The sequence below is a fragment of the Shimia sp. MMG029 genome, from assembly GCF_027947445.1.
GTDB lineage: Bacteria > Pseudomonadota > Alphaproteobacteria > Rhodobacterales > Rhodobacteraceae > Shimia.
On record NZ_JAQJIM010000003.1, the window covers coordinates 228,781 to 284,668 of the forward strand.

60 protein-coding genes and 1 other RNA gene (2 of these 61 running past the window's edge) are annotated in these 55,888 nt (G+C 57.2%); 23 read left to right on the forward strand and 38 right to left on the reverse strand.

Annotation, left to right across the window (positions count from 1 at the left end):
• The 4 genes from PJL69_RS10475 to rpsD form a co-directional block, all read right to left on the reverse strand.
• Positions 1-213: the start of a prephenate/arogenate dehydrogenase family protein gene (locus PJL69_RS10475; protein ID WP_271309602.1), read on the reverse strand. Its footprint begins 723 nt before the window's first position; the window shows 213 of its 936 coding nt (coding positions 1-213); it begins with the start codon at positions 211-213; the stop codon falls past the left edge of the window.
• A complete protein-coding gene (hisC, locus tag PJL69_RS10480) occupies positions 210-1,295 on the reverse strand; it encodes a histidinol-phosphate transaminase (protein WP_271309603.1) in 1,086 nt (361 codons plus the stop codon). The genes PJL69_RS10475 and hisC overlap by 4 nt, the downstream gene beginning before the upstream one ends.
• Positions 1,296-1,479: 184 nt before the next feature.
• Positions 1,480-1,836 (reverse strand): hypothetical protein, encoded by a 357-nt coding sequence (locus PJL69_RS10485; RefSeq protein ID WP_271309604.1) that lies wholly within the window; start codon positions 1,834-1,836, stop codon positions 1,480-1,482.
• A 266-nt stretch (positions 1,837-2,102) separates the two neighbouring features.
• Positions 2,103-2,723: a 30S ribosomal protein S4 gene (gene rpsD, locus PJL69_RS10490; protein WP_209098897.1), complete on the reverse strand. Its 621-nt coding sequence runs from the start codon at positions 2,721-2,723 to the stop codon at positions 2,103-2,105.
• A gap of 256 nt (positions 2,724-2,979) precedes the next feature.
• On the opposite strand from rpsD, the gene PJL69_RS10495 reads away from it, so the two are divergent.
• Both PJL69_RS10495 and PJL69_RS10500 read left to right on the forward strand, forming a co-directional pair.
• Positions 2,980-3,600, forward strand: coding sequence for a hypothetical protein (locus PJL69_RS10495; RefSeq protein WP_271309605.1), 621 nt, complete (start codon positions 2,980-2,982; stop codon positions 3,598-3,600).
• Positions 3,601-3,610: 10 nt separating this feature from the next.
• The gene (locus tag PJL69_RS10500) at positions 3,611-3,925 is read left to right on the forward strand and encodes a hypothetical protein (protein ID WP_271309606.1); all 315 of its coding nucleotides are present in this window, start codon (positions 3,611-3,613) and stop codon (positions 3,923-3,925) included.
• 6 nt (positions 3,926-3,931) lie between these two features.
• Here PJL69_RS10500 and PJL69_RS10505 read toward each other — a convergent pair whose 3' ends face one another.
• Positions 3,932-4,291, reverse strand: coding sequence for a hypothetical protein (locus tag PJL69_RS10505; protein WP_271309607.1), 360 nt, complete (start codon positions 4,289-4,291; stop codon positions 3,932-3,934).
• A gap of 193 nt (positions 4,292-4,484) precedes the next feature.
• Complete coding sequence (locus PJL69_RS10510; protein WP_271309608.1) at positions 4,485-5,018, reverse strand: winged helix-turn-helix transcriptional regulator; 534 nt, start codon at positions 5,016-5,018, stop codon at positions 4,485-4,487.
• 55 nt (positions 5,019-5,073) lie between these two features.
• On the opposite strand from PJL69_RS10510, the gene PJL69_RS10515 reads away from it, so the two are divergent.
• Positions 5,074-5,448: a VOC family protein gene (locus tag PJL69_RS10515; protein WP_271309609.1), complete on the forward strand. Its 375-nt coding sequence runs from the start codon at positions 5,074-5,076 to the stop codon at positions 5,446-5,448.
• Between the two features lie 69 nt (positions 5,449-5,517).
• Here PJL69_RS10515 and PJL69_RS10520 read toward each other — a convergent pair whose 3' ends face one another.
• The 3 genes from PJL69_RS10520 to PJL69_RS10530 form a co-directional block, all read right to left on the reverse strand.
• Complete coding sequence (locus PJL69_RS10520; RefSeq protein ID WP_271309610.1) at positions 5,518-6,585, reverse strand: Hint domain-containing protein; 1,068 nt, start codon at positions 6,583-6,585, stop codon at positions 5,518-5,520.
• Between the two features lie 126 nt (positions 6,586-6,711).
• On the reverse strand, positions 6,712-7,626 hold the full coding sequence (locus tag PJL69_RS10525; RefSeq protein WP_271309611.1) for a lipid A-modifier LpxR family protein: 915 nt from the start codon (positions 7,624-7,626) through the stop codon (positions 6,712-6,714).
• 173 nt (positions 7,627-7,799) lie between these two features.
• A complete protein-coding gene (locus PJL69_RS10530; RefSeq protein WP_271309729.1) occupies positions 7,800-8,417 on the reverse strand; it encodes a LuxR C-terminal-related transcriptional regulator in 618 nt (205 codons plus the stop codon).
• Positions 8,418-8,782: 365 nt separating this feature from the next.
• Between PJL69_RS10530 and PJL69_RS10535 the strand changes: the two genes are divergently transcribed.
• Together PJL69_RS10535 and PJL69_RS10540 are read left to right on the forward strand one after the other, a co-directional pair.
• Positions 8,783-9,220, forward strand: coding sequence for a molybdopterin-dependent oxidoreductase (locus PJL69_RS10535; protein ID WP_271309612.1), 438 nt, complete (start codon positions 8,783-8,785; stop codon positions 9,218-9,220).
• A gap of 135 nt (positions 9,221-9,355) precedes the next feature.
• Entirely contained in the window at positions 9,356-11,986 is a 2,631-nt protein-coding gene (locus PJL69_RS10540; protein ID WP_271309613.1) for a hybrid sensor histidine kinase/response regulator, read from the forward strand.
• A 4-nt stretch (positions 11,987-11,990) separates the two neighbouring features.
• Here the strand turns inward: PJL69_RS10540 and PJL69_RS10545 are convergent, their stop codons facing one another.
• Positions 11,991-12,905 carry a LysR family transcriptional regulator gene (locus PJL69_RS10545; RefSeq protein ID WP_271309614.1) on the reverse strand — a complete coding sequence of 305 codons (915 nt, stop codon included), beginning with the start codon at positions 12,903-12,905 and terminating at the stop codon, positions 11,991-11,993.
• Positions 12,906-13,059: 154 nt separating this feature from the next.
• Here PJL69_RS10545 and PJL69_RS10550 point away from each other — a divergent pair, with 154 nt between their 5' ends.
• From PJL69_RS10550 to PJL69_RS10575, 6 genes are all read left to right on the forward strand, one after another.
• Positions 13,060-14,244: a lipid-transfer protein gene (locus tag PJL69_RS10550; RefSeq protein ID WP_271309615.1), complete on the forward strand. Its 1,185-nt coding sequence runs from the start codon at positions 13,060-13,062 to the stop codon at positions 14,242-14,244.
• A 5-nt stretch (positions 14,245-14,249) separates the two neighbouring features.
• Positions 14,250-14,732, forward strand: a complete 483-nt coding sequence (locus tag PJL69_RS10555) for an FAS1-like dehydratase domain-containing protein (RefSeq protein ID WP_271309616.1) — start codon at positions 14,250-14,252, stop codon at positions 14,730-14,732.
• Positions 14,729-15,151: a MaoC family dehydratase gene (locus tag PJL69_RS10560; RefSeq protein WP_271309617.1), complete on the forward strand. Its 423-nt coding sequence runs from the start codon at positions 14,729-14,731 to the stop codon at positions 15,149-15,151. The genes PJL69_RS10555 and PJL69_RS10560 overlap by 4 nt, the downstream gene beginning before the upstream one ends.
• 17 nt (positions 15,152-15,168) lie before the next feature.
• Entirely contained in the window at positions 15,169-16,317 is a 1,149-nt protein-coding gene (locus PJL69_RS10565; protein WP_271309618.1) for an acyl-CoA dehydrogenase family protein, read from the forward strand.
• Positions 16,318-16,328: 11 nt separating this feature from the next.
• Positions 16,329-17,168 (forward strand): SDR family NAD(P)-dependent oxidoreductase, encoded by an 840-nt coding sequence (locus tag PJL69_RS10570; protein ID WP_271309619.1) that lies wholly within the window; start codon positions 16,329-16,331, stop codon positions 17,166-17,168.
• 134 nt (positions 17,169-17,302) lie between these two features.
• Complete coding sequence (locus PJL69_RS10575) at positions 17,303-18,397, forward strand: CaiB/BaiF CoA transferase family protein (RefSeq protein WP_271309620.1); 1,095 nt, start codon at positions 17,303-17,305, stop codon at positions 18,395-18,397.
• A gap of 117 nt (positions 18,398-18,514) precedes the next feature.
• Here the strand turns inward: PJL69_RS10575 and hemE are convergent, their stop codons facing one another.
• Positions 18,515-19,546 (reverse strand): uroporphyrinogen decarboxylase, encoded by a 1,032-nt coding sequence (gene hemE, locus PJL69_RS10580; RefSeq protein ID WP_271309621.1) that lies wholly within the window; start codon positions 19,544-19,546, stop codon positions 18,515-18,517.
• A 104-nt stretch (positions 19,547-19,650) separates the two neighbouring features.
• On the opposite strand from hemE, the gene hemC reads away from it, so the two are divergent.
• Positions 19,651-20,607: a hydroxymethylbilane synthase gene (gene hemC / locus PJL69_RS10585; protein ID WP_271309730.1), complete on the forward strand. Its 957-nt coding sequence runs from the start codon at positions 19,651-19,653 to the stop codon at positions 20,605-20,607.
• A gap of 60 nt (positions 20,608-20,667) precedes the next feature.
• Here the strand turns inward: hemC and hemF are convergent, their stop codons facing one another.
• From hemF to clpS, 4 genes are all read right to left on the reverse strand, one after another.
• Positions 20,668-21,561, reverse strand: coding sequence for an oxygen-dependent coproporphyrinogen oxidase (gene hemF, locus PJL69_RS10590; protein WP_271309622.1), 894 nt, complete (start codon positions 21,559-21,561; stop codon positions 20,668-20,670).
• Between the two features lie 61 nt (positions 21,562-21,622).
• Entirely contained in the window at positions 21,623-22,423 is an 801-nt protein-coding gene (locus PJL69_RS10595; protein ID WP_271309623.1) for an SDR family NAD(P)-dependent oxidoreductase, read from the reverse strand.
• Positions 22,424-22,469: 46 nt separating this feature from the next.
• Positions 22,470-23,453, reverse strand: coding sequence for a class I SAM-dependent methyltransferase (locus PJL69_RS10600; RefSeq protein ID WP_271309624.1), 984 nt, complete (start codon positions 23,451-23,453; stop codon positions 22,470-22,472).
• A gap of 28 nt (positions 23,454-23,481) precedes the next feature.
• Positions 23,482-23,820, reverse strand: coding sequence for an ATP-dependent Clp protease adapter ClpS (gene clpS / locus PJL69_RS10605; protein WP_209098928.1), 339 nt, complete (start codon positions 23,818-23,820; stop codon positions 23,482-23,484).
• An 87-nt stretch (positions 23,821-23,907) separates the two neighbouring features.
• Between clpS and PJL69_RS10610 the strand changes: the two genes are divergently transcribed.
• Entirely contained in the window at positions 23,908-24,609 is a 702-nt protein-coding gene (locus PJL69_RS10610; protein WP_271309625.1) for an HAD-IA family hydrolase, read from the forward strand.
• Between the two features lie 186 nt (positions 24,610-24,795).
• A complete protein-coding gene (locus tag PJL69_RS10615) occupies positions 24,796-26,193 on the forward strand; it encodes a D-alanyl-D-alanine carboxypeptidase family protein (protein ID WP_271309626.1) in 1,398 nt (465 codons plus the stop codon).
• Positions 26,194-26,285: 92 nt separating this feature from the next.
• On the opposite strand, the gene ccoS is transcribed toward PJL69_RS10615, so the two are convergent.
• From ccoS to ccoN, 9 genes are all read right to left on the reverse strand, one after another.
• The gene (gene ccoS, locus PJL69_RS10620; protein ID WP_209098932.1) at positions 26,286-26,444 is read right to left on the reverse strand and encodes a cbb3-type cytochrome oxidase assembly protein CcoS; all 159 of its coding nucleotides are present in this window, start codon (positions 26,442-26,444) and stop codon (positions 26,286-26,288) included.
• Positions 26,445-26,448: 4 nt separating this feature from the next.
• Entirely contained in the window at positions 26,449-28,638 is a 2,190-nt protein-coding gene (locus PJL69_RS10625) for a heavy metal translocating P-type ATPase (protein ID WP_271309627.1), read from the reverse strand.
• 4 nt (positions 28,639-28,642) lie between these two features.
• Positions 28,643-29,104: a FixH family protein gene (locus PJL69_RS10630; protein ID WP_271309628.1), complete on the reverse strand. Its 462-nt coding sequence runs from the start codon at positions 29,102-29,104 to the stop codon at positions 28,643-28,645.
• A complete protein-coding gene (ccoG, locus tag PJL69_RS10635) occupies positions 29,104-30,528 on the reverse strand; it encodes a cytochrome c oxidase accessory protein CcoG (protein ID WP_271309629.1) in 1,425 nt (474 codons plus the stop codon). Before ccoG ends, PJL69_RS10630 begins: the two co-directional genes overlap by 1 nt.
• A gap of 109 nt (positions 30,529-30,637) precedes the next feature.
• Positions 30,638-31,633, reverse strand: coding sequence for an AraC family transcriptional regulator (locus tag PJL69_RS10640; protein WP_209098940.1), 996 nt, complete (start codon positions 31,631-31,633; stop codon positions 30,638-30,640).
• A 335-nt stretch (positions 31,634-31,968) separates the two neighbouring features.
• Positions 31,969-32,838 (reverse strand): cytochrome-c oxidase, cbb3-type subunit III, encoded by an 870-nt coding sequence (ccoP, locus tag PJL69_RS10645; RefSeq protein ID WP_271309630.1) that lies wholly within the window; start codon positions 32,836-32,838, stop codon positions 31,969-31,971.
• Positions 32,835-33,020 (reverse strand): cbb3-type cytochrome c oxidase subunit 3, encoded by a 186-nt coding sequence (locus PJL69_RS10650; protein ID WP_209098944.1) that lies wholly within the window; start codon positions 33,018-33,020, stop codon positions 32,835-32,837. Before PJL69_RS10650 ends, ccoP begins: the two co-directional genes overlap by 4 nt.
• Positions 33,021-33,031: 11 nt before the next feature.
• Positions 33,032-33,763: a cytochrome-c oxidase, cbb3-type subunit II gene (gene ccoO / locus PJL69_RS10655; RefSeq protein ID WP_271309631.1), complete on the reverse strand. Its 732-nt coding sequence runs from the start codon at positions 33,761-33,763 to the stop codon at positions 33,032-33,034.
• A gap of 15 nt (positions 33,764-33,778) precedes the next feature.
• Complete coding sequence (gene ccoN / locus PJL69_RS10660) at positions 33,779-35,380, reverse strand: cytochrome-c oxidase, cbb3-type subunit I (protein ID WP_209098947.1); 1,602 nt, start codon at positions 35,378-35,380, stop codon at positions 33,779-33,781.
• A gap of 214 nt (positions 35,381-35,594) precedes the next feature.
• Here ccoN and PJL69_RS10665 point away from each other — a divergent pair, with 214 nt between their 5' ends.
• Positions 35,595-36,434 carry a universal stress protein gene (locus PJL69_RS10665; protein ID WP_271309632.1) on the forward strand — a complete coding sequence of 280 codons (840 nt, stop codon included), beginning with the start codon at positions 35,595-35,597 and terminating at the stop codon, positions 36,432-36,434.
• A gap of 70 nt (positions 36,435-36,504) precedes the next feature.
• Here PJL69_RS10665 and fnrL read toward each other — a convergent pair whose 3' ends face one another.
• Positions 36,505-37,245 (reverse strand): transcriptional regulator FnrL, encoded by a 741-nt coding sequence (gene fnrL / locus PJL69_RS10670; protein ID WP_271309633.1) that lies wholly within the window; start codon positions 37,243-37,245, stop codon positions 36,505-36,507.
• A gap of 71 nt (positions 37,246-37,316) precedes the next feature.
• On the opposite strand from fnrL, the gene hemN reads away from it, so the two are divergent.
• Entirely contained in the window at positions 37,317-38,672 is a 1,356-nt protein-coding gene (hemN, locus tag PJL69_RS10675) for an oxygen-independent coproporphyrinogen III oxidase (RefSeq protein ID WP_271309634.1), read from the forward strand.
• Positions 38,673-38,696: 24 nt separating this feature from the next.
• Here hemN and PJL69_RS10680 read toward each other — a convergent pair whose 3' ends face one another.
• The 5 genes from PJL69_RS10680 to ffs all read right to left on the reverse strand — a co-directional run bounded on the left by PJL69_RS10680 (position 38,697) and on the right by ffs (position 44,768).
• Positions 38,697-40,277 carry an ABC transporter ATP-binding protein gene (locus PJL69_RS10680; protein WP_271309635.1) on the reverse strand — a complete coding sequence of 527 codons (1,581 nt, stop codon included), beginning with the start codon at positions 40,275-40,277 and terminating at the stop codon, positions 38,697-38,699.
• On the reverse strand, positions 40,274-41,380 hold the full coding sequence (locus tag PJL69_RS10685; protein ID WP_271309636.1) for an ABC transporter permease: 1,107 nt from the start codon (positions 41,378-41,380) through the stop codon (positions 40,274-40,276). Before PJL69_RS10685 ends, PJL69_RS10680 begins: the two co-directional genes overlap by 4 nt.
• On the reverse strand, positions 41,380-42,468 hold the full coding sequence (locus PJL69_RS10690) for a microcin C ABC transporter permease YejB (protein ID WP_209098953.1): 1,089 nt from the start codon (positions 42,466-42,468) through the stop codon (positions 41,380-41,382). The genes PJL69_RS10685 and PJL69_RS10690 overlap by 1 nt, the downstream gene beginning before the upstream one ends.
• A gap of 3 nt (positions 42,469-42,471) precedes the next feature.
• A complete protein-coding gene (locus PJL69_RS10695) occupies positions 42,472-44,412 on the reverse strand; it encodes an extracellular solute-binding protein (RefSeq protein WP_271309637.1) in 1,941 nt (646 codons plus the stop codon).
• A 257-nt stretch (positions 44,413-44,669) separates the two neighbouring features.
• Positions 44,670-44,768, reverse strand: an RNA gene (ffs, locus tag PJL69_RS10700) — signal recognition particle sRNA small type.
• Between the two features lie 127 nt (positions 44,769-44,895).
• Between ffs and nudC the strand changes: the two genes are divergently transcribed.
• Together nudC and PJL69_RS10710 are read left to right on the forward strand one after the other, a co-directional pair.
• Positions 44,896-45,870, forward strand: coding sequence for an NAD(+) diphosphatase (nudC, locus tag PJL69_RS10705; protein ID WP_271309638.1), 975 nt, complete (start codon positions 44,896-44,898; stop codon positions 45,868-45,870).
• A gap of 66 nt (positions 45,871-45,936) precedes the next feature.
• Positions 45,937-46,404: an SRPBCC family protein gene (locus PJL69_RS10710; protein ID WP_271309639.1), complete on the forward strand. Its 468-nt coding sequence runs from the start codon at positions 45,937-45,939 to the stop codon at positions 46,402-46,404.
• Positions 46,405-46,473: 69 nt separating this feature from the next.
• On the opposite strand, the gene PJL69_RS10715 is transcribed toward PJL69_RS10710, so the two are convergent.
• Positions 46,474-47,310, reverse strand: coding sequence for a prephenate dehydratase (locus PJL69_RS10715; RefSeq protein ID WP_441347479.1), 837 nt, complete (start codon positions 47,308-47,310; stop codon positions 46,474-46,476).
• 142 nt (positions 47,311-47,452) lie between these two features.
• On the opposite strand from PJL69_RS10715, the gene PJL69_RS10720 reads away from it, so the two are divergent.
• Positions 47,453-47,980 (forward strand): c-type cytochrome, encoded by a 528-nt coding sequence (locus PJL69_RS10720; protein ID WP_271309641.1) that lies wholly within the window; start codon positions 47,453-47,455, stop codon positions 47,978-47,980.
• A gap of 64 nt (positions 47,981-48,044) precedes the next feature.
• Here the strand turns inward: PJL69_RS10720 and PJL69_RS10725 are convergent, their stop codons facing one another.
• Entirely contained in the window at positions 48,045-48,545 is a 501-nt protein-coding gene (locus PJL69_RS10725) for a protein-tyrosine phosphatase family protein (protein ID WP_271309642.1), read from the reverse strand.
• Positions 48,546-48,726: 181 nt separating this feature from the next.
• On the opposite strand from PJL69_RS10725, the gene PJL69_RS10730 reads away from it, so the two are divergent.
• From PJL69_RS10730 to recR, 3 genes are all read left to right on the forward strand, one after another.
• A complete protein-coding gene (locus PJL69_RS10730; RefSeq protein WP_441347475.1) occupies positions 48,727-50,493 on the forward strand; it encodes a DNA polymerase III subunit gamma/tau in 1,767 nt (588 codons plus the stop codon).
• A 212-nt stretch (positions 50,494-50,705) separates the two neighbouring features.
• Positions 50,706-51,050, forward strand: coding sequence for a YbaB/EbfC family nucleoid-associated protein (locus PJL69_RS10735; protein WP_271309644.1), 345 nt, complete (start codon positions 50,706-50,708; stop codon positions 51,048-51,050).
• A 76-nt stretch (positions 51,051-51,126) separates the two neighbouring features.
• Positions 51,127-51,717 (forward strand): recombination mediator RecR, encoded by a 591-nt coding sequence (gene recR / locus PJL69_RS10740; RefSeq protein WP_209098969.1) that lies wholly within the window; start codon positions 51,127-51,129, stop codon positions 51,715-51,717.
• Positions 51,718-51,824: 107 nt separating this feature from the next.
• On the opposite strand, the gene PJL69_RS10745 is transcribed toward recR, so the two are convergent.
• Entirely contained in the window at positions 51,825-52,577 is a 753-nt protein-coding gene (locus PJL69_RS10745) for a DUF1013 domain-containing protein (protein ID WP_271309645.1), read from the reverse strand.
• A 152-nt stretch (positions 52,578-52,729) separates the two neighbouring features.
• Here PJL69_RS10745 and PJL69_RS10750 point away from each other — a divergent pair, with 152 nt between their 5' ends.
• Positions 52,730-53,368: a ribonuclease T2 gene (locus PJL69_RS10750; RefSeq protein WP_271309646.1), complete on the forward strand. Its 639-nt coding sequence runs from the start codon at positions 52,730-52,732 to the stop codon at positions 53,366-53,368.
• Positions 53,369-53,370: 2 nt separating this feature from the next.
• Here the strand turns inward: PJL69_RS10750 and PJL69_RS10755 are convergent, their stop codons facing one another.
• The 5 genes from PJL69_RS10755 to PJL69_RS10775 all read right to left on the reverse strand — a co-directional run.
• The gene (locus PJL69_RS10755) at positions 53,371-53,754 is read right to left on the reverse strand and encodes a hypothetical protein (protein WP_271309647.1); all 384 of its coding nucleotides are present in this window, start codon (positions 53,752-53,754) and stop codon (positions 53,371-53,373) included.
• A gap of 125 nt (positions 53,755-53,879) precedes the next feature.
• The gene (locus PJL69_RS10760; protein WP_271309648.1) at positions 53,880-54,443 is read right to left on the reverse strand and encodes a F0F1 ATP synthase subunit B; all 564 of its coding nucleotides are present in this window, start codon (positions 54,441-54,443) and stop codon (positions 53,880-53,882) included.
• A 4-nt stretch (positions 54,444-54,447) separates the two neighbouring features.
• Positions 54,448-54,990, reverse strand: coding sequence for a F0F1 ATP synthase subunit B' (locus tag PJL69_RS10765; RefSeq protein ID WP_209098979.1), 543 nt, complete (start codon positions 54,988-54,990; stop codon positions 54,448-54,450).
• A gap of 86 nt (positions 54,991-55,076) precedes the next feature.
• Positions 55,077-55,301, reverse strand: coding sequence for a F0F1 ATP synthase subunit C (locus tag PJL69_RS10770; RefSeq protein ID WP_090027589.1), 225 nt, complete (start codon positions 55,299-55,301; stop codon positions 55,077-55,079).
• 89 nt (positions 55,302-55,390) lie between these two features.
• Positions 55,391-55,888, reverse strand: partial view of a F0F1 ATP synthase subunit A gene (locus tag PJL69_RS10775; protein ID WP_209064159.1) — the 3' portion only. 261 nt of this gene lie beyond the right edge of the window; the window shows 498 of its 759 coding nt (coding positions 262-759); its start codon lies off the right edge, out of view — the gene reads right to left on this strand; it ends in the stop codon at positions 55,391-55,393.

The following is a 55,888-nucleotide window of genomic DNA, read 5'->3' on the forward strand; positions in this document are numbered from 1 at the left end:
CGCACCTTCCACGGCCTCTGGCGCGCTGTCACACACCCGGTCGCACAGACCAATCCGCCGCGCGGTCTCGCGGGTCTCTTCTGAGCGGGCATAGCCCGTCACTTCACCCGCCAGCCCGGCGCGTTTCATGGCCCAGAACATCGACGAGGCAATCAAGCCAAGACCGATCAAAGCCACGCGGTTGTAGACCGGTGCAGAAACGGGCGCACTCATCGCGCGCCGCCCTTAAACTGGCCAATCGCATGGGCGACCCGGCGACAGCTCGGCTCATCGCCCACGGTGATGCGCAGACAGTTGGGCAAGCCATAACCCGCCACCTGCCGCACAATCAGCCCCTGCGTGGCCAGATAGGCATTGCACGCCTCGGCCTCTTCCTGATCGGCAAACCGCGCCAGAATGAAGTTGGTGCAGGAGGTGTCAGACGGCACGCCAATTTCCATCAGCGCCTCCGCCAGCCACGCCCGCAGGCGCGCGTTCTCCGCCCGGCACTTGGCCACCCATTCCTGATCGCGCACCGCCGCTTCGGCCAGCTTCATCTGAATGTTTGAGAGGTTGAACGGCTGACGCACCCGGTTGAGCACATCGACAATCTCTTGAGAGGCATAGCCCCAGCCCACACGCAGGCCGCCCAGCCCGTAAATCTTGGAGAAGGTACGCGTCATCACAACATTGCTGCGCGCTTCGACCAGCCCGGCACCGCCGTCAAAGCCCTGCACATATTCCGTGTAGGCCCCGTCGTGCACCAGAATACAGCCCTTGGGCAGCCCATCCGCCAAACGCGCCAGATCATTGCCGCCAATCATCGTGCCGGTTGGGTTGGCCGGGTTGGCGATAAACACAATCTTTGTGCGCTCGGTGCAGGCTGCCAGAATGGCATCCACATCCACCACGCGCTCCCGCTCCGCCACGGCGACAGGCTTTGCGCCCACCATCTTGGCCAGGATCGGATACATGGAAAACCCGTGCTCCGGATAAACCACCTCATCGCCCACACCTGCGTAGGCTTGCGCGATGAACTGCAACACCTCGTCGCTGCCTACACCACAGATGATACGGCCCGCATCCAGACCATGCACCTCAGCAATCGCCGCGCGCAGCTCCGCATGATCGGTCGAAGGATACCGATGCAGGTTGAACCCGGTCTTGGCATGGGTCTCTGCCACCGCGTCACTGCACCCCAATGGATTTTCATTGGAGGACAGTTTTACGACGTCTTTCACGCCGTCCACTGTGGCTTTGCCGCCAACATACAACTCAATGTCCAAGACACCCGGCTGCGGCTGAATTTCTGACATGCGTTTCACTCCTTCGCTGGCTGCTGTTTAGCCGCGCCCTGCCCGCTTGGAAAGAGATCACAACCGCAACGGGCGCTTTTGCCTCAAGGGAATGCGCAGCTGTGGCTTTGCCACCGCATCAGGCGCGCAAAAAGAAAAGCGGCACCAAAGATGCCGCTTCGCCGTCCGTCGCCTCACCATCCAATCAGGTGTAGTAATCCACCACCGATTTACTGGTATCGATGCCAGCATCAGTCAGTTTGCTCTTCAGGATCTCGGCAAAATTACCGTTGTCTGCGCGCTGATAACTCGCCACCGCAGAGCGGATCGCCGTCATCACCGCGCCATCTACTGTGCGATTGCGCTGCGCCTCATTGGCGGTACGTGCCGTTTGCTGCGCCTGCTGAACAGGCTGAACCGTTTCTGCCTTCGAACTCTCAACCGGCACCTGCGGTGCCTGCCCACTGTATTTGGCCAGTGCCGCGTGCAACATCGCATTTTGCGTTGCACTCAACCCCTGCCATCCCGTGGTCTCACCTAAAATTCCAACCGCTTCGACCATGCTGTTTCTCCTTTGCAATGCTGTCGATCCGGCGCAGCCCCCAATGCTGCCTCACAAATGTAGGCCCAAGGTTGCATTTCTTTAAGATTCTGACAATCAGACCCCTAAAATTGTAAAAAGAATTCAGCGCGTTAACCGCCATTGCGACTGGACAAAAGTCCATTCTTACGCACACCGCACGCTCTGATTGCACCCAACCCCGCAGATACAGAAAAACCCGCCACAAGGGCGGGTTCTCCAGAAATTCGAAACTGTCGCGGCGAAGATTAGTTCTTCGCGTAGAATTCCACGACGAGGTTTGGTTCCATGATGACCGGATATGGCACGTCAGACAGAGCTGGCTTGCGCACAAAAGTCGCGGTCATTTTGGAGTGGTCTGCGTCGATGTAGTCAGGCACATCGCGCTCTGCCAGCTGAACAGCTTCCAGCAGCACGGCGAGTTGCTTGGACTTGTCACGCACTTCGATCACGTCGCCTTCTTGCACACGGTAGGACGCGATGTTCACGCGCTTGCCGTTCACCAGAACGTGGCCGTGGTTCACGAACTGACGTGCCGCAAACACGGTCGGCACGAATTTCGCGCGGTACACAACTGCGTCCAGACGGCTTTCCAGCAGGCCGATCAGGTTTTCACCGGTATCGCCTTTTACACGCTCAGCGTCGGCATAGATGCGACGGAACTGTTTCTCGGTCAGGTCGCCGTAGTAGCCTTTCAGCTTCTGCTTTGCGCGCAGCTGGGTGCCGAAGTCGGACAGTTTGCCTTTGCGGCGCTGACCGTGCTGGCCTGGGCCATAGTCACGACGGTTGACTGGGGATTTAGGACGACCCCAGATGTTTTCGCCCATCCGGCGGTCAATTTTGTACTTGGCAGCAGTTCTTTTTGTCATCTGCTGATCTCCTTCGTTCAGGTTTTCGAAGGGCGTTGTCCTCCCGCCGGATTTGGCCGACGTGACAGGGTTCCTCTTGCGAGGGCCACCAACACCAATGAATGCGCGCTTATACGGGGGATTCTGGGGGAGTCAAGCGGGGAGTGTGACCATTAAAGAACCAAACGCATCTTGTCCGAAAAATCGACACATTCTTCACCAATTGCGGCCCCAAAGCTTCGGCAGTAATACACCCAATGATTGAAACAGGTGACTGATGAAACGCCTTCTATTCCTATGCTTTGGCCTTGCTGTCACTACAATGTGGCTTCCGCTGGCCTCAACAAACGCATCTGCTGCCGAACACCCAAAAACCGTCGCCGACTACATCGGGCACCGCTGCCCAGCTGAATGGAAAGCTTTGGACAACCACTCACTCAACAACACAGTCGAACTGAAGAAGATCACATTATCGAAAGAGTGGGCCGATCCGCTAGAAGCTGCAGATGCGGCAGCTCGGCACACAATGATCAAACCGCTCTTGGCAATTCAATATGAAATAAACCTTTTTGCCTCCATCACGCTTATGGAAGATCCCGAGAACCATACATTCGAGATCCTGAGACACACTCAATTAGCGCTGAACTTATCAGAGTGCCTCAGAACGCCACCGGAGAACAAAGCCAACGTTTTGGCCCTCTACGCACAAATGGCACCCGAAATCTCTCAGTCACGTATCAAAGAACTTCTGCGCGTTGCTGACGGGCTCTATTGCATGAAGTGGGACAAAGCTCTTGCGCTTTATTTTGCAATAAACCCGGACCTAAAAAATCGGCACCGCGATTATATCCGCATCGTCAACAGAACCGCCAAAGAGTGCACTTCCCCCAGTGAATAGCATCAGACGTTTGATCGTTGCCGCAGTGATCAGCTGTCTCACCTACATGGATGCGCTGGCGCGGCCAGCCGATCCCACCCACGCCGATCTCGCAAACAGATCTGCCCAACCGAATGGGCCGCGCGGTAGACCGGAAACGGCACCCGCTGAGACAAATCAGGTCTCTTGCATGGGCTTTGAGCGCGCGTTTGAAGACTACAAAACGCTGGATCCTAAACGCGCTACCTACGAAGAAGATCTGGCAGAGGCGTCCGAGCGTACCATGAAGGTCTGCCCGAATCCTGCTCTTGCTAAACCACCGCTCCAGCAACCCGGCGGTTCATGATACATGTCAAATCTCTACAGTCATTCCAGACTCCTCAATCAAACCAATCAGGGCCAGAACTTGTTCTTCTTGAAGTGAATTCCAAAAAGCTTCGACCAAGTCTGATTGCTGCCTATCAGAAACGGAAGGCGAATTGATCAATTCTGTTGAAGGAGCTTCGTTTAAGTTTGCTACTTTCAAAAAAGCTTCAGAAAGCAGGTCACTCGGTCCAAGGTCAGTTTGCATATCCTGAGCATCTGATAAAACAAGCTTCAGTCCCGTCGACATTTTTGAGTCTACGTTTCTGGAGATATCCTCTACCCAACCTTCTATCTTGGATTGATGGAACTCGAATTCTGCAACGACAGAACAAACGAATTTACGCATTTTTTCCTCCCCGGACCCACTCACCACCAATCAACTTAACAAATACCTTGAGCGCCTCCCCTATTCTCATAAGCTGTATTAGTCTCTCCAGCTAAGGTTAAGGAAATGTTAAAATTCTCTACCCAAGGCGTGGTCAAGCATTACGCGAACAGTAAGTAGTCGCAGAAAATTCTCAATCAAACTCAATGCTCTCTTACACTGCCGCTTCAGCAACCCGGCTGATCTCACCCCCCGCATTCACCGCGCGGTAGACCGGAAACGGCACCCTTTCGGACAGATCAATCTCCCGCGCGACCCAGTCCTGTGCTTCAAGCCGCTGCAAAGAGGTGGAGAGCGCCCGGTCGGTGATTGCCCCCAACCCAGCCTTAAAACCGGAAAACCGTTGTGGCCTGGCCGCCAGCGCCAGCACCGGCACGGTCCAGCTTTTGCGCAGCAGCCCTGCTGCGCTTACCTCTGCCGCCCGCAAAATCGCATCCGCCTTTGCCGCCGCCGCCTTGCCCTCTGCCGTCAGAATAAACTCAGGCCGCAGCGGATGCCCGTGCCCGGGATTGCGCGCCACCAGACCCAGCGCCATCAGATGCTGCAAACTGGCCCCAAAGGCCGTGCGCCCCGCCCCAGTGGCCGCCAGCAATGTCGCCTGCCGTCCGGGCACACCGCGATGCAGATGCGCCAGAATATCCAGCGCCCAGGCGCGCGAGGTCAGCTTGACAAGCAGTTTAATGTCCATAAAGTATAGTTACTTTATTTTCCAAATTTCACAAGACATCATAAGGACCCACCCCATGGCCCTCGCCGCATTGACCAACATCATCACCCTGTCGATTTCCGTCAGCGACCGCCACGCCAGCGCCGCCTGGTTTGAGGAAAAGCTCGGCTTCACCCTGCGCTATCATCTTGATGATGTGGGCTGGAGCGAGCTGAACACCAAAACCGATGGCGTGATCCTCGGCATGGGCGAACAGGCCGAGCCCAAGCCCGGCAATTGTGTGCCTGTTTTTGGGGTTGAGGACATGGAGGCCGCCCGCAGCGCGCTTGAGGCCGCGAACGTGCGCTTTGATGGCCCAACGCAGGAAATCCCGGAGATGGTCAAACTGGCCACCTTCTATGATCCGGACAACAACGCCTTCATGCTGGCGCAGGATCTCAGCTCACAGTAAAAATCACATTAAAAAACCCCGCGCAAACGGCGGGGTCTTTGGCGCGTCAGCCCAATGGCACCCAATAAATCAGGCCGCATCATGCAGCAAAATAGCCGCCTCACTGGTGGTCAAATTGCGCCGCGCATAGGCCCCATAGCTGTGCGGATCGTCCACCAAGTCGGGAAGATGGGCCCGCAAACGCGCGCGATCATCAGGTGCGAGACTGTCCATCGCGGCGCTGGCCGGGTGAAAGCTCTCCGTCTCCACTCCATTGGCCCAGATCACCTCGTGGCTCGGCAGCAGAAGATGCACATAGGTCACTTCGCGCAGCGCGGCATCCACCGCCACCGTGCGGCCATTCACCAGATCCCGTGCCGCCACCAGCACCTCAGGCACATTGAACAGCGCCTGCGCCGCCCGCCCGCGCAGCAGCATGCGATGCTCCGGGCTCACCAACAGCTCCTGATCGGGCCGCTCAACGCCCAGCGCACCAGGGCGGATGCGAATGGGGCGCAGATGCGGCATGGCAAACAGGCGCGCCCCCGTCATGCGACGGCTGCCAATCCACTGCACCGCCTGTGCGCCATTGTCCCGGGTCTGCACATAGTCGCCCTCGCGCAGCTCCTCAATCAGCCGCGGCCCCATGGGCGTCGCAATGCGGGTGCCTGGTGTGAAACAAATCACCCCGCCGTGCGTGTCATTGCGCGGCCGCTGCAACGCACTCAGGGTCTGATGCACCACCCACAACGGGCGCCCTTTCGGGGGCAGCTCGTCCAAGAACATCAACAAGGGAGCGCTCCCTGGCACCTCTATCACCGTGGCGGTGAAGCTTTCAGTGCCATCCGTCACCACAAAGCCCCCCTCCATCAATGGATCATCGACCACGATGTCTTCCAATGCTGGCGTTGTGTCTTGTGTGTGAACCGCTGCCCCAATCAGTCGGCGCACCATATGCGCCGCCCGTTTGCGGATGTTTGCCCCTTCTTCGCCTCGATCCAGACGCAATAGTGCCGTCGGGCCGTCCACGCGGACGGCATCTCGTGACCAAGACCACACCGCACCTGTGCCCAGTGCTTGCAAAGGTGGGGCCTTTTGGCCGTCTATTTCTGTCTGTGACCAGGAGATGACAAACGTGCCACGAAAGCCCGTCTTCATTGCCCGATTACCTGCCTTGTATTTTTTTATTAACGGCAGGTTAACAAAATCGAACGCAGTTTTCCACCCGATTCTGATCGGTAAACCAGAAGGTTACATGCCGCCCGTCTACAAGACAGGTCAAAATCAGAACTTAAAGTCGAGCTTGATCGCCCCCACAAGCTGGGACCCTTCTTGCGCTGCAAACTCTTCTGAAAGCCACGTCAGCCCATAAAACACATGGTGTTTTTCGCCACGCCAATGCACGCCGGCGCGCACTCGGCTGCGCATGTCTTCCAGCTCATACCCGCGCGCCTCCGGCAGATACACACTGTCAAAAACATGGGCCACATCCGCACCAGCGACAAGGCTCCACCCCGCCTGATGGTTGCGAATCGTGCGGTAGCGATGGCCCGTCACCCAATCCCGCACCAACAGCTCTCCCTCGCCGAAATTGCCGATGGTCACATCAAACCCTGCCCGCACAAGACTCTCGTCGCCTGCACGCGCTTCGACAAACGGGCGCAACCGGGTTTGCCCTCCCACCTGCATCTCGCGCCCCATCTCTGCGACTCCCCGCACGCGCCAGGTGTTCGGGATCTGCATCGCACGCACCTCCGGCGAAGACGGATCAATCCCGATCAGATTATGAATAGCGTTCTGAAACTCATCCAGCTTTGTCATCGGCCCGATCGCAACAAGGTCGCCACCAAGAGCAAATTCGGTTCCGCTACGCTGGAAATGGGTGTGAACCCCGGCGCTCAGCATCCCGGCAAAGGGGCGATCAGAGGGCGCAGGATTTGTGATGGATTCCGGGGCGATCACTTCGCCGCCCAGTCGCAACTCCAAAATATCACCGGCAGCCTCAGGCAAGGCCCCATCCCAGCCATACCCCCAGACACGGCTGGTGCCATAAGAGCCACTGCGCCACCGGTCTTTGCCATCGCCAATTGCGTCATTGACCAGCAAATTGCCAAACCCAAGATAACTGCGCCCTTCCGCCAAAGCAGCGTGTGCCGTCACGCCAATCATCAAAACAGAAGCCAAAATGCGCGTCAGCATGCTCATTCTCCAAAGGTGATTTGTTCGTGCGGCATAACGCACGGAATATCTTAAAAACCTATGAGCCGTTCGAAATGGTAAAGTTGGGGAAAATTTGCGGCAAAATCGCATCACCCCCCCAAAAGCAGGCTTGGCATTCCTTTTCCAAACGAGGCAGACGCCTCTGCAAAAGGTTAAAACAGGTCCGCCTCACGCGCAATCAAGGCCGCCTGCGTGCGATTGGCTGCGCCAATTTTTCGATACAGATTTTTGACATGCAGCTTGATGGTCGGCTCTGACAAATCCAAATCGCGCGCAATTTCTTTGTTGGCCTTGCCTTCGGCGAGCCCCTCCAGAACTTGCAACTCGCGTTTGGTCAACTTCTGCGCAATTGGATGTTGCTGTTGGGTCTCTGGCTCTTCTGTCAAAAGTTCTGCGGGAACGAATTGTTCGCCCGCCGCCATAAATCGAATGGCATTGATCAGTGATTTTGCAGCCAGCGTCTTAGGAACGAAGCCCGCGGCACCAGCTGCCATCGCACGATGCACCACATCCCGCGGCGCCTCGCCAGAAATCAGCGCCACACGCGGCGCGGCGGGATGCGCCAGAACGCGCTTCAAACCGTCCAAGCCACACATGCCCGGCATATTGTAGTCCAACAACACAAGATCAAAGCGATCCGGCCCTTCCAAGGCAGCAAGCGCCCCATCCAGATCAGATGCCGCAACAGAGGTCATCTCCGCAGATGATTCAATAAAGGCCACCAACGTGTCTCTCAAAAGATCGTGGTCATCTGCAATCAGTATCTTCAACATTACACTCCGACGTACCTGGCGGATATATTCCGCCCTCAGCAACTCAAATCAAGGGTCGAGGGTCACAGCCCGCTGAATTCGTGCGAACCGACACCCACTTATGGGAAACATACTTAATGACTCCTCAACCATAAAGATTCTGTTTCGCACAACTATCAGCTTACGCGAGGTCAAACCACAAACCTACCCATTTGTATAGAGTACTTATCCTCATTCGCACGTGCGCCATCTATTTCAAGCGGTTAACACTTAACTCAAGCAATCGAGGCAGCAGTATTATGCGATCTAAACAATTTTCGGTTTTGACGCTTGCACTCAGTTTTTTGCTACCACTCACGACAGCCCTTTGGGCTGACGACGCCATGGATACACCATCTGGAAGCGTCATTCTGACTGTGTCGGGCACGATCGACAAACACAATGTCGACGGCACAGCTCAGTTCGATTTGGACATGATGCGGGAATTACCTTCAGTGTCCATTTCGACCTCGACCATTTGGACCGAGGGGGTCCTTATGTTCACGGGTGTACCTGTCGCGTTGTTGCTTGAAGAATTGGGGTCTTCAGGCAACACGCTTCGGGCATCCGCAATCAATGACTACACCATCGAAATTCCGGTTGAATCCCTCGAAGATACGTATCCGATTTTGGCATATGAGATGAACGGATCTCCCATGCACCGTCGGGACAAGGGCCCGCTTTGGGTGATCTACCCATTTGACTCAGACGAGAAGTATCGCACGTCTCAAGTGTTTTCACGCAGCATCTGGCAACTCGACAGGATTGAGGTCATCGACTAAATTCTGCGCAAGGCGCGTGCATGTAAAAGGCTGTGACGCCATCATTTCCGCCCCACACGCACCTTTATGGTGCGTTTTGTCATTTGAAGAGGCGCAGAATTCAGGCCTCCCCCACACGGTTTGAAGGAGCGAGACGTGCGTTTGCAATCTGAGCGGCCCAGCAACTCTGACGCAAAAAAACAAGCGCATCCTGCACGCACGCAGCCATCACCCGATCGCTCCCCCTGGCATCGCGGCCTCAGCATCGGCCTGATCATTGCGGCGACCGTCCTGACTGTGTTCTCCACCTACACCGCTTACGAGGTCATCTCCAACTTTCGCGAAGTGCGCGCAAAGGCTTCTGACAACGTGGAGTGGTCGCTGTCTCAGGTGGAGCTCGAAACACGCGATTACACCGCCGCCATCGAAACCGCCATGCTCAGCCCCGAAGACGATCTGTCCCGCCTGCGGCTGCGCTATGACATCCTTTACAGCCGCGTCACCACCATTGTCTCCTCCCCGGTCTATCAGCGCCTCACCTCCGTGCCTGAGTTTAAAGCCGCGCTGGCGCGTGTCGACACCATGGTGCGCGGCGCCTTGCCCATCATCGATGCGCCAAACGCAGAACTGCGCACCGCCCTGCCCCTGCTGGCCGAAGACATCGAAAACTTGCGCAATGACACCCGCACCCTCTCCCTGAAGGGCCTCACCTTCTTTGCGGAACTGAGCGACCGACAGCGCGCCACCGTCACCCAAACGCTGCTCCGCCTCACCGCCTTGATCGTCCTGCTCCTCATTGCGCTGGTCGCTTTGGTGATCCACGTCTTCAACATTTACCGGCTGTCGCGCCAGCACAGTCAGGCCCTGTCCGAAGCCAACCACCGCATGAGCACCATCCTGACCACCTCGCTGGACGGGGTTCTGGTCACCGACAGTGCCGGCCGCTTGATCGAATTCAACAAAGCCTGCGAAGACATCTTTCAATACAAATTCGAAGACATCCGCGGCCAAAATGTGGTGGATCTCATTGCGCCTCATGAAACGAACGCCATGCACAAAGCGGCGCTCAAACGCATGATCAATGGCGGATCAGGGCATTTTGCGGGCCGTGGCCGCGTGCGCACCGAACTCAAGCGCGCTGATGGCACGGTCTTTCCCGGCGAAATCTCTGTCGAAATGGCCGAAGAAAACGGCCAGCGGATTTTCCTCGGCTTCATGCACGACATATCCGACCGTGTCGCCGCAGAGAAAGAACTGGTCCACACCCGCGATCAGGCCCTTGCAGGGGAACGCGCCAAAGCGGAATTCCTCACAGTGATGAGCCATGAAATCCGCACGCCACTCAATGGCATGCTGGGCAATCTCAGCTTGCTCAATGACACCAAACTCGACGCCAGCCAAACCCGCTATATCCGCAATATGGAAATCTCCGGCCGCGTTCTGATGCGCCATGTGGACACCGTGCTCGACATCGCGCGCCATGAGGCCGGTGTGCTCAACATCTCACTGGCCTGCACCGATCTGTCCGTCCTGCTGCAGGAGCTGGTCGACAGCCAGCTCAGCGCCGCCTCTGCGCGCGGCAATGCGTTAAGCTGGCGTTGGGAAGGCGCGCCACGGGTCTGGGTGCGCACCGATCGTGCCGCGCTGGAGCAGGTCTTGCTCAATCTGATCGGCAACGCGATCAAATTTACCCAAGAAGGCACCATCACCGTCGAAGCAGAGGCCCTGCCCGAAAGCATCGACGGCACGCCCGTTATTGAGCTGCGGGTCTCAGACACCGGTATTGGCATCTCCAAAGATCGAGTCAATCAGGTGTTTGAGGATTTTGTCACCGCAGACACAGGCTTGGGCATGGTGCCCGGCGGTACCGGTTTGGGGCTTGGCATCGCCCGCCGCATTGTCACCGCCATGGGGGGCACCATTGGGGTGGAAAGCACAATTGGCCACGGCAGTGTCTTCTGGGTCCGCCTGCCCATGGCGCCGGGCCGCCGCCCCACGCAAACCGCGCAAACCCAGCGCCCGCAAGAACAGATCAAACGCCGCGTGTTGCTGGTCGAAGACAATGCCATCAACCGTGAACTGGCCGAAGAAATGCTGCGCAATGCCGGGCATGTGGTGGTGACAGCCGCAGATGGCGCACAGGCCGTTCAACGCGCCACACTCAATGGCTTTGATGTCATTCTGATGGACATCGCCATGCCTGTCATGGACGGGCTGCAGGCCACTCTCGCGATCCGCGCGGGCAGCGGCCCAAACAAAAACACGCCCATCATTGCGGTCTCCGCCAATATCCTGCCCACAGAACGCACCCGCCTAGCAGAGGCAGGCATGAATGGCTTTCTGTCCAAACCTCTGGACCGCACCGCCTTTGAAACAACGCTGCAAACGCTCGCCACCGCGTCCGATCCAGAGGCCCCCGAGGAAGACAGCGCCGCCCGCGATGATTTGGTCGACGCAAAGGCGCTGAACAACAACCGCGAGGGCCTGCCCCTAGACACCTTTGCCAGATTGCTCACACGTTTTCTGAACGAAGGCGACGCATTGCAAAGCGCAATAACGGACCCCTACCGCGATGCCGCCGCGGTCGCAAAAATGTGCCACAATATGGCCGGAGCCTCCGCCGTGTTTGGCGCGCGCAACCTGCACGCCCAACTGGTCGCAGCCGACAGCGCCGCCAAAACGCAGGATCCCGCCGCCTTTGAGGATGCGCTGATTGCCCTGCCCGCAATCTGGAAAAAAACCCGCGCCGCGCTGATGGATCACATGCCCTCAGACGCCGCCGAATAAGCTGCTATGGCTTCGGCATGTCTACGCCCGTCGAGGGTGGGAACTTCTGCAACGCCTGCAAAAACCAGCCCAGCGCCCGGCCACGGTGCCCGCCACTGCGAAACGCAACCGCCATCGGCAGTGGATCTTGCTCTGGAAAATCCAGCACCTCAAACCGAGAGCGGAACTGCCGGCTTTGGGCATAGCTGTCCGCCACCATCCCCACCGCTTCACTGCGCTCGATCACCCCAGCGGCCATGGTGAAGCTCTGCATGATGTGCACGCGGCGCAACGGATCACCTTCGCTTTGCTGCATGACGTGCTGGATCGGTTCCGCATAAGGCCCGTTGGTTTCAGGCACAATCAAGGGAAAGCGCGCCATATCTTCGGCCAGAACGGCCCGCCCCGCCAGGGGATGACCACGGCGTACAAAAAACAAAGCCTTCAGTGGCGGCAACCCCTCGGTGCGCGCTCCGGCTTCTGCCATCAACGGCCGTGCAGGCCCGATCAACGCGTCGACATCACCTTGTCGAAACAACTGAAGCCCCGCTTCGAAAAGCGTCCCGCGCAAATGCACGCGCACATCAGGGTGTTCGCTGACCAACGACCAAACCGCGCGGCTCATGAGTCCCTCAAGAGAACTCGGCGCGACACCAATGCGCAACACCTGCTCACGGGACTGGCGCGCAACGCTCACATCCGCTGACAGCTGATCCACATCCGCCAGAATGCGCGCGGCGCGATCAATGAACTGCCGCCCCTCTGCGGTTGTTGTCACTCCGCGTGCATGGCGGTTAAACAGTGCGACACCAACCTCTTGCTCCACATCCGCCAGCGCCTTGGTCACCGCCGATTGTGTCACATGCAATGCCCGCGCTGCCCCCGAAATGGCCCCCTGACGATCCACCGCCACCGCATAGCGCAGTTTTGTTAGATTCATCGCGTCTCTCCTCTCCGCACCCATAAGTCAGACTGCGTCGCAAACCCATTCCCCCATGGAATAGCTCGCGACAACATTGAATTTGAAAGATATCTCCGTCAATCCGATACTGGCGCAGGTTGCCGCATGCGGGGCCGAAGAAGGAGAAAACACGATGGGCACATCCGCCATAGTTGCTGGCGTTGGCATGATCAAATTTGCCAAACCCGGTGCATCGGACAGTTACGACCAAATGGGCGCCGCCGCTGTGCGCGCGGCTTTGAAAGACGCCGGCCTCAGCTACAGCGATGTACAGCACGCCTATGCTGGCTATGTCTATGGCGACAGCACCTGCGGGCAAAAAGCGCTCTATCAGGTTGGCATGTCCGGCATTCCAATCATCAATGTAAACAACAACTGCTCCACCGGCTCTACCGCGCTCTATATGGCGCGTCAGGCCGTTGAAAGTGGGGTGGCTGATTGTGTGCTAGCGGTGGGGTTTGAGCAGATGCAGCCCGGCGCATTGACCAGCCACTGGACAGATCGCCCCACACCCTTTGATGCGTTTGACGCGGCCTGCGACACCCTTGTCGGGCATGGCGACGTGCCGCTGGCGCTGCGCTACTTTGGCGGTGCAGGCAAATCGCATATGGAAAAACACGGCACAGAGCTGGCCGATTTTGCCAAAATCCGTGCCAAAGCATCGCGCCATGCCACCCGCAATCCACTGGCGCTGTTTGACAAAGAGGTCAGTGCCGAAGAGGTGCTTGCCGCGCCCGTGATGTGGGAAGGTGTGATGACCCGCCTGATGGCTTGCCCGCCCACATGTGGTGGTGGCGCTGCGATCCTCTGCTCCCCGAGCTTTGCCGCCAAACACGGCATCGACACCACTGTGCAGATCAAAGCACAGGCCATGACCACCGACTATGCTTCAACCTTTGAAGCCAACGATATGATGCAGGTTGTGGGTTACGACATGACCGCAGCCGCCGCTAAGCAGGTGCAGGAGGCCTCCGGCATTGCAATCGACGATGTGGACGTTGTCGAGCTGCATGATTGCTTTGCCCATAACGAGCTCATCACTTACGAGGGTCTGGGCCTCACGCCCGAAGGCACCGCTCAGAAATTCATCGCAGATGGCGACAACACCTACGGCGGCCGCTTTGTGACCAACCCGTCGGGCGGCTTGCTGTCCAAAGGCCACCCGCTCGGCGCCACCGGTCTGGCGCAATGTTATGAGCTGACCCACCAATTGCGCGGCACCGCAGAAGCGCGGCAGGTGGAGGGCGCGCGCACCGCGCTGCAGCACAACCTCGGCCTCGGCGGCGCCTGCGTGGTCACGCTCTATCAGGCCGCGTGACGCAGATGGGCATTTTTGATCGCACCACCAAAGGCCAAGTGACGCCTACAATCGAGGTCGCGCTCGAACGCGGCGCCCTGCAGTTCTTTGCCGAAACCATCGGCGAGACAGACTCGCTCTACCTCGATCCTGAGGCCGCGCAGGCCGCAGGCCACCCCGACATCCTTGCCCCCGCCACCTATGCGGTGGTGGTCGGCACCCTGGCGGATCAACAGGCCCGCCGCGCAGGTCAGCCAGACATCCTCGCCCGCATCAACGGCGATCTGCGCGTCCTGCTGCATGGCACCGAAAGCTACACCTATCACGGCCCGATGTATGCCAACGACACGGTGCAGGTCGAGAATGAAATCACCGATTTCACCGATGCCAAAAGCGGCGCGCTGGAAATCGCCCATATCACCACCCGCATCCTGCACCCCACCCGCGGCCTGCTGGTGGAAGCCAGCCGCAGCCTCATCCACCGCCTGCCAGAGGGGGACAGCCCATGATCATCACCCCCACCACGGCCAAAGTGGGTGACACCCTGCCCCCGCTGACCTTCGGCCCCATAAGCCGAACCACCCTTGCGCTCTATGCCGGCGCGTCTGGCGATCACAACCCGATCCACATTGATCTGGATTTCGCCCGCAACGCCGGGATGGAGGATGTCTTTGCCCATGGCATGCTGTCGATGGCGCAGCTGGGCCGCCTGGTCACCAACTGGGCCGGTCAGGACCGCCTGCGTGAGCTTTCAAGCCGTTTCACAGCCTTCACGCCGGTGGGCGCAACCGTCACCTGCACCGGCACCGTCACCAACCGCTTTGAGCAACACGGCCGCGTGCTGCTGACCCTCAAACTGGCCGCCCATATTGACGACGGCACCCAAACCCTGCGCGGCGAAGCCAAGGTCTGCGCCACCCCAAGCTAACCCCACAAGGAACGCACATGCCCAACCACATGTGGATGACGGCGGAACACACCGCTTTCGCCGACACCGTCAAACGCTTCATGGCCGAAGAGGTCACCCCAAACAACGCCACCTGGACAGAGGCGGGCGTTGTCCCCAAAGACCTCTGGCGCAAAGCCGGGGAGCTTGGCATCCTCGGCGCCACCTTCCCCGAAGCCCACGGCGGCCTCGGCCTGTCGCGCCACTTTGACGCCATCACCTTTCTGGAACAGACCAAAGCCGGGGACAGCGGCTGGGGCGTTTCTGTCCACAACATTGCCGCCCACTACATCACCGCCTTCGGCTCTGAGGAGCAGCAGGCCCGCTGGCTACCCGATCTCGCCACGGGCCGCAAAGTCGCCGCCATCGCCATGACCGAACCGGGCACAGGCTCCGATTTGCAGGCGGTCAAAACCACCGCGATCCGCAACGGCAATGAATATCTGATCAACGGGTCGAAAACCTTCATCACCAATGGCGGCTCCGCAGACCTCATCGTGCTCGTCGCCAAAACCGACCCAACCGCCAAAGGCAGGGGCGTCTCTCTCATCATTGTCGAAACCGAGGGCCTCGCAGGCTTCTCTGTCGGCCGCTGCCTCAAAAAAATGGGCATGAAACGCAACGACACCGCAGAGCTATCCTTTCAGGATGTGCGCGTCCCGCTGACCAACCTTCTGGGCTCCGAGGAAGGCCAGGGCTTCATCCAACTGATGAAACAGCTCCCATGGGAGCGCCTGATCCTCGGCTATATGGCGCTTGGAGCCTCCCAATGCGCGCTGGACCATACGCTGGCCTATGTGAAAGAGCGCAAAGCCTTTGGCAAACGTGTGATGGATTTTCAGAACACCCGCTTCAAGCTTGCCGAATGCGCCACCAAAATCGAACTGCTGGCCGCCTTCTGCGATCAATGCCTGGCCGAGCTCGACGCAGGCCAGCTGACCGCAGAAAAAGCCGCCATGGCCAAATGGTGGGGCACGCAAACCCAATGTGAAATTGTGGATGAATGCCTGCAGCTGCACGGCGGCTATGGCTACATGTCCGAATACCCCATCAGCGAGCTCTACACCGATGCCCGCGTGCAAAAGATCTACGGCGGCACAAATGAGATCATGAAAGAAGTGATCGCCCGATCTCTGGATCTCGACTAAGGACCACCCAAATGAGCAAACTCTCAGGAAAGCTGACAGGCAAAACCGCCTATATCACCGGCGCAGGCAACGGCATCGGCCGCGCCGTCGCCCTGAAACTCGCCCGCGAAGGCGCCAATGTCGTCGTCAACGATCTCGAAGTGGCCCCCGCGCAGGCCGTGGTCGATGAAATCACCGCAGCCGGTGGCAAGGCCATTGCCGTGCCCGGCTCGGTCACTGAGGACGGCTTTGCCGAACGTTTCATCGGCGCAGGCGTCACCAAATGGAACGCCATCGACATCATCGTCAACAACGCGGGCTACACATGGGACAGCCTCATCGGTCATATGACCGACGATCAGTTTGACGCCATGATGGATGTCCACGTCAAAGCGCCCTTCCGCATCCTGCGCGCCGCTTCCGGCTTCATCAAAGGCGCGGCCACCCAGGAGGCCGAAGCCGGACAGGAGGTCTTCCGCAAGGTGGTGAACATCTCGTCCATCGCAGGCACCGGCGGCAATGTGGGGCAGGCCAACTATTCTTCAGCCAAATCCGCTGTGCTCGGCCTCACCAAAACACTGGCCAAAGAATGGGGCCGCTTTAAGGTGAATGTGAACTGCGTCGCCTTTGGCTACATCGAAACCCGCCTCACCGAGGCCACCAACGAGAAGAAATCCATCACCGTGGATGGCAACACTGTCGGCATCGGCATCCCCGAAAAAGTCGCCACAGGGTTTGCCGCCATGGTGCCGCTGGGCCGCCCCGGAACTCCAGAAGAAGCCGCCGATGGCGTCTATCTCTTCTGCTGCCCGGAAAGCAACTACGTCAGCGGCCAGACCCTGATTGTGGGCGGTGGCTTAGGCAGCACTTAAAAAGGCCCGACTGCAAGTCGGGCTGCGCCGTACCACACCGTTTTGTCGGAGACAAACCTGAGGTTTGATGGAGCGGCGCATTCGCACCACCCCGCGGGACTATGCAGCCCTCGGCTCTCATGATTGGACCACACATGCTCCAAGGCACCCGCATCATCGAAATCGAAGGCCTCGGCCCCGGCCCCTTCGCCGCCATGCTGCTCGCAGACCTCGGCGCGGATGTGATCACCATCCACCGCAAAACCGCCGCCGCGATCACCGCAGATCAATCCGTGCTCGACCGCGGCAAACGCTCGATCGCGCTTGATCTGAAAGACTCAGAAGATCTCGCCACCGCCAAGCGCCTCATCGCCACAGCCGACGCTTTGATCGAAGGTTTTCGTCCCGGCGTGATGGAGCGTTTAGGCCTTGGCCCTTCCGAGTGCCACGCCGACAATCCCGCGCTGGTCTATGGCCGTATGACCGGTTGGGGCCAGACCGGACCACGCGCCCAGACCGCCGGGCATGATCTCAACTACATCGCCCAATCCGGCGCGCTTTGGTATGCCTCAGAGCCGGGCGCCCCGCCCATCACCCCCGCCACACTGGTGGGCGACATCGGCGGCGGCGCGCTCTATCTGGTGATCGGCATCCTCTCCGGCATTCTCAGCGCGCGCACCACCGGACAGGGCACCGTGGTGGACGCCGCCATTGTGGATGGCTCCGCCCACATGATGACCCTGCTTATGGCGCTGCGTCAGGGTGGCGGTCTGTCAATGGAACGTGGCAACAGCCTGCTGGACGGCCCGCATTGGTCGCGCAGCTATCTCTGCGCCGATGGCGGCCATGTCTCCGTGCAATGTCTGGAGCCTCAGTTCTACGCTGAATTTCTGGAGAGAATGGGGCTAAGCGACGATCCGGAATTTGCCCGCCAGCACGACGCCACCCTCTGGCCCAAGCTCACCGCGCGCCTGTCCGATCTCTTTCTGTCAGCGCCACGCCTGCATTGGGACAGCCTGTTTTCCGGCTCTGACGCCTGTGTAGTGGTGGTACTTTCGCCCGAGGAAAGTGCGCAGTCTCCACATATAGCCGCACGGCAGGTCTGGCATCATTCGGATGGCAATCTACAAGCCGCCCCTGCTCCGCGTTTTGACGGCAAGTTGGCACAGATCAACCCCGCCCCCAAACGTGGGGAACATACGGCGGAGATTCTCGCGGAATTGGCCAAGGCCGGGCGTCAAGACCTCTGATCTGCGCCCTGCAACGCACGGTCCGGTCATAAAAAAGAGGCGCGCAAAAACGCACCTCCGCAATACCGTCGTGATACAGACGCAATACCGACGTTCGATTTTATGGTTAACGCGGGCTCAACGCCCACGCAACGTGTCGATCATCAGCTGCACATTTTCCGGATCCGCATCCGGTGTGATGCCGTGGCCAAGATTGAAGATATGCGGCCCCTTGCTGAAGGCATCGACAATCTTACGAGTCTCATCCACCAGCGCCTGACCGCCTGTAACCATATGGGAAGACTTGAGATTTCCCTGCACACAGCCGTCAACCTGCACATGCTCTGCGGCCCATTGCGGCGTCACACCGTCATCCAGCGCCACACAATCCGCGCCCGTCGCCTTGGCAAAGCCCACATACCGCTCTCCCGCACCACGCGGGAAGGCAATGATCGGCACATCCGGATGTTTCGCCTTCAGAGCAGCAATGATTTTCTTAGCAGGTTCAAGAGCATAGCGGTCAAAATCCGCCCCCTTCAGAGAGCCCGCCCAGCTGTCAAACAGCTTCACAACCTCAGCCCCAGCCTCAATCTGCTTGGACAGATAATCAATCGTCCCTTCGGTCAAACGATCGATAATCGCCTGAAACAATTCAGGATTTTCATCCTTCAACTGATGCGCAGGCCCCTGATCCGGCGTCCCCCGCCCCGCAACCATATAGGTCGCCACCGTCCAGGGCGCCCCGGCAAAGCCAATCAGCGTGGTTTCCTTGGGCAGTTCCTGACGCAGGATGCGAACAGTTTCATAAACAGGATCAAGGGTTTCGTGGATTTCACTGGCCGGTTTCAGCTTGTCAAAATCCGCCTGTTTTTCGATTGTGGAAAGCCGCGGGCCTTCCCCCGTGACAAACCACAAATCCGCCCCCAACGCCTGAGGCAACAGCAAGATATCCGCAAACAGGATAGAAGCATCAAAGCCATAACGCCGGATCGGCTGCAGCGTCACTTCGGCAGCCAATTTGCTGTTATAACAAAGGGATAGAAAGTCACCCGCCTGCGCCCGCGTGGCGCGATACTCCGGCAGATAGCGCCCCGCCTGCCGCATCATCCAGATCGGCGGCGTGTCCAGCGTCTCACCCGCCAATGCGCGCAGGATCGTCTTCTCGGCCATGGTTTCCCCTTTCCAATGTGTCGCCTTCGTCGTCTGGCACCAGCGTCAAGATGTCAAGACCAGAGCGCTTGTCAGGACACCCTGTCGCGGCTATCCCTGCGCCTATGACCGTGACATTGCCCTCCCCCGACTCGACGCTGAAAATCGGCACCCGTGGCTCCCCCCTCGCCTTGGCGCAAGCCTATGAAACTAGGCGCAGATTGATGGCTGCCTTTGATCTGCCAGAGGCCGCGTTTGAGATCGTGGTGATCACTACATCCGGTGACAACGCGCAGCTGATCGCCAAAGACAAACCGCTCAAAGAGCTGGGTGGCAAAGGGCTTTTCACCAAGGAAATCGAAGAGGCCATGCTGACCGGCAGCATCGACATCGCGGTCCACTCGATGAAAGACATGCCCGTCCTGCAGCCCGACGGCCTGCTGCTTGACACCTACCTACCCCGCGAAGACACCCGCGATGCGTTTGTGTCGCCCAACCACGCCTCTCTGGCGGATCTACCCGAGGGCGCAACCGTTGGCACATCCAGCCTGCGCCGCCGCGCACAGCTTTTGAATTACCGCAATGATCTCAATGTGGTAGAGTTCCGCGGCAACGTGCAAACACGCCTGAAAAAGCTTTCCGACAACGTCGCTGATTGCACCTTCCTCGCCATGGCAGGCCTCAACCGTTTGGAGATGTCACACGTCGCCACCAGCGCCATTGAGCCCGAAGACATGCTGCCCGCCGTCGCCCAGGGCGCCATCGGCATCGAACGTCGCGCCGAGGATATGAACACCGCCGCGATGCTGGAAGCGATCCACGACACACCCACCGGCCAGCGCCTTGCCGCGGAACGCTCTTTCCTGGCCGCGCTCGATGGCTCTTGTGAAACGCCGATTGCTGCCCTTGCGGAGCTTGATGGCGGCTCGCTCCGCCTGCGCGGTGAAGTCCTGCGGCCTGATGGCTCTGAAAGCCTCAGCGACGACCAGACCGCTCCGATCGAAGATGGTGCAGAGCTCGGAAAAACCATGGCGGCTCAATTGCTTGAACGCGGCGGCCCTGGTTTCTTCGATTGGCGCTGAGATTCAATCTCAGCCCGAACAAACAAAAAAGCGCCGGTCCTCGTCGGCGCTTTTCTTATATCAGACCCACTTTGCCAGCGGTGGCAAGCTCATCAACACAGCATTGGCATCATGGCCGGTCTCAAGCCCGAATTTGGTCCCGCGATCATAGACGAGATTGTATTCGGCATAGAGCCCGCGGTGCACCAGCTGCGCCTCTTTCTCCGCTTCACCAAATGCCTGCACACGACGTTTTTCAATCAGCGGCAGGAAGGCTGGCAGGAATGCCCGACCTATGTCCTGGATAAACGCAAAGTCCGCCGCCCAATCACCAGTGTTGTGATCATCCAGAAAAATGCCGCCAACCCCGCGCGCGCGATTGCGGTGTGGAATGTAAAAATACTCGTCTGCCCAAGCCTTTAGCCGTGGATACTCTGCCTCGCCATGCTTGTCGCAATGCGCCTTCTGAACGGCGTGGAAATGCGCCGTGTCCTCATCATATTCAAGACAAGGATTAAGGTCGGACCCGCCGCCAAACCACCAACCGTGCGGGGTCCAGAACATCCGCGTGTTCATGTGGACCGCCGGGCAATGCGGGTTCTGCATATGCGCAACAAGGCTGATGCCCGAGGCCCAAAAACGCGGATCATTCTTCATTTCGGGGAAGCCTTTGCGCGCCGCCATTGCCGCCTGCGCACGCTCACCCAATTCGCCATAAACGGTGGAGACATTGACGCCGACTTTCTCAAACACGCGTCCGCCGCGCATCACCGACATCAGACCGCCACCCGCGTCAGATCCATCCGCGCTGGCGCGTTTGGTCTCGGTCACTTCAAAGCGCCCCGCCGTTTGATCGGCAAAAGGGCCTTCGGCATGGGTATCTTCAAGCCTTTCAAAAGCCGCGACAATTTCATCACGCAACGAGCGGAACCACGCACTTGCGGTTTGCTTTTCGGTCTCCATCGATGCGCTCATGCTCGCCTCTTTGTGTGTTCGAATACCGCCACGGTCCAATGCCGACCGGCGTCTGTTTGGTTTAATGTGCTGGTGTGCTGACCGTATCCAGAAGCGAGCGGCCGCCATCAACCGTCACAATTTGGCCGGTCATGAACCCCGACGCCTCTGAGGACAGGAACTGCACCGCATCCGCCAACTCCCCCGGTGCCGCGATCCGGCCAAGTGGGGTGTGCTGCTCAATCTCATTGCGGCAATCGCGATTGTCCTTCAGCGCGGTCTGCAGGCTTGCTGACATGACCGATCCAATGGCAACCGCATTCACGCGAATCCGTTCCGGTGCCAGCGCCACCGCCATCGCCCGCGTCATCTGATCCAGCGCCGCTGTGGCAATGGAATAGCCGAGCAGATCAGGCTGCGACCGTTGCGCCGCAATCGAGGAGAGGTTCACAATCGCCCCGGCAGAGCCGTCTTCCTTGCCTTCTGCCTGTTTGATCATCCGCTTGGCCACGATCTGGCTGAGCTTCAGCGACGTCATCAGGTTTTGCTGCAACATCAGCTCAACGGACGCATCATCCGGATTGAGCGGGTCACTGGTGGTCACCTGTCGGCAGCCATTGATCAAAATATCAATCTGATCAAAGGCATCAATGGTGGCCGAGATCAGATTGTTGATCGTCAGCTTCTCGCGCAGATCGCCTGCGAAAGTGCGCACATTGCCCTCCTCAGGGCGCGTACCAAACTCTGTGCAGAGCCGCTCTTCGTCCATGTCAGCAAACATGACATTGGCCCCGTGCTCCACAAAATGCCGCCCTACCGCCAGCCCTATCCCGTTGGCCGAGCCGGTGATAATCGCGGTCTTACCTGCAATTGAAAATGACATCTACGATCCCCATCACGCTGTCATGTTGTCGGCTCAAAAGCCTGCCTCAGCCGCGTGTGCGGCTGGGACCCTGCGCCTTTAGTACCTTGAAACGCGTGTCACCAGCAACGTCTTCGACCTCTTTGAAGGCCTCTCGCAGCGTTGCTTCATACGGCAGATGCCGATTTGCCACCATCCAAAGCTGACCGGACGGCGCGAGCATCTTGGCTGCCGCCTGTATGAAAGACTTGCCAAGATCCGGCTTCGCTTTCCGCCCGGTGTGAAACGGTGGGTTCATCACCACCGTATCCACGCGATGGCCTGGTTTGAAATTGGTGGCATCGGCCCAATGAAACTGCGCCCGCGGGTCGATCACATTGGTTTTGGCACAGTCCAGCGCTGTGTGATCCGCTTCGACAAGATGCAAGACCTCAACGCCGTCACGATTCACAATATGGGACGACAGATAGCCCCAGCCTGCGCCAAGATCAGCGACAACGCGACCAAGCTTGGCAGGCAAGGCTTCAACCAGCATGGCGGAGGCCGGATCCACGGCATCTGCGCTGAAAACCCCGGGACGTGTGGTGTACCCACCTGCGATCTCAGTGGCGGCACCGGCCTTCCAGTCTGCGAAATCTCCGCCCTCAAACCAAAACAGCCGGCCGTGGGCTTTGGTGAAGGCCCCGAGCATATCCGCGCGTTTGCGGCACTCTTTATAAAGGCTGTCGACACCATCGGTTTTCTGCCCGTCTACAATGACAAGCGGCGCAACGGCACAGGCGCGGGCAATCAGATCCCGGGCCAGCGCTTTGGCGCGCGGTAGCACAACCAAAGCTGCGGCATAGGAACCCTCTTCAACCACTTCGGCGCTATAGCCGACCTGCGCGAAGGCATCATGATCCGGCTTTAACGGCTGAATGATCGCGCTACGGTCACGTGGCAACGCGCTCAGATCATAGCCGACGCGCGGCGCAAAAACGGCAATAAGCCCTTCCACGGGAAGGGCGAGGCCGTGCTCATCTACGGCCAAAGACAATCTGCTGTGAGACATCACTCTTAGGTGACACGGCCTACGCCGGTCACTCCTTTTCCATGGTGCATTGCAACGGATGCTGATGGCGCTGTGCCAGATCCATCACTTGGGTAACCTTGGTTTCGGCGATTTCATGACTGAACACTCCGACCACAGCGACACCCTTCTTGTGCACGGTCAACATGATTTCGAATGCCTGTGCGTGCGTCATTCCAAAAAAACGCTCGAGCACATGCACCACAAACTCCATCGGTGTGTAGTCATCATTCAGAAGCAGCACCTTGTAAAGCGGAGGCTTTTTCGTGCGCACACGTGTTTCCAGCGCGACACCAAGGTCGCCGCCATCATCATCGCCCATGCTCATGCGTAGGTTCGGAAAGGTCATATTCACAAGAATCCGGTTTGTGGTTAGCTGTTTATATAGCCTGTAGATGGTTTAAGAAAAGAGGTCTCACTCAATCGGACTTAATTGATGCCCCAAACGCTCACCACCATTGGCTTTGATGCAGACGACACGCTTTGGCATACCGAGCGGCTTTTCAGACTGACACAGGAGCGGTTTGCAGAATTACTGAAAGACTTTACTGACCCTGCGCATTTGCATGATCGCTTGCTGGAGGCTGAAAGGCGCAATGTGGGCCACTACGGGTTTGGCGTGAAGGGGTTTGTCTTGTCAATGATTGAGACCGCAATAGAGGTGACAGATGAAAAGGTCCCCGCATCAGTCATTTCAGAGTTGATGGCGTGTGGGCGAGACATGCTCGCGCACCCTATAGACCTTCTGCCGAACGTCGCCGAGGTGGTTGGCGCCCTTGCAGAATCCCACCGTCTGATACTGATCACCAAAGGCGACCTACTCGATCAGGAGCGCAAATTGGCACAATCAGGCCTTGGCGAATTGTTTTCTTGGGTCGAGATTGTGAGCAACAAGACAGAAACTGTCTATACAGAGACATTTGCCCGGCATGCCGATGGCCCAGAACATGCAATGATGGTGGGCGACTCGATGAGATCTGACATCCTGCCGGCATTGGCGGCTGGCAGCTGGGCGGTTCACGTCCCCAATGGCCCGGCGTGGGCTTTGGAAGCCGCTGAAACACCCAAAAATCACCCACGATTTGTGGCGCTTTCACAACTCACCGATGTTTTGCAGACAATAAAAAACATCAAATGAGAACGACTTGACGCAGGTGTTGCGATTTGTTCCGCTGCCGCCACTAGATCTTCGCGCCCCGTCTCAACTGCGCTCAAACCCCAACAAACATTCACTTTCCTCAAAGAAGGGGCTGTGTTAGCCTTTTATTTAATAAAAAGGATCAGACCGGAAAACGGCGATCAGAGGCAGTAAAGGGCAGTTCTTGTGAAGGCGCGACGTTCTGAGTCGGCCCATTTTGGGCTATTTGTTGCAGCACTTTCCGTGTTGTTTTCGCTTACATCAATTGCAGCGTTGGCAGCGCCGTATGCGGCCATGGTGGTTGACGCACGCGATGGCAAAGTCCTGCACAGCCGAAATGCAGACACCCGCCTGCACCCTGCCTCACTCACAAAGATGATGACCCTCTACATCGCGTTTGAGGCGGTGGAGAATGGCGAAATCAGCCTTGATACGAAAGTTAAGATTTCGCGGAACGCTGCTGCGGAGCCACCCTCCAAGCTTGGCCTGCAATCGGGCCAGAGAATCGCGTTGCGCTATCTTATTCGTGCAGCGGCTGTAAAATCCGCCAACGACGCCGCCACCGCGATTGGTGAAGCGCTTGAAGGCTCAGAAGCGGCCTTCGCACGTCGCATGAATCGCACAGCCAAAGCGCTTGGCATGTCAAACACGACGTTTAAGAATGCCCACGGCCTGACAGAGAGCGGGCATATGTCCACGGCGCGGGACATGACCACGCTGGGGCGGCACGTGCTGTATGATTATCCAGATTATTACAATCTGTTCTCCCGCCGCTCCACAAGCGCTGGCATCAAGACCGTAAACAACACCAACAGACGCCTGCTGAATGCGTACCGCGGCGCGGATGGGATCAAGACCGGTTATACACGCGCCGCTGGCTTCAACCTCGTTGCCTCAGCAGAGCGCGGCAACAAACGCATCATCGCCACTGTTTTTGGCGGTCGCTCAACGGCGACGCGCAACGCCAAGGTGGCAGAACTGCTTGACCTGGGCTTCACCCGGTCAGCCAGCAGAGTTGCGCTGCGTAAACCTGGACGCCCGGACTACATCGGGTCAAACAAGGGCGCGGGGAAAACCATCCGCGTGACAACGGCTGTAAAAAAGTCGCTCCGCCCCAAACTGCGCCCAACTCAAGGCGCACCTGAAGCGCCGAAGCCAGCAATCGTTGTGGCGAAAGCCGCAACACCTGATGCCAGTCTCGTAGCTGCGGCAAATGTGATTGAGCATGATATTCAATCCGCGCTTCTGCAGGCACAAGAGTCCTCTGGCGCGACCCTGGCATGGGTTGAACCAGAACCAACGCCTCCTCCCCAGCCAAAGGTCGTTACACGCATATCAACTGCAGGTGGCCGGCACTGGGGCATCAACGTGGGCCGCTATGGCAGCAGATATGCCGCGGAAAAAATGCTGCTGAAGACAGCGCTCGCAGAAATGTCCACATTGGACGGCAGCCTGCGCAAGGTGGTGAAGAACACGCGTGGCTTCGAAGCCAACTTCATGGGACTGTCTAAAGAAACCGCCGACCTGGCGTGTCGCCGCCTTCAAGCCCGACAAATCACTTGTTACACGCTCGGACCGAGCTAACGCAGCGCAAAAAACGCCGAAAAAGAAACGCCTTCGACATCCAGTCGAAGGCGTTTTTTCGTTGCGAGCTTGGCACTCATCCTGTGCGCCAGTCACCCCTTGGGTTTGTCATCATACTGCCCAGAGAGGATCCGCTGCGCATTGCCTTCGGGATCATCGTATTGATCAGAGCGCACTGTGTAGAGGAAAGCCACAAGACCAACACTGCCAAGAAACAGTGAGATTGGGATGAGATATGACAAGACTTGCATTTTTCTACCTTAGGCGCAGAGCGTTGAGAGACACTGTAATCGAAGAGGAAGACATCGCCAATGCCGCGATCAGCGGTGTTGCCAGACCGACAACAGCCAGAGGCACCGCAATGATATTGTAAATCGTTGCGATCCGGAAGTTTTCGCGAATGCGTCGGGTGGCTGCTTGTGCTGTTTCGATCGACGTTGAAATTGGCGACAGGTCGCTGCCCAGCAACACGATATCTGATGCCACGCGCGCCGCATCCAGCGCTGAGGCAGGCGAGATAGAAACATGCGCGGCCGCCAACGCGGCCGTGTCATTCAGCCCGTCCCCGACCATCAAAACGGTCTTTCCTTCCTCCGCAAATGATTGGATCCGCTGTGCCTTTTCTTCCGGCAACGCGTCGGCAAGCCACTGGGAAATCCCCAGACGTTTTGCCAGCGCGGCAACTGCGCCAGAGGTGTCCCCTGACAAAAGAACGATCTCTTTGCCTGAACGCTTCAGCGCGGCAACAGCCTCTGCCGCGCCTTCCCGCAACGCGTCTGCAAACAGAAATGCCTTCGCCTCCGCCTCACCAATGCGCAGGTGCGCGGCGGTCTGCCCTTGTGCGCTTGCACCGGTCCAGCTCGCACGCCCAAGCCGCACCAATTGTCCATTGTACCGACCTTGCGTGCCGTAGCCCGGCACCTCTTCGATGTCTGTCACGACAGCAGGAGACACACCGTGAGCACGCGCTGCTTTGCTCAATGCAACGCTCAGTGGGTGGGCAGACCCCTGCGCCAATGCCAAAGCAACGGAGAGCTCCTCGGGCGCAAACGCCCCCAGATTGGTGACCTCTGGCGTTCCGGCGGTCAATGTGCCGGTCTTGTCAAACACCACCGTGTCCACCTGCGCGAGACGTTCGAGTGCGGTGCTGTGCTTGATCAACATGCCTTTGCGAAACAATCGACCGGAGGCAGCGGTGGTGACGGCAGGCACCGCAAGCCCAAGCGCGCACGGGCAGGTGATGATCAGCACAGCAGCAGCGATGTTGAGCGCGGTGCGCACATCAAATGTATACAGATACCAGCCGAGAAAGCTCAGCGCAGACAGGATATGCACACCTGGGGCGTATAGCTTCGCAGCCTTATCCGCCAGCGATGTGTAATTTGACCGGCCCGCTTCAGCCACGGCCACCAGATCCGCCATACGATGCAGACTTGTGTGCTCGCCGACAGCGCTCGCCCTGATCAGCAAGGGACCAGTCAGGTTCACTTCACCTGCGCTCACTGACAAACCGGGCTCTGCGAAAACAGGCACGGTTTCCCCGGTCAACAAAGAGCGATCAAGCTCAGAGCGGCCTTCGATGATCTCACCATCGACAGGCATACGCCCCCCTGGCCGCACCAAAATCAGATCACCAGTACACAGATCTTGCACCGCGACGGTTTCTTCCTGCCCGTCGTGCACACGAATCGCACGAGGCACTTCCAGCGCCGCAAGCTCCTCTGCCGCAGATCGCGCAACAGCACGGGTCCGGTGATCCAGGTAACGCCCAGCCAAAAGGAAAAACACCAGTGTCAGAGCCGCGTCAAAATAAGCGTGCTCCCCGGACAGGGATGTTTCCCAAAGGGATGTGACCACCGCCAAAAGGATCGCAAGCACAATTGGCACATCCATGTTCAGACGTCGGTGCCTTAATGCGCTCCAAGCGTGCACAAAAAACGGTTTTCCGGAAAACACAATTGTTGGCAGGGCAATGGCAGCAGAGATCCAGTGGAACAGGTCACGCGTCGCAGCCTCAGCCCCCGACCAGACAGAGACTGACAGCAACATGACGTTCATCGACGCAAAGCCAGCCACCGCGAGCCGCATCAACAAATCACGCCCCGCCTTGTCGGTTTGTGTCGCGCTGAGTGTGCCCGCGTCGAGCTCATGAGCTTCATAGCCCACACCCGCCAGCGCATCGATCAGTTGGTCTGGTGCAATCTCTGCCTCAGCTTCCACTGAGGCCCGTTTGAGTGTCAGGTTCACACGCGCGGATGTGACACCCGGAACCTGGGCCAAGGCCGTTTCCACTGTCGCGATACAAGCTGCGCAATGCACGGTCGGCACGGATAAAGCGATGCGTCCACGCTCCTCAGCGAGGGCAGCTTCGGCCAACGCCTCTGCCGCCGGGGCTGCATCGCAGGCAGGACATGCTGAAATTTGGGGGCGTGCCGCAGCGGTCATCACATCAGCTCTTGTCGACAATCAGCACAACACGCTGCTCAAATGCCGTTCCGTCCAACGCCTTGGCTTTCATACGAATATTCCAGTTTCCAGGTGCCAATTCCTCGCGGGCCACATACGCCTGACCATCAAACTGAAAATTGGGCTCTCTGTCGTCCTTCACATGTGTCGCGCGACCGAGCACGGCATGCAGGTTACTCACCTGCACTGGACGCCCGGTCTCATCGTTGACCGTCAGGATCAACAGCCCACCTGTCGCGCGCGCCGAAACGGACCAACCGAGCGCTTCCTGCGCGTTGCGCCGCACGTCAAACTCCTGGCTTGCGACATAGGAATTTTTGACTTCCAGCCCCGGAAACGTTTTCACCGCGCTGAATGCAAGCACAAGATTTACGGCAATGATCACACCAAAGGCGCCAACGAAAATCATGGCGGCATGCCATCCGGTGAATTTCTTCTCAGCCATTACTGGCCCTTTCCGTTAAAGATCGTATCTTTGTATACACGATCGCCATTTCCTGTGTCTTCGAACCAGAAGCGGAACGGGGTGCTTTCACCATCTGCTGGCAAAGATCCTTTCGGCGCAATCACATATACACGCTGGATGCGCATTTCATCCGCCTCGACTTGCACCGCTTCATACGGGGTGCCTTCCAGCTGCACACGCAGCGATGGATCGCCCTTCAACGAAACCCGGAACATGCGTGGCTCATGGTGTTTGTTGCGCATCCGCACCTCGTAGGTGTTGCGGATCGAACCATCAGACAGGGTCACGTAGGTCGGATTGCGCACTGGAGCCACGGTGGCTTCGATGTCAGAGCGCAGAAACAGTGCCACAACAAGCGCGATCCCAACTGCAGACCACAAGGTTGTATACATGATCGTGCGCGGACGCAGGGCGTGTTTCCAAACAGGTTTGGGCTTTTCACCCGCGCGCTCCCGCCCTTCGTCAGAAAGCGCCAGATAGTCAATCAAACCGCGCGGTTTGCCGATTTTGTCCATCATGTCATCGCAGGCATCAATGCACAGCGCACAGGTGATGCACTCCATCTGCTGGCCATCACGGATATCAATCCCGACCGGGCAAACATTCACGCAAGCCATGCAATTGATGCAATCACCAAGATCGCTGTCTTCTGTGCGCTTGCCTTTGCCCCGAGGTTCACCGCGCCATTCGCGATAGCCCACCGTCAGCGTATCTTCATCCATCATCGCCGCTTGGATGCGCGGCCAGGGGCACGCGTAGATACAAATCTGTTCACGCGCAAAGCCCCCAAAAAAGAAGGTCGTCGCAGTGAGGATCGCGATCGTTGTGTAAGCAACAGGATGTGCATTGCCGGTCACCAGCTCAACAGCCAGTGTCGGGGCATCGGCAAAGTAGAACACCCAAGCCCCGCCAGTCGCGACCGCAATCAACAGCCAAGACACCCATTTTGTAACACGCAGGCGGATCTTGCGTGCATCAAGTTTTTCCTGCCGATGCAACCGCAAGCGCGCGTTGCGATCGCCCTCGATCCAGCGCTCTACCAAAATGAAAAGATCGGTCCAAACAGTCTGTGGGCAAGCATAGCCGCACCAAACCCGCCCAAGCGCGGAGGTAAACAGAAACAGCCCCAAGCCTGCCATGATCAAAAGACCAGCCACGAAATAGAATTCATGCGGCCAAATCTCGATCATGAAAAAGAAGAAACGCCGATTGGCAATGTCGACCAGAACGGCTTGATCAGGCAGGCTCGGGCCACGATCCCACCGGAGCAAAGGCGTCAGGTAGTAAATTCCAAGCGTAAACGCCATGATCCACCATTTAAGGTTGCGGAATTTACCATGGACGCGTTTTGGAAAAATAGGTTCACGGCTGGCGTAAAGTGACGGTGCAGGACTGTTGCTCACGGAATCACACTCTGGCTGTTGGAGGCTAAATCAGTCTTCTCCTATCATGGTGTTTCAGGTCATTGACCTGTGTCAAATGGCGCATCTGACAGGCATATTTATCAGGGACTTATGCCATTTCATGGCGCTTTTGCGCGGGCGTCGCGCCCGTCCACGTATGAAAGGCGCGATAAAAGGAATTGGGATCACGATACGCCAAGAGATACGATATCTCTTCAACACTCATTGCCTTATCTCTCAGATAATGCAGGGAAAGATCTGATCGGGTTGTATCTAGAACCTGCTGAAACGTCATACCTTCTGCCTTTAAGTGGCGCTGCAGGCTGCGACGACTCGTCACGAGTTTTTCGCACACCGCATCCACCGTGGAACGCCCAGCGGGCAAAAGCTCCAGCAAGGCATGACGCACGCGTGCTGACATCGGGGTGATACGCCGCTGCTCCGCCAGTTGACGCGTCAACTCCTTCTCGTATCCAGCCCAAAGTTTCGGGCTCTCAGAGAGCAATGGTCGGTAGGCATCTTCTCGCGAAAACACCAACTTTGGTTTGCGGCTCAAGACAGCCTTGCGCCCAAAAAACCGATCAAAAAGCTCCTGATCCTGCACATACGCCGGGGTGCCGATCTCTATCGGCAAAATATCGACGCCGGTAAATGTACGTGCCAGTTCAAGAAAATAGACCAACTCAAAGGCAGCCATACCGTCTGGCATCTTAAGACTCGGGTCGGCGATATCGATCTCTAACGTCACGCGTGTCGCGCTTTCTGACACCAACAGCCGAACGGGCGCAACAAGCGGTTTGAATATCGCCAGACGTTCAAGCCCGGTTGCTATATTTGGGCTGCAAGAAAAGGCAAATACAGCCGGAATCACCGGGCCACGCGCCATCTTGCGCGCCATCTCCAGCACCATTCTTGGTTCTGGAGCCTGTGCCAACATCGCCTCCCAAAGATCAAACACTTGTTTGGCTGTCAGTGCGCGACCTTCAGACTGAAACAAATCCACAGGCAGCCCGCACTTCTGCAACATTGCCTGTGTCGAAACGCCGACGGAGTCCAAAAACTCTGGAACAGACCTTTGTATCTGATAGCGGGTTTGTTTGTGCATCACAGCCTCCTGAATACACAGCAATCTATGCACAGGCTGTACAAACGCCAAGCGTTTGGCACGATCTGCAAGTGAATTGTCAGGAGTATGGGGGGCCAATCATTCCAGGAAACGCGCGAACAGGACGGAAAGACTGGCCCCCATGCCCCACCCCCAGTGAATTGGGTAAGGCAGGCTGCGCAGAATGCCTTGCGCGGCCTATGACTAAAAATAACCGCAACACCGACGCAAAACTTTGATCTTGGTCAAATTTCATCAGAAACTTTCCAGAAAAAAGCGAAGCCGCCCCGAATAATCGGGACGGCCCAAAAGCAGTCTACAGAGCGGGAAAGGTGTTATTCACCACCGCCCAATTGGTGCACATAGCTGGATACAGCCCGGATTTGTGCCTCGCTCAAACGATCCCGATAAGACCAGGATGGCATCACGCCGTACCGGCTATATGTGACCGTTTCCTTGATCGACGCGTAATCACCGCCATAGAGCCAAAGTGCATCGACAAGATTGGGAGCACCTTGCTCGCGATCTCCGGTGCCGTTCTCCATGTGACAAGCGGAACAGTTGTCTTCATAGACCACCGCGCCTGCATCAACCAAAGACGCATCAACCGGATCACCCGACAAAGACATCACATAATTCACAACCTGCTCGATCTCTTCTTTCTCAAGAAGTTCACCGAAGGCAGGCATCTCAGAGTAACGCGCATCGTCGTCCTCTTCGTTGCGAATGCCGTGTTTGACTGTGAGATAGATGTTCTCGATGTCACCGCCCCAAAGCCAGTCGTTGTCCAAAAGGTTGGGATATCCAACGCCCCCAGCGGCACCTGAGCCATGGCACTGCGCGCAGAAGGTTTTGAACACCGCAGCCCCAGCAGAAGTGGCATAGCTGTTAAGCTCTTCATCCGCCGCAATCTGGGTCAGCTCTGCAGCTTCCAGTTTGGCGTTGATCGGTGCCAGCTTCTCTTCAGCGATCTGGATTTCTTCGACCACATCCGCACGCGAAGACCACCCGACCAAGCCAGCTGTGGCGCTGCTAACGCCGGGCCAAGCTGGATAGGCGATGGTGTAGCCCACGCCCCAGATGATTGTGGCGTAGAACACCCACAACCACCAACGCGGCATTGGGTTGTCGAATTCCTCGATCCCATCCCAAGAGTGACCGGTGGTGTTCGGATCCCCCTCAAACTTTTTCGATTTGTTGGTCATGACCGCGCCTCCTTGTCCGTGGCGGGTTTATCTGCGTGACGAAACGGGATGTTGGCGTTGTCGCGATACTCTTTGCTGGCGCCGGGACGGAACACCCAAAAGATGATCCCAACGAAGAAAAGGAACAGCATCAACAACATCCAGCTGTCGGCGAACTCTCTAAGGAAAGAATAGGTTTCCATCTTTTCTCTCCTTAGCGAGACGCATCAGGCGTGAAGGCCGAGAAATCAACCAAAGTGCCCAACATCTGCAGATAAGCAATCAGAGCATCCGCTTCAGAGACACCTGGCTGACCATCAAAGTTACGTACATTCACACCCTCCTCGCCGTAGCGTTCGAGAAGACCATCATAGTCGCTGTCTGGGTCTGCCTGCGCGAGGAAGTCAGACTGCGCGTTTTCGATCATCTCTTCGGTGTAAGGCACGCCCACAACAGCATTGGCTGCCATGATATCGCCCATGTATTCGCCTTCGATCATACGGTTCTCAAGGAAGCCGTATTTCGGCATCACCGACTCTGGCACCACGGCCTGCGGGTCACGCAGGTGATCCACGTGCCAATCGTCGGAGTAACGGCCGCCCACGCGTGCCAGATCAGGACCGGTACGCTTAGAGCCCCACTGGAACGGGTGGTCGTACTTGGACTCCGCCGCCAGCGAGTAGTGACCATAACGCTCAACCTCGTCGCGCATTGGACGGATCATCTGGCTGTGGCAGACGTAGCATCCTTCACGGATGTAGATTTCACGTCCAGCCATTTCCAGCGGGGTGTAGGGGCGTACGCCCTCTACATCCTCAATGGTGTTTTCCAGCCAAAACAGTGGCGCGATTTGCACGATGCCACCAATGGTTACGACCAAGAAGCTGCAAATAAGCAAGAGGGTCGCGTTGGTCTCGAGGATCTTATGTTTGTCGAGAATTGCCATAGCTGCCGGCCCTCCTTATTCAGCCGGGACTGCGACGGACAGGCTGGCTTCTTTGGCCGGCGCTTTCCGAACAGTCATCCACAGGTTGTAGCACATGATGAGCGCACCAGCGAGGAACATGACCCCACCGAGACCGCGTACCACATACATCGGGAACTTCGCGGCCACCGTGTCGGCAAAGGAGTTCACGAGGAAACCGTTTGCGTCCACTTCGCGCCACATCAGGCCTTCCATGATGCCGGTCACCCACATGGACGCCGCATAGAGAACGATGCCGATGGTGGCGAGCCAGAAGTGCCAGCTCACGAGGCTGAGGGAGTACAGACGGTCACGTTTCCACAGTGCAGGCACCAGGTAGTAGAGCGCACCAAATGTGATCATGCCGTTCCAACCCAGCGCACCAGAGTGCACGTGACCAATGGTCCAGTCGGTGTAGTGGCTCAGCGAGTTCACAGCGCGGATCGACATCATCGGGCCTTCGAAAGTGGACATGCCGTAGAAGCCAACAGAGATCACCATCATACGGATCACCGGATCTGTACGCAGCTTGTCCCACGCGCCAGACAGCGTCATCAGGCCGTTGATCATGCCACCCCAGCTTGGCATCCAGAGGATGATGGAGAACACCATACCAAGGGTAGAAGCCCAGTCAGGCAGCGCGGTGTAGTGCAAGTGGTGAGGACCCGCCCAGATATACAGGAAGATCAGCGCCCAGAAGTGAATGATCGACAGCTTGTAGGAGAAAACCGGACGCTCAGCTTGCTTTGGAATGAAGTAGTACATCATGCCAAGGAAACCCGCGGTCAGGAAGAAGCCCACAGCGTTGTGGCCATACCACCACTGTACCATGGCGTCCTGTACACCCGCCCAGACGATCACCGACTTGGAGCCGAAGATAGAGACAGGGATGGTCAGGTTGTTGATCACGTGCAACATCGCCACGGTGACGATAAACGCAAGGAAGAACCAGTTTGCCACGTAGATGTGAGGCTCTTTGCGTTTGATGATGGTGCCCAGGTAAACCGCCAGATAGCAGACCCAAACAACAGTCAGCCACAAATCGACATACCACTCAGGTTCAGCGTATTCCTTGGACTGCGTGCCACCCAGAACGTAACCGGTCGCGGCCAGAACGATGAACAGCTGATATCCCCAGAATACAAACCATGCGAGATTGCCGCCCCAAAGGCGCGCGGCGCTGGTACGCTGCACAACGTAGAAAGACGTTGCCAGCAAGGCGTTACCACCAAAAGCGAAAATGACCGCCGAGGTGTGCAAAGGACGCAAGCGGCCAAAGTTCAGATAGCCTTGCGCCCAGTCAAAGTTCAGAACCGGGAAGGCCAATTGAAAGGCGATGAAAACGCCTGCCAAAAATCCAACCACGCCCCAGAATGCTGTTGCGATGACCCCGTAACGGATCACGTCATCCATGTATTCATCTTGCGCGATAACCGTCTTTGTGCCGGTACCGCGCAAAACCCAAATAAAAAGCCCAAAGGACACACCCGTTATGATGAGGGCGTGTACCATATAAGCCAGATCACGCGCGTAGTTGGCCGCAATCATCGCAAAAAAAGTGATGAGGCCAAGCGCGATCAGCTTGAAGTAATTTACCATTTCGCGTCCCTTCGTCTTGCTGGGCCTGAGTCTCCAAGGCCTTAGCGGATTTAGACAAACCATCTTTTGCGTGCGCAGCCCTTTGACCGCCTTGATCTGCATCAAGGAAAGTCACCGGTCGTGTGAGACTAATCCTATCAGGGTCCGCAAAACTCCTCGCGTGGGCCGTTTCTTCAAACCCCAAGAGGGTTGTTCACACAGCAGGTGCCTCACTATGGACTTCAAAACTCTCCTATGCGTCATGACCGATGCTGATGTTTCCGTTCCGTCCCTCTCTCAGGCCATGGCGCTCGCCGAAGCCCATGATGCCCATTTGGACGTTTTGGCACTTGGCGTTGACCGGTCGCAAACAGGTTATTTTTATGGCGGAGCCGACGCCCTGCTCATGCAAGAAATGCTAAAGCGCGCGCATGACGAAGCCGAAGAGATTCGCAAAAACGCCGAAGCAAAACTCAGCAACAGCGGGCTGCGTTGGGCCTGTGACATTGGTGTCGCGCAAATTGCAGATCTGGGCCGCCACGTTGCCAGCCGCGCCCGCTTCTCCGATCTGGTGATCTTGCCCAAACCTTATGGAAAAAACTGCGGGACCGAACTTGAACCTACCATTGAGGCCGCTTTGTTCGAAGGTCAGGCTCCCGTGCTGATGGTTCCAGAATCAGTGGCGCCCATGACAACCCCCAAGACAGTTTGTCTCGCCTGGAACGAAAGCGCAGAAGCACTGGTAGCCGCACGCGCCGCGCTGCCGTTCCTCAAGATGGCCGAAACCGTCCATGTGATTGTCGTGGATCCCCCCTCACACGGCCCCAACCGGTCCGACCCGGGCGGGCTGTTGTCGCAGTACTTGGCACGACACGGTGTCAATGTGCAGGTTGATGTGCTGTCCAAAACACAGCCGCGTGTTTCGGATGTTCTCTTGCGCCATGCCACCGACACAGATGCAGATCTGATGGTGATGGGGGCATATGGCCATTCCAGATTCCGCGAAGCCATTCTCGGCGGTGCCACACGCAACATGTTGGAACACGCCCCGTTGCCTGTTTTCCTAGCCCATTGATAGAGGCGCAATCGCGCATAAAAAAGGGCGCCCCAGTTGCGCCCGTTTCACGTTCTTTCACAAAGGCCGGTCAGGCCATCATGCCACCATCACAGTCGTCGCCAGCCTCATCCAACAGCCGTTGAAAATCTGGCACTGTTACGTGGCGCTTGCCTTCTAGAACAATCACGCCATCCTTTTTCAGCGCCGAAATCTGGCGACTGACGGTTTCAAGCGTAAGCCCCAAATAGTCCGCCATGGCCTCACGTGTCAGCGGCAGATCAAAAACCATTTCCTGATCCTGACCAGCAAGATTGAGCGCCGCATCCCGGCGGCCCAGAATAGACAACAGACTTGCGATCTTCTCCCGTGCCGTTTTGCGCCCAAGCACGAGCATCCATTCCCGCGCGGCATCCAGCTCATCCAATGTCATTTCAAGCAGACGTTGCGCGATGTGCGGGGTCTCCACCATCATTGTTTCAAACGGTTTGCGACGGAAACAACACATCACAACATCGGTCGTGGCCACCACATCATAGGTGGCGGCATCACGCCCTGGTCGACCAACAAAATCACTGGGCAGCAGCAAACCCACCATTTGGGTGCGCCCGTCTTCCATTGTCTGTGTCAGTGAGGCAATCCCTGAAACTATCGAACCTACAAACTCCATGCGATCGCCCGACCAAATGATCGTCTGGCCCGCTTCAAAGCTCCGGTAATACTTGATGGTTTCCAGGCGGTCGAGCTCATCCGCGTCACAACGCGCGCACACTGCTCTGTGCTGAATTGGGCAGCTCTCACAACCACCAACAAACTTTGTAAGATCAGTCATTACTTCTGCCACACCTAGAATTGATCTGGGTCAAGGATACTATACCACGATTCGAGCTATCCCCTACGCCCATGGAAACGGAAAAACAATTGGCGAAGCTAGGGTTATTTGACGCGAAAGTGCCGCGTTACACAAGTTATCCCACCGCCCCGCATTTTGAAAACAATGTAACTCCAGATACTTATAAGGAGTGGATCGAAGCCATTCCTGCGGGATCTGAAGTCTCGCTATACGTGCATGTGCCATTTTGCCGCCGCCTCTGCTGGTTCTGCGCCTGCCGCACGCAAGGCACCTCCACGCTTTCGCCGGTTGCGTCATATGTGGAAACACTAAAGCAAGAATTGTTGATTCTCAAATCTATCTTACCTGACGGCGTCAGCCTGTCACGTTTGCATTGGGGAGGCGGCACACCAACATTGCTCGCACCGGGCATGATGGAAGATCTTGCGGGCGAAATTTTTAATGTGGCGCCAATGGCAGAAAACGGTGAGTTTTCTGTGGAAATTGACCCCAATGAAATCGATCACGCCCGCCTGGAAGTCCTTGCAAAAGCTGGCATGAACCGAGCCTCCATTGGCGTGCAAGACTTTGACGATGACATCCAGCAAACCATTGGCCGTATTCAAGGCTATGACATCACCCGAGAAGCGGTGGAGATGATCCGCAGTTTCGGGGTTCAAAGCGTGAATGCCGACATTCTGTTCGGGCTGCCACATCAAACCCAAGCGCGCATCACCGAAAGCGTGCAGAAGTTGCTGTCGCTATCACCTGACCGCGTCGCGCTTTACGGTTATGCTCATGTGCCATGGATGGCCAAGCGCCAACAGATGATCCCGTCTGACGCCCTGCCCACACCGCAAGAGCGACTTGCATTGTTTGAGACGGCGCGCCAACTTTTCCTTTGGGACAATTACGACGAAATCGGCATCGATCACTTTGCCACAAAAAGTGATGGCCTCTCTGTCGCACAACGCAACGGCACGCTGCGCCGCAACTTTCAGGGTTACACCGATGACACCGCAGATGTGCTTCTGGCGGTCGGCGCATCCTCCATCGCACGCTTCCCTCAAGGGTATGCACAGAATGCGCCAGCAACTTCAGCCTATACCGCGGGCGTGCGCGAAGGCCGCTTCACCACGTCACGTGGCCACAAATTTACAGGCGATGATCTCCTGCGCGGGCGCTTGATCGAAGCACTGATGTGCGACTTCCGCATTGATGCACAAGAAATTGTCGATCAGTTCAATATCACACGCGCCAAGCTGAACGAGATGTTCTCAACTGTCATGGCACAGTTTCCCGACATGCTTGCGCTTGAAAGCAACGCGTTGGTGATTCCGCCGCACGCACGGCCATTGACGCGTATGATTGCGCGCGCATTCGATGCCTATGACATGAGCAAAGCCCAGCACAGCGCCGCGATTTAATCGCGGCGACTGCCGGTTTGTGGATCAGCCTTGTGCTGCCACCAAAAGTTCGCGGGTATAGTCGGTCTGAGGATTTTCAAAAAGTGCCTCGGCAGTGCCCTGCTCCACCACATCACCCGCGCGCATCACCATAATTTTGTGGCTCATGGCGCGCACCACATGCAGGTCGTGGCTAATGAACAGATAGGCGAGACCGTATTTTTCCTGCAGATTGCGCAACAATTCAACAATCTGAACCTGCACGGTCATGTCCAATGCAGATGTCGGCTCGTCCAGCACCACCAGCTTGGGACGCAGGATCATCGCACGCGCAATCGCGATCCGCTGGCGCTGCCCCCCCGAAAACTCATGCGGGTAACGGTCCATGGTCTCTGGGTTTAGCCCGACTTCTTCCATGACCTCGGCGACAAGCGTACGCGTGTCGCGCCCATCGGGATTGCCATGCACGCCCAACCCTTCAGCAATGATCTGTTCACAGGTCATCCGGGGGCTCAGACTGCCAAACGGATCCTGAAACACAATCTGCATGTCCTTACGCAGCGCGCGCAGCTGGCGTGTGTTCCACTTGCGCACATCCTGACCGACAAAGCCGATTTTGCCTTCGCTCGAGATCAGGCGCATCATCGCCAGCGCCAAGGTGGTCTTGCCAGAACCACTTTCCCCCACGATGCCAAGCGTCTCCCCCGCGCGCACTGTCAGGCTTGCGTCATTCACCGCTTTCACATGCCCGACCGTGCGTTTCAGTAAGCCCTGCTGAATCGGGAACCAAACGCGCAGGTTTTGTGCGTCACTCACCACTTCGGCGCTCTCAGGCACCGGTGCAGGCCGTCCACTGGCCTGCGCGCTCAACAAGAGCTGCGTATAGGGATGCTGCGGGTTTTCAAAAATCTCTGCAACCGACCCTGCCTCGACGATCTCTCCGTCTTTCATCACGCAAACTTTGTCTGCAATCCGCCGAACCACCGCCAGATCATGGGTGATGAACAAAAGCCCCATGCCCTCGGATGTCTTGAGCTCCGCCAACAACTCCAAAATCTGCGCCTGAATGGTCACATCGAGCGCCGTGGTCGGCTCATCCGCAATCAGAATGTCCGGCTTGTTCGCGAGCGCCATGGCGATCATCACCCGCTGCCGCTGCCCGCCAGAAAGCTCGTGCGGATAGGCGGTCAGGCGCTGCTCCGCATCACGCAACCCAACCTTGTTAAGCAAGTCCAGAATGCGCCCGCGTGCCTCATCGCCAACCACGCCCTGATGCAGGGCCAAACTTTCTCCCAACTGCTTTTCAAGCGTGTGCAGCGGGTTCAGGCTCGTCATGGGCTCCTGAAAGATGAAACTGATATCATTGCCGCGCACCTGCCGCAGCAAATCGTCTGGCGCGCCGACCATCTCTTTACCGTCATAGTGAACAGAACCCTGCACCTCGGCACTGCCCGGCAAAAGCGATACAGTGGACAAAGCGGTCACCGATTTGCCAGAGCCTGACTCCCCCACCAGCGCAACAGTTTCTCCGCGATCCACGCTGAAAGACACACCTTTGACAGCCTGATGCAGTTGCCCGTCTTGGCGAAACCCCACACGCAGATCTTTGACGTCCAGAATGCTCATGAAAAGGTCTTTCTCGGATCAAACGCATCGCGCACGCCTTCAAAGATGAAGACCAAAAGCGAGAGCATAATGGCAAAAGTGAAGAAAGCGGTGAAGCCGAGCCACGGCGCCTGCAGGTTCTGCTTTGCCTGCAATGTCAACTCGCCCAGACTTGGTGCAGAGGATGGCAAGCCAAAGCCAAGGAAATCCAAACCCGCTAGCGTGCTGATCGTACCGGTCACAATAAACGGCAGCATGGTCACCGTCGCGACCATCGCGTTGGGCAGCATATGGCGGAACATGATCACCCGGTTGCTCACGCCCAGCGCTTTGGCCGCGCGCACATATTCAAGGTTGCGCGCCCGCAAAAACTCGGCGCGCACAACGCCCACCAATGCTGTCCAACTGAACAACACCGTCAGCAACACTAACAGCCAGAAACTGCGCCCCACAATCGCAAACATGATGATGATGATATAAAGGCTGGGCGTCGCGCCCCAAATCTCGATCACCCGCTGGAAGATCAGATCGAGCCAACCGCCGAAATACCCCTGCACGGCGCCTGCAAAAACGCCAATCAGGCTCGCTGCCGCCGTCACAACCAATGTAAAGAATATCGACAGTCGGAACCCATACAGGACACGCGCCAGAACATCGCGTTTGCGGTCATCTGTGCCCAGCCAGTTCTGCCCATCCGGTGGCAGTGGCGCCGCACCAGATCGATCCACTGGCGTGTCATAGCTGTAAGGAATGAGCGGCCACAGCGCCCAGCCTTTTTCCAGGCCATCGGCACTGTAGGTACCGGCATCCAGCTCTTCGATAATGTCTTCGGGCACATCAAAACAGTCTTCAACACCACCCGTAGCGATCAAACACGACACCACGGGATCTTTGTAGTCCGCCTCGGTTTTGAAATCCCCGCCAAAGGTGGTCTCAGGATAGAACTTGAACACGGGCGTAAAATACTCACCGCGATAGTTCACAAGGATCGGCTTGTCGTTGGCAATCAGCTCCGCAAAGAGCGACACACCAAAGGCCACGCAGAAAATGATCAGCGACCAGAAAGCACGGCGATTGCGTTTGAAGTTGTTCCAACGACGCTGGTTCAGGGGGGACAGAGCCATCAGCCTTCCCTCTTCTCAAAGTCGATGCGTGGATCGACCAGCACATACATCAAATCCGACAGGATCCCGACCACCAGACCGATCAGGCCAAACACAAACAAGGTGCCAAAGATCACCGGATAATCCCGCGCCACCGCGGCCTCAAACCCAAGCCGGCCCAGCCCATCCAGTGAGAAGATGGTTTCAATTAGAACCGAGCCGCCAAAGAACACGCCAATAAACACAGCCGGGAACCCTGCAATCACAATCAGCATGGCGTTGCGGAACACATGGCCATAAAGCACGCGCCCCTCGCTCAACCCCTTGGCCCGCGCGGTCATCACATAGTGTTTCTTGATCTCATCCAAAAAGCTGTTTTTGGTCAGCAATGTGAGTGTTGCAAACGCTGAAATCGTGGAGGCAACCACAGGCAGCGTGATGTGCCACATATAGTCCAGGATTTTGCCCATCATCGTGAGGTCTTGGAAATTGTCCGAGGTCAGTCCACGCAACGGGAAGATCTTCCAGTAGGAGCCGCCGGCAAACAAAACCAGCAACATGATTGCAAACAGAAATCCCGGGATCGCATAAGCCACAATGATCGCGCCTGAGGTCCAAGTATCAAACGGTGACCCATCTTTTACAGCTTTTCGTATGCCAAGCGGGATAGACACCAGATAGGCTATCAACGTCGACCAAAGCCCCAACGTGATCGACACCGGCATTTTCTCAAGCACCAGATCAATCACCGTAATTTTACGGAAGTAACTCTCACCAAAATCAAGGGTCAGGTAGTTGCCCATCATATTGAGAAACCGCTCCAGCGGTGGCTTATCAAAGCCGAACTCTTTCTCAAGCTCCTCGATGAACTCCTTCGGCAAGCCGCGCGCGCCCAGATATTCGCTGTCAGAGCCGAAAGTTTCCTCCCCTCCGACGTCTTCGTTGCCTCCCGCAAAGCCGGAGAACACATCCCCCTCGCCCTGCATGCGGGCGATCACCTGTTCAACCGGTCCCCCGGGAACAAATTGCACAAGCGTGAAATTGATGATCATGATCCCAAGTAACGTCGGGATGATGAGCAGCAGTCTGCGGAGAATATAGGCGCCCAAAGCTTACTTCCTCAGCGCGCCCGAGGCGATCAGAGCCTCGTGCTTTTCTTTGTTGTACCACCAAAAATCAAGCACCCCAACAGCGTAAGGCGGCAGCTCTTCGGGATGTTCAAACATGTCAAAATACGACACCCAAGTCTCTGGCACATAACCCGCGTGCGCAATCACGCGCTCATACCGCAAGGCACGATCCAATGCCGTTAGCGCAACAACCTCATCTTCACGCGACGTTGTCTCTAGAGCCGCACCGATGAGAGCGTCCACCACCGGACTGCGCAGTGCTGAAGGGTTGTAAGAAGAGACCTCGGCGGTTTCAGACCCAAACAGCTGCTTCAAGCCAATGCCCGCAGCAGAGAACGTCAGAATGCGCGTATAAATCAGGTCGTAGTCTTTATCGAGGAACCGCTGCTGTCCCTGTGCGCTGTCCACCTTATCCGCTTTGACTTTGACGCCCCAGTTGGCCAGCGTCTTTACATAGGCTTCAATCGTCGCAAGGCGGGTCTCATCCCAACTCGACAGCACCAGAAAATCAAGCGACATCTGCGCACCGTTGGCATCAACCATCTGACCGTTGTCATTGACGGTCCAACCGGCTTTTTCAAACAGTTTTAAGGCTGCACGTTTGTTGCGTCGGTCGATGGGGTTAGAGGCTTTAGACGTGTGCGGCATCACCACACTTTCCGTCAGCATCTCCGCCGGCACCACATCCCCCAAGGATTTCAGAAGAGCAAGCTCCGCGCCCTCTGGCGCACCTTTGGCTTCCCATTCCTGCCCTTCAGCAAAGGAATTGCGTTGCGTGGTCAGGTCATATTGCAGAGATTCCCGCGTCCATTCGTAGTTGAATGCCAGTGACAGTGCATGCCGCACATCGCGGTTGTCCAGCGGCGCACGCAATGTGTTGAAAATCACACCGCTGTTGTTGGGCGCGGTGCCACTTGGCAAAGCCACTTTTTTGACCGTGCCGTCTTGAATGCCCGGGAAATCATACCCGGTCGCCCAGCGTTTGGTCGACCCTTCGGTGCGGAAGGTGTATTCGCCTGCCTTAAAGGCCTCAAACTCAGCGGTCGCATCCGCAAAATACTCAATCCGCACACGATCGAAGTTGAAACGACCGATGTTCGCCGGGTGATCCCATCCCCAATAGTTCGGGTTCTTTTCATAGACCACGTAGCGGTTAAACTCATACTCGCCGACCTGATAAGGCCCAGATGCCATCGGAGACAGTACCGAAGGTTCATCCAGCCGCTCACCTGTTTCCTGATACCAGGCTTGTGAAAAGATTGGCGTGCCGCCAACCTGACTGATCAGAGAACGGCGAGAAATACCATCCGCAAAAGTGTATTTGATGGTGTGGTCATCAATCACCTCAACGCCACTGATACGCTCCTTCACTGAACGCGCATAGGAGCGAATGCCTTGTTCCAGAAAAAGATTGTGCGTAAAAGCCGCATCCTGCGCTCTGAGCGGGGATCCATCCCGAAAAACCACATCATCGCGCATGTGAAACACGCACCAGGTTTTGCTTTTAGGATACTCAACTTCTTTCGCGATCAGGCAATAGCTATCCGTAATAGAATCCGCCGGGGCGCCGCCGCCCCATGGCATTTCTGCAAACATCGCCTCAGCGACCACGCCGGATGCGGTTTCCGGGTTCCCACGCCATGCAAAGCGGTTGAACCCATCAAAAGTCCCGCGCGAACTGAGCGTGATCTGCCCACCTTTGGGGGCGTTTGGGTTCACGTAGTCAAAATGTGGGTAGTCCGCAGGATACTTGAGATCCCCAAAGAACGAATAGCCATGCGATCGGATGACTTCATCGTCACTGGCAAAAGCCATTCCGCTTCCGAGTCCTGCCCCAATCGACAGCGCACTCCCTCCCATAAGGCGTAGCGCACCTCGGCGATCAAACATGGGTCCAGCGATTCTGATGGTCTTTTCGGTCATTTGGCCTCTCCTGCACCCACATGTTCACTGTGATTACGTGTTAGTTAAGCTAAAGGTTTCAGCCGACCAACTTCAAGTTCTCAATCTCTCAATATGGCGTGAATATTTCGCAGCAACGCAATCTAGCTGATCGCACCCCTTAAAAACGCGCCGCACAAAAAATACTCCAGAAACAAAGCCATAGGCCCGAGCTTGACACATCAAAGCACGCCTGCGACGCAGAACGCTAGGGATTCAGAGAATTTCACGGAAGATCAAGGTGAGAGGCTGGACAACGACCCAAGCGGGGCTCGTTACGGCTGCTTCCTTCCGGATCTGACCGGGTTGGCGAGGCGCTTACCCGCGCCAACCTCTCACGCAGGGATATAGGCTGGCTTCGCAGCAGATGCAAGCACCTGCGGCGCGCAATACCAGAGCACTCTGCCTTTCGATTGCAGCTACCGCACGATCATGTCACTCATCATCCACAAGAGGGAGCCAGGCATGAGACACGCAGAAACCGTTACATTTGGAGGCTCAAGCCTCAACCGCGCGGCAGAGTTGCGCGGCTCAAAGGCAAAAGAGCTGGCAAAGAACGAAACCAGCTGCACAATGATTTTGTGGCGCGGCAAGGTTCTGCTCTCCGGTCAAAACACAGATCAGCTTGTGCAAGTCCCCATGGACCATCCAATCCTTGATGAGGCTCATAGTCCCCCTGTTCCCCCCGTTTTTCTGGGCCTGTCAGAAGACGGCACTGCACTGTTTGCACACGATATTTCTGCATGGGAGCCCGAAGCGCAGGATCTGACGACGCTCAACCAGTTCTTTGATCCTTCGGTGCAACATCACCCGATTTTGGCAAAGGATCATCTATTTGTAGAACTGCGTGCCGCAATGGCCCGTCTCTCACCACGGGACGCAGAGCTTTCTGCCACCGCCCGCGCCATCTATGGCTGGCATAAATCGCATAGATTCTGCGCCGCCTGCGGCTCAGAAAGTCGCATGACAATGTCAGGCTGGCAGCGTGATTGCCCCACATGTAACACGTCACATTTCCCCAGAACCGACCCGGTGGTGATCATGCTCATCACCCATGGAAACAATGTGCTAATGGGGCGCTCTCCAGGCTGGCCGGAAGGCATGTACTCGCTTCTGGCGGGGTTTGTAGAACCCGGCGAAACACTGGAAGCCGCTGTGCGGCGCGAAGTGGTAGAAGAGGCCGGCATCAGAGTTGGCGCGGTGTCTTACCTTGCCAGCCAGCCCTGGCCGTTCCCCTCATCATTGATGTTTGGATGCAAAGGCACCGCACTAAGTGAGGACATCACCGTCGACCCCAACGAACTCGAAGATGCACTGTGGGTCAGTCGAGAGGAAATGCTGGATGTTTTTGCTGGAACACATCCAGTCATCAAGCCGGCTCGAAAAGGCGCAATTGCTCATTTTCTTTTGAGAAATTGGCTTGCAGATAGTCTGGATTGACGCAAAAATCGCAGACAGAGAACAGACTAATCCCATTCCCCACATCACATTCCCCAAAGAGGCCCAATGGAACTGACCGGAAGAGAAGACATCGACGTGCCAATAGAGCAGGCCTTTATCATGCTAAGCGACGTCGAGGTCTATGAACGGTCTGCATTGCGGCGCGGCGCAGAAGTCACGAGGCTGGACAGCCTCCCTCAAGCGGGTGTTGGGGCAATTTGGGAAATTGCGTTTCTGTTGCGTGGCAAACCCCGCACCGTCAATCTCGAAATGACCCGCCTTGATGCACCCAATGAGATCGCAATGCGTGCAAAAATCCAAGGTCTTGAGACAGATATAAAATTTGAATTGGTCGCGCTTTCGCGCACGAAGACCCGCGTTCAGTTCTGGAGCGGCATGAAAGCAAAAACGCTGTCATCGAGGCTTCTGTTACAGTCTCTCAAACTCGCCCGAAACAACATCAACAAACGCATCCGGTCGCGGCTGTCTGGCATGCGTGCGGATCTTGAGGAACGCTACCGCCAAAGCACATAAGCGTTGGCCTTACTTAAGACACGAAAGGCGCCTTTCGGCGCCTTTGCTTTGTCAAAACCTTTCGCGGGCCTAAGACACACGATCGCGATCTGCCGGGTAGACACCGATGATCGAAACGTTGGTCGTAAAATAGCGCAGCTCATCCATTGCCAGAATAACCGCCGGATCTTCCGGATGCCCCTCGATATCGGCATAAAACTGGGTCGCGGTGAAGCTGCCACCAACCATGTAGCTTTCGAGCTTGGTCATGTTGATTCCGTTGGTCGCAAACCCACCCATCGCCTTGTAAAGCGCCGCAGGAATGTTGCGCACTTCAAAGACAAAGGTGGTCATCATCTTGCGCTTTTCACGACGGGCATAATCAGGTTCGCGCGCCATGATCAGAAAGCGTGTGGTGTTGTGGCCGTGGTCTTCCACGTCTGTGGCCAGCACATTCAAACCATAAATTTCTGCCGCAAGTTCAGACGCCAACACCCCTTCGTTGGCGCGTTTGTGTGTCACCAGATCCTGCGCAGCGCCTGCACTATCCGCCGCAGAAATCGCTTTGATTCCATGTGCTTTCAGAAATTCAGCAGATTGCGGCAAAAGCACCATATGCGCACGCACGGTATCAATCTCGTCCAGCGCGACACCCGGCAGCCCCATCAAGCTGATCCGCACGCGCACAAAAGCCTCATCGACAATATGCAAGCCGCTCTCAGGCAGCAGTCGATGAATATCGGCAACGCGGCCATAGGTGGTGTTCTCAATTGGCAGCATCGCAAGGTCCGCCGCGCCCGATTTTACCGCCTCGATGACATCTTCAAACGAACGACAGGGCATCGCCTCCATATCCGGACGCGCGTTCTGGCAAGCTTCGTGCGAGTATGCGCCGAGCTCGCCCTGAAATGCGATGCGATTGGTAATCTTGGTCATCCCTGCTCCCTTGCCCCACGATTTGAGCGCCATTTTGCGCAGATAGGGGCGTTTGGTCGCGGTAAGTACACCTTGCGTTATCATAGGGGAAGCGCTTAGAAATTCGGAAAACGCCACGAAATGGAAACGTAGCATGTTTGACACGATGACGATCACCAAAGTTGTTGGCGCTCTCTGCGGCGCCCTGCTGATATTCATGCTGGGCGGCTGGGCCGCTGAAGCGCTTTACCACACCGGCCCCAAAGGGCACGGCGGGGACCATGCAAAGCAAGCCTATGTGATTGAAGTTGAAGGTGCGGATAGCGGCGCGGCCGAAGCTGAAGAAGGCCCAACCTTTGCAGAACTGCTCGCAAGTGCGGACGTCGACAAAGGCGCAAAAGTCTTCAGCAAGTGTAAGGCATGCCACAAACTCGACGATGGCGCCAATGGCACTGGTCCTCACCTGTTTGGCGTTGTGAACCGCACCGTCGATTCGGTTGACGGCTTCAGCTACTCAGGTGCGCTTGAGCAAGTTGCAGACGTTTGGTCTCCAGAAAATCTGGACGGGTTCCTCACCAACCCCAAAAGCTACGCGCCCGGTACGAAAATGGCCTTCTCTGGCCTGAAGAAACCGAAGGATCGCGCAAACCTGATCGCGTATCTGGAGACAATCGGCCAGTAACGCTGATACCACAGTCGTAAATCAAAAGACCGCAGCCCCGCTGCGGTCTTTTTGTTTACCCGCCTCAAACTTTCTTTATCAGTTCACCTGTTGCCCACGACATCTGCGCATCTGTTTCCACCGCGCAACGACGGATCGCGCGCAATCGCGCCAATGCGCCCTCTGGCGCTTCTCCCTGGGCCACCATCAACTTCAGCACAATCATCCCCGACCGCCCGCATCCGCCGCGGCAATGCACCAACACGCGCTCGCCTGCTTTCAAAGCCTGCAAGAGTTGTGTCTCTATCACGGCCCAAAGCTCAGTTTGCGCTGCGTTGGGTATATCGAAATCAGCGATTGGAACATGTATCCAATGAATGCCCAACCGTGTCAGCCCGTCGCCCAAAGACTGCATACCCAACGCGATCATTTCGCTTTCTTCCGTTAGGCTCACCACATGCTGAGCACCCCAGTTTGAAATCGCCTCCAGAGCCTCTGCAAGCGGCCCTACCGCGCCAGGAGCGGGAGACAGCGCCAATTGCCCATCAGAAACCGCGCATGGGTAGATCTTAAATTCTTGCGTCATTCTCCCCTCCAAAGTTCACACGCGCGGCTCCTGTCATTTGCAGAGCGCGTCCGCGGCAACTATGCCCACTATATCCGGTGGACGCGACAGGCCCTGCCGCTTAACCTGCGTCAGACCACCGCCACTGACCACCCGAATCTTTTGGCTCGAATACTTCGAGCCGCAACCTCACAGGACGACCATGACCGACACTCCCGACACCGGCTATCAGGTTCTCGCGCGCAAATATCGCCCCGAAACCTTCGCGGATCTTGTCGGGCAGGACGCCATGGTGCGCACGCTCAAAAACGCCTTTGAAGCAGACCGAATCGCGCAAGCCTTTGTCATGACAGGGATTCGCGGGACGGGTAAAACCACCACAGCGCGAATCATCGCCAAGGGCATGAACTGCATCGGTCCAGATGGCGAAGGCGGCCCAACGACGGAGCCCTGTGGGGCCTGCGAGCACTGTAAAGCGATCATGGAAGGCCGCCACGTCGACGTGATGGAGATGGACGCCGCCTCTAGGACCGGCGTGAACGACATTCGCGAAATCATCGACTCGGTGCATTACCGCGCGGCTTCCGCCCGCTACAAAATCTACATCATCGACGAGGTGCACATGCTCTCCACCAGCGCGTTCAACGCGCTGCTCAAAACGCTGGAGGAGCCCCCCGCCCACGTCAAATTCATCTTCGCCACCACCGAGATTCGCAAAGTACCGGTGACCGTACTGTCCCGCTGCCAGCGGTTTGATTTGCGCCGGATCGAACCAGAAGACATGATTGGCATGCTCACCCGCATCGCCACATCAGAAGGGGCGGAAATCGCCGAAGATGCGCTCGCACTGATCACACGTGCCGCAGAAGGCTCGGCCCGTGACGCCACTTCCCTGCTCGATCAGGCCATTTCTCATGGGGCTGGCGAAACCACTGCAGATCAGGTCCGCGCCATGTTGGGTCTTGCCGATCGCGGCCGCGTCCTCGATCTGTTTGATATGATCCTGCGCGGCGATGCTGGAAATGCACTCAACGAGCTGTCGGCGCAATATGCCGATGGGGCCGACCCGATGGCCATTCTGCGCGATCTCGCGGAGATCACCCACTGGGTCTCTGTCGTGAAGATCACGCCAGAAGCTGCCGAAGACCCCACCGTCAGCCCCGATGAGCGCGCCCGTGGCCTGACCATGGCCAACGAGCTGCCCATGCGCGTGCTCACACGCATGTGGCAGATGTTGCTCAAAGCGCTGGAGGAAGTGGCCGCAGCCCCCAACGCCATGATGGCGGCGGAAATGGCCATCATCCGCTTGACCCACGTGGCCGACTTGCCCAGCCCCGAAGAGCTGCTGCGCAAGCTGCAAGACACGCCCCCACCTCCCGGCCCTCCCGGTGGTGGCAATAGCATGAGACAACCCGCTGGCGGCCATACGATGGCGCAGGGCGCCCCCATGGGCCACACACCGCAGGGTGGCGGCGTCTCAGCACGTGCTGGAGCAGGTCAAGTCGTTGCACTGGCCAGCCAAGATGTGGCCACTCTGGCCAAATATCCGACCTTTGAACATGTGATCGAGCTGATCCGCCAGCAGCGTGACGTGAAGCTGCTGGTCGAGGTTGAGGGCGGCGTGCGGCTGGCCAACTATTCGCCGGGCCGGATTGAATTTGAGCCCGCGCCGAAAGCACCCAACGATCTCGCGCAGCGTCTCGGCAGCCGCCTGCAACGCTGGACCGGCAGCCGCTGGGCGGTCACGCTGGTAAATACTGGTGGTGCGCCAACGGTTGCCGAAATCCGCGATGCCGCCGCCAATCAGATGCGCGCAGAGGCTGAAGCCCATCCGCTTGTCATGGCCGTGATGGACGCGTTCCCAAAGGCGAAAATCACAGACATCAAGTCCCGTCGAGACCTCGCCAATGAAGCGCTTGCCGAGGCGCTCCCTGAGGTCGAAGATGAATGGGATCCGTTTGAGGAGTGAGCCGCGTCTTGGAAACGATCCAGTGAATCGTTTCAGCGGCGAACGGTCGTAGATCCACAGTCCTGGAAATGATCCGGGGGATCATTTCAGGTGCGAACGAGCGTCACGAAACACAACAAGCGTCAGTCACGCGACTTCGACACGGCTCCCCCTTGTTCCACAGTCTTTCCGCCCGTATCTAAGCTGCAAAGGAATCCTCTAGGAGACGACCAATGCTCAAAGGTCTAGGCAATCTCGGCGATATGGCCGGCATGATGAAAAAAGCCCAGCAAATGCAAACCAAGATGGCAGATATGCAGGAAGAGCTGCACAACATCATGGTTGTCGGCGAAAGCGGTGCTGGCCTTGTGAAAGCCACTGCCTCTGCCAAAGGCGAGCTGAAAGCGCTCAATATTGACCCCTCCATCTTCAACGGCGATGACAAAGAAGTGGTCGAAGATCTGATCCTCGCCGCCATCAAAGACGCACAGTCCAAAGCCGCTGAACGCGCACAAGACGAGCTGGGCAAAATCACCTCTGAACTCGGCCTGCCTGCCGACATGAAACTGCCATTCTAACCGTTCAGAAACCCTTCTGTGCACCGGGCATTTTCTTGCTATAAAAGGCAAAATCGCCGCCAGAAAAGGCCCGGACATGAGCAGTCCCGAAATTGATACGCTGATCGAAATGATGGCCAAGCTGCCCGGGCTTGGCCCCCGTTCCGCCCGGCGCGCAGTCCTGCATCTGATCCGCAAACGCACCCTGCAGCTCACGCCGCTGGCCGACGCCATGCAAGCCGTCGCTGTGAGCGCGCGCGAGTGTCTCAACTGCGGCAACGTCGGCACCACTGATATCTGTGAAATCTGCACGTCTGAAAAACGCGCCACGGGTGTGCTCTGTGTGGTGGAAGACGTGTCCGATCTCTGGGCCATGGAGCGCACAAACGTCTTTGACGGGCGCTATCACGTGCTTGGCGGCACGCTCTCAGCACTCGAAGGGGTTGGCCCAGAAGATCTGTCCATCCCCCGCCTGATGGATCGTGTGATCAGCGAGGGCATCACCGAAGTGATTCTGGCACTCAACGCCACTGTGGATGGTCAAACCACTGCACACTATATCGCCGACCAATTGGAAGAGCAGGTCACGCTCACCTCGCTGGCGCAAGGCGTCCCCGTGGGCGGTGAACTCGACTACCTGGACGAGGGTACCATTAGCGCAGCTCTGAACGCACGCAAACCGCTTTAAACTCGTGTTCGGGCGCAGCCCTACAACGCCGGCATCTGCAACACACCGTGAAACAAAAAAGGCCGCGCAAATACTGCACGGCCCTTTCTATCTGTGTCTTGCCAGACTTATCGTGGCTGTTCTTCGTCGTCGCCACCTGGCAGATTGAAGAAGCTATCCGCATCTGCAAAATCATCATCGCTGCGGGTATCTGTGTCGTCATCATCATCCGCCAGCGAGAAGGTCTCCAGACCCTCAATCGCCGATGGGATCTTCGGCTCCGCTTCCATCTCAAGCGATTGCTCAGTGGATACCAGCTTGCGACGCTCATCATCAGACATGATGCCGCCTTCTGCCGCTTTCTTCGCCGCCGCTTTGTTCACGGCAGTGTCGAGCTCGGACTGCTTACACAGGCCAAGCGCCACAGGGTCAATCGGCTGAATGTTGGCAATGTTCCAGTGGGTGCGCTCGCGGATCGCCTGAATAGTCGGCTTGGTGGTACCCACCAGTTTACCGATCTGACCGTCAGACAGCTCCGGGTGGAATTTCACCAGCCAAAGAATGGAGGCCGGGCGATCCTGACGCTTGGACAACGGCGTGTAGCGTGGCCCACGGCGTTTCTCTTCACCAGAAGCCGCTGCGTTGAATTTCAGCTTCAGCTTATGCAGCGGGTTGTTTTCCGCAGCATTGATCTCTTCCTGAACCAGCTGGTTGTTGGCAACCGGGTCAAACCCTTTCACGCCTGCCGCAACATCGCCATCCGCGATGCCCTGAATTTCCAACTCATGCATGCCCACAAAATCAGCAATCTGTTTGAAGCTGATCGTGGTGTTGTCCACCAGCCAAACGGCGGTGGCCTTTGGGTGCAGCAGCTTGGCCATGTCTTAACTCCTTACGCTCTCTGACCCCAACCTGGATACATTTCACCTGACGCCTGACTTTTGTCAGACGGCACCGATGGTCTGGTGCGGGTTTCCGTTGTCGGGGAACTTACGCCCGATATAGTGCGGTTGTGGAAAAAAGGAAAGAGTGAATGCGTGCATTGATTGCGGCGGCCTGTCTGGCCCTAACCGCTTTGCCCCTCTGGGCCGAAGGCGAAAAAGCCGGAGAGTTCGACTATTACGTGCTGGCCCTCAGCTGGTCCCCAAATTGGTGCGCCATGGAAGGGGACGCCAAAGGCAGCCCGCAATGTGACACATCAGAAGATCACGGCTGGATCATGCATGGCCTCTGGCCACAGTTCCATCGCGGCTGGCCCTCCTACTGCAGCTCAGCAGAGCGCAACCCGCCCCGTCATCTCACCAATGCCATGGCCGACATCATGGGCACCTCAGGGCTCGCCTGGTATCAATGGAAGAAACACGGCACATGCTCTGGCCTGACTGGCGAAGACTACTACGCCACCGCACGGCAGGCTTATGACAGCATCGCCCGGCCACAGGTCTTTCGTAAACTCGAAGAAACCGTCACTCTGCCCGCCGCCGTGGTCGAAGCGGCATTCCTGAAGGCAAACCCCGAATTAGAGGCGGATATGGTGACAATCACCTGCCGCGGCGAGTTCATTCAGGAAGCCAGAATCTGCCTCAGCAAGGGGCTCGAACCCGTGCCTTGTGGGCGTGATGTGATCAAAGACTGTACGCAAACCAGCGCGCGTTTTGATCCCGTCCGCTAACCTTAGCCGATGCGCAGGCTGCCTTTGCGGACGTCTGCGCAAGTCTTACGTGCAAATTCCGCACTGCTGACATCAGCCTCGATGGATTTGACCACACCCGCACGGCTGCGCATGTAAAATGGCACACTCCCCAAGATGTGGCCCGCAGCGTTTGGCAGGCTCATATCCCCACAATAGGCCCTATCCCCATTGCTCAGCGCATAAACCTCAAAGCGTGGAAATCGAACGGCACCCGGTGCGGCGGTCTGTTCCGCCAATTGGTTCTTCGCCCAAAACACCTCATCAGGTGCCGCGGTTGTCTGGCTTGTGGCAACCCGTGTTGTGTCTGAACAGCCTATGATGACCAAACAAATGGCGGCTGCGAAGGGGAAGCGTACTGTAATCATGCGGGATCCGATCCAAAAGAAATCAGTGTTCCTGCAGCATCCATCACAGCATTGCGGCGCCAGCATGGCGAAACGAGAAAACCCGGTCACAAGGACCGGGTTTTCTAACTCAGTGCACACTCTGCTTAGTGCAGCTTCGCATCCACTTCAGCGATGCCTGCATCAATCAGCTTGTTGGCAGACGCAGCTGTCATCTGCCCCGCGATCACGTCGCGGGCAGCGCCCACGGCGACAACCACTGCTTGGTCACGCACTTCTTTCACAGCAGCCGCTTCGGCAGAAGCAATCTGATCTTCCGCAGCGGCCAGACGGCGCGCGATGGAGTTTTCAAGATCCACTTTGGCCTGATCAGCAGCAGCCTGTGCTTCGGATTTGGCCTGCTCGACGATGCGGGCCGCTTGCTCCTGCACTTCTTTCTGCTTGCGTTCATAAGACGCCAGAACGGTCTGGGCTTCCTCACGCAAGGCGCGGGCCTCGTCCAGTTCCGATTTGATGTCCTCTGCACGCTTGTCCAGCATACCGCCCAACAGGGAAGGTACTTTGAAGTAGAACAGAACCGCGATGAACAGGATGAAGCCGAGCGTCACGATGAAGTCGGTGTTCTTCAGGGAGAAGAACGGGCCGCTTGCTGCGAGCGCAGGTGTTGCGCTCAACGCCATAAGGGCAGCAAATGTGGTCAGTTTCCGCATTGTCTTACCCTTTCATCTGCGCATCAACGGCCTTGGCCACTTCCGCGTCATCTGCCGCACCGCCAAGGGCTGTCACCAGCTCAGAGGTGGTCGCGTTGGCAACGTCCTTGATGCTCTCAAGCGCACCGGCGCGGATCTCGGCAATCGCCTTCTCCGACTCAGCGGCTTTCGCTGCAATCTCTGCGTCCGCCTTTTCGGTGGCCGCGTTCAGGTCAGCCTGGATTTCCGCTTTCGCCTCGGCAACGATACGCTGCGCTTCAGCTTTTGCGTCGGCAAGGGCTTTGTTGTAAGCCTCTTCCGCTTCCACGGCCTTCGCCTTCAGCTCTTCAGCTGCGGCGATGTCATTTGTAATGGTCCCCTGGCGCTCAGCCAGAACCGCAGCAATGCGCGGCAGCGCGATGCGCGACAGGACGAAATAGATCACAACAAGTGTGACCAGAAGCCAGAAAATCTGGTTGCCCCAGTTCGAGAAATCGAGCTGCGGCATGCCCGGTGCAGAGGCGGCCTCTGCTGCGTGGCCTGCGGCGTCAGTCGTTTTGGTCGCCATGTCGTCCTCCTGGGAACTTCCGTTGGGTTACGGGCGGGGCGCAAGCAAGTGCGCCCGCACCCGCACGTAAGGATGGTTCCGTAGGCTTAGACGGCGAACATCAGCAGCAGAGCAACCAGGAACGAGAAGATGCCCAGTGCTTCTGCGAATGCGATGCCGATGAAAAGAGTTGCAGTCTGGGAAGCAGCTGCGGATGGGTTGCGCAGAGCGCCGGCCAGGAAGTTGCCTGCGACGTTACCAACACCGATTGCGGCTGCGCCGGAACCGATTGCTGCGAGACCTGCGCCGATGTGTGCGAGTTGACCTTCCATGGGGGTATCTCCTTACGATTGGAAGTTTGAATTCAGGGTTGTTTGGTTTGAGCCTGTGTCGGATGCGCCGTCAGGGCGCACCGCAATCCTTAGTGTGACGGATGCAGCGCATCTTTCAGATACACACAGGTCAGAATGGTGAAGACGTAAGCCTGGATGAAGGCCACCAGGACCTCAAGACCGTACATCGCGGTGATCGCAACCACGGAAACCGGGCTGACAACAGCGATCGCGGCAAAGCCTGCGAACACTTTGATCACGGCGTGGCCCGCCATCACGTTACCAGCAAGACGAATGCTGTGGCTGACGGGGCGCACGAAATAGGAAATCACTTCGATGATGGCGAGGATCGGGCGCAGCGGCAGCGGCGCGCTGGAGACCCAGAACAGACCAAGGAAGCCTGCGCCGTTCTTCACAAAGCCCACCACAGTCACGGTGACAAACACCAGCAGCGCCAGAACAACGGTCACAGCGAAGTGGGAGGTGGTGGTGAAGGACATCGGGATCAGGCCGAGGAAGTTGGCCATCACGATGAACAGGAACAGCGTCATGATATATGGGAAGAATTTCACGGCGTCTTTGCCCGC

What these genes read in the sequence shown, in the direction of transcription:
- PJL69_RS10765 (WP_209098979.1), bottom strand. Translation starts at nt 54,990, where the DNA reads ATGGCGACCAAAACGACTGACGCCGCAGGCCACGCAGCAGAGGCCGCC.
- PJL69_RS10575 (WP_271309620.1), top strand. Translation starts at nt 17,303, where the DNA reads ATGCTCCAAGGCACCCGCATCATCGAAATCGAAGGCCTCGGCCCCGGC.
- hisC (WP_271309603.1), bottom strand. Translation starts at nt 1,295, where the DNA reads ATGTCAGAAATTCAGCCGCAGCCGGGTGTCTTGGACATTGAGTTGTAT.
- PJL69_RS10685 (WP_271309636.1), bottom strand. Translation starts at nt 41,380, where the DNA reads ATGGCTCTGTCCCCCCTGAACCAGCGTCGTTGGAACAACTTCAAACGC.
- recR (WP_209098969.1), top strand. Translation starts at nt 51,127, where the DNA reads ATGAGCAGTCCCGAAATTGATACGCTGATCGAAATGATGGCCAAGCTG.
- PJL69_RS10610 (WP_271309625.1), top strand. Translation starts at nt 23,908, where the DNA reads ATGCCCCAAACGCTCACCACCATTGGCTTTGATGCAGACGACACGCTT.
- fnrL (WP_271309633.1), bottom strand. Translation starts at nt 37,245, where the DNA reads ATGACTGATCTTACAAAGTTTGTTGGTGGTTGTGAGAGCTGCCCAATT.
- PJL69_RS10725 (WP_271309642.1), bottom strand. Translation starts at nt 48,545, where the DNA reads ATGACGCAAGAATTTAAGATCTACCCATGCGCGGTTTCTGATGGGCAA.
- PJL69_RS10510 (WP_271309608.1), bottom strand. Translation starts at nt 5,018, where the DNA reads ATGGACATTAAACTGCTTGTCAAGCTGACCTCGCGCGCCTGGGCGCTG.
- ccoO (WP_271309631.1), bottom strand. Translation starts at nt 33,763, where the DNA reads ATGGCAATTCTCGACAAACATAAGATCCTCGAGACCAACGCGACCCTC.
- ccoP (WP_271309630.1), bottom strand. Translation starts at nt 32,838, where the DNA reads ATGACCAACAAATCGAAAAAGTTTGAGGGGGATCCGAACACCACCGGT.
- hemN (WP_271309634.1), top strand. Translation starts at nt 37,317, where the DNA reads ATGGAAACGGAAAAACAATTGGCGAAGCTAGGGTTATTTGACGCGAAA.
- PJL69_RS10770 (WP_090027589.1), bottom strand. Translation starts at nt 55,301, where the DNA reads ATGGAAGGTCAACTCGCACACATCGGCGCAGGTCTCGCAGCAATCGGT.
- PJL69_RS10680 (WP_271309635.1), bottom strand. Translation starts at nt 40,277, where the DNA reads ATGAGCATTCTGGACGTCAAAGATCTGCGTGTGGGGTTTCGCCAAGAC.
- PJL69_RS10495 (WP_271309605.1), top strand. Translation starts at nt 2,980, where the DNA reads ATGAAACGCCTTCTATTCCTATGCTTTGGCCTTGCTGTCACTACAATG.
- PJL69_RS10535 (WP_271309612.1), top strand. Translation starts at nt 8,783, where the DNA reads ATGGATACACCATCTGGAAGCGTCATTCTGACTGTGTCGGGCACGATC.
- hemC (WP_271309730.1), top strand. Translation starts at nt 19,651, where the DNA reads ATGACCGTGACATTGCCCTCCCCCGACTCGACGCTGAAAATCGGCACC.
- PJL69_RS10550 (WP_271309615.1), top strand. Translation starts at nt 13,060, where the DNA reads ATGGGCACATCCGCCATAGTTGCTGGCGTTGGCATGATCAAATTTGCC.
- PJL69_RS10565 (WP_271309618.1), top strand. Translation starts at nt 15,169, where the DNA reads ATGCCCAACCACATGTGGATGACGGCGGAACACACCGCTTTCGCCGAC.
- PJL69_RS10630 (WP_271309628.1), bottom strand. Translation starts at nt 29,104, where the DNA reads ATGGCTGAGAAGAAATTCACCGGATGGCATGCCGCCATGATTTTCGTT.
- clpS (WP_209098928.1), bottom strand. Translation starts at nt 23,820, where the DNA reads ATGACCTTTCCGAACCTACGCATGAGCATGGGCGATGATGATGGCGGC.
- PJL69_RS10710 (WP_271309639.1), top strand. Translation starts at nt 45,937, where the DNA reads ATGGAACTGACCGGAAGAGAAGACATCGACGTGCCAATAGAGCAGGCC.
- PJL69_RS10640 (WP_209098940.1), bottom strand. Translation starts at nt 31,633, where the DNA reads ATGCACAAACAAACCCGCTATCAGATACAAAGGTCTGTTCCAGAGTTT.
- PJL69_RS10595 (WP_271309623.1), bottom strand. Translation starts at nt 22,423, where the DNA reads ATGTCATTTTCAATTGCAGGTAAGACCGCGATTATCACCGGCTCGGCC.
- PJL69_RS10730 (WP_441347475.1), top strand. Translation starts at nt 48,727, where the DNA reads ATGACCGACACTCCCGACACCGGCTATCAGGTTCTCGCGCGCAAATAT.
- ccoN (WP_209098947.1), bottom strand. Translation starts at nt 35,380, where the DNA reads ATGGTAAATTACTTCAAGCTGATCGCGCTTGGCCTCATCACTTTTTTT.
- PJL69_RS10505 (WP_271309607.1), bottom strand. Translation starts at nt 4,291, where the DNA reads ATGCGTAAATTCGTTTGTTCTGTCGTTGCAGAATTCGAGTTCCATCAA.
- PJL69_RS10560 (WP_271309617.1), top strand. Translation starts at nt 14,729, where the DNA reads ATGATCATCACCCCCACCACGGCCAAAGTGGGTGACACCCTGCCCCCG.
- PJL69_RS10695 (WP_271309637.1), bottom strand. Translation starts at nt 44,412, where the DNA reads ATGACCGAAAAGACCATCAGAATCGCTGGACCCATGTTTGATCGCCGA.
- hemF (WP_271309622.1), bottom strand. Translation starts at nt 21,561, where the DNA reads ATGAGCGCATCGATGGAGACCGAAAAGCAAACCGCAAGTGCGTGGTTC.
- PJL69_RS10720 (WP_271309641.1), top strand. Translation starts at nt 47,453, where the DNA reads ATGTTTGACACGATGACGATCACCAAAGTTGTTGGCGCTCTCTGCGGC.
- rpsD (WP_209098897.1), bottom strand. Translation starts at nt 2,723, where the DNA reads ATGACAAAAAGAACTGCTGCCAAGTACAAAATTGACCGCCGGATGGGC.
- PJL69_RS10600 (WP_271309624.1), bottom strand. Translation starts at nt 23,453, where the DNA reads ATGTCTCACAGCAGATTGTCTTTGGCCGTAGATGAGCACGGCCTCGCC.
- PJL69_RS10625 (WP_271309627.1), bottom strand. Translation starts at nt 28,638, where the DNA reads ATGACCGCTGCGGCACGCCCCCAAATTTCAGCATGTCCTGCCTGCGAT.
- PJL69_RS10735 (WP_271309644.1), top strand. Translation starts at nt 50,706, where the DNA reads ATGCTCAAAGGTCTAGGCAATCTCGGCGATATGGCCGGCATGATGAAA.
- PJL69_RS10525 (WP_271309611.1), bottom strand. Translation starts at nt 7,626, where the DNA reads ATGCTGACGCGCATTTTGGCTTCTGTTTTGATGATTGGCGTGACGGCA.
- nudC (WP_271309638.1), top strand. Translation starts at nt 44,896, where the DNA reads ATGAGACACGCAGAAACCGTTACATTTGGAGGCTCAAGCCTCAACCGC.
- PJL69_RS10750 (WP_271309646.1), top strand. Translation starts at nt 52,730, where the DNA reads ATGCGTGCATTGATTGCGGCGGCCTGTCTGGCCCTAACCGCTTTGCCC.
- PJL69_RS10760 (WP_271309648.1), bottom strand. Translation starts at nt 54,443, where the DNA reads ATGCGGAAACTGACCACATTTGCTGCCCTTATGGCGTTGAGCGCAACA.
- PJL69_RS10515 (WP_271309609.1), top strand. Translation starts at nt 5,074, where the DNA reads ATGGCCCTCGCCGCATTGACCAACATCATCACCCTGTCGATTTCCGTC.
- PJL69_RS10650 (WP_209098944.1), bottom strand. Translation starts at nt 33,020, where the DNA reads ATGGAAACCTATTCTTTCCTTAGAGAGTTCGCCGACAGCTGGATGTTG.
- PJL69_RS10665 (WP_271309632.1), top strand. Translation starts at nt 35,595, where the DNA reads ATGGACTTCAAAACTCTCCTATGCGTCATGACCGATGCTGATGTTTCC.
- hemE (WP_271309621.1), bottom strand. Translation starts at nt 19,546, where the DNA reads ATGGCCGAGAAGACGATCCTGCGCGCATTGGCGGGTGAGACGCTGGAC.
- PJL69_RS10520 (WP_271309610.1), bottom strand. Translation starts at nt 6,585, where the DNA reads ATGAAGACGGGCTTTCGTGGCACGTTTGTCATCTCCTGGTCACAGACA.
- PJL69_RS10745 (WP_271309645.1), bottom strand. Translation starts at nt 52,577, where the DNA reads ATGGCCAAGCTGCTGCACCCAAAGGCCACCGCCGTTTGGCTGGTGGAC.
- PJL69_RS10485 (WP_271309604.1), bottom strand. Translation starts at nt 1,836, where the DNA reads ATGGTCGAAGCGGTTGGAATTTTAGGTGAGACCACGGGATGGCAGGGG.
- PJL69_RS10570 (WP_271309619.1), top strand. Translation starts at nt 16,329, where the DNA reads ATGAGCAAACTCTCAGGAAAGCTGACAGGCAAAACCGCCTATATCACC.
- PJL69_RS10555 (WP_271309616.1), top strand. Translation starts at nt 14,250, where the DNA reads ATGGGCATTTTTGATCGCACCACCAAAGGCCAAGTGACGCCTACAATC.
- PJL69_RS10755 (WP_271309647.1), bottom strand. Translation starts at nt 53,754, where the DNA reads ATGATTACAGTACGCTTCCCCTTCGCAGCCGCCATTTGTTTGGTCATC.
- ccoS (WP_209098932.1), bottom strand. Translation starts at nt 26,444, where the DNA reads ATGCAAGTCTTGTCATATCTCATCCCAATCTCACTGTTTCTTGGCAGT.
- PJL69_RS10545 (WP_271309614.1), bottom strand. Translation starts at nt 12,905, where the DNA reads ATGAATCTAACAAAACTGCGCTATGCGGTGGCGGTGGATCGTCAGGGG.